General features: G+C 65.1%; 57 protein-coding genes (2 of these 57 only partly in view). 26 read left to right on the forward strand and 31 right to left on the reverse strand.

Annotation, left to right across the window (positions count from 1 at the left end):
• Window positions 1-137, reverse strand: the 5' portion of a protein-coding gene (locus tag ACIPK7_RS02450; RefSeq protein WP_192430654.1) for a phosphoethanolamine transferase. 1522 nt of this gene lie to the left of the window's left edge; the window shows 137 of its 1659 coding nt (coding positions 1-137); the start codon lies at window positions 135-137; its stop codon lies beyond the left edge, outside the window.
• A gap of 290 nt (window positions 138-427) precedes the next feature.
• Between ACIPK7_RS02450 and ACIPK7_RS02455 the strand changes: the two genes are divergently transcribed.
• Window positions 428-2590 (forward strand): putative bifunctional diguanylate cyclase/phosphodiesterase, encoded by a 2163-nt coding sequence (locus ACIPK7_RS02455; protein WP_401084980.1) that lies wholly within the window; start codon window positions 428-430, stop codon window positions 2588-2590.
• Between the two features lie 16 nt (window positions 2591-2606).
• Here ACIPK7_RS02455 and ACIPK7_RS02460 read toward each other — a convergent pair whose 3' ends face one another.
• Entirely contained in the window at window positions 2607-3398 is a 792-nt protein-coding gene (locus ACIPK7_RS02460) for a hydroxypyruvate isomerase family protein (RefSeq protein ID WP_401084983.1), read from the reverse strand.
• Window positions 3395-4294, reverse strand: coding sequence for an NAD(P)-dependent oxidoreductase (locus ACIPK7_RS02465; RefSeq protein WP_401084985.1), 900 nt, complete (start codon window positions 4292-4294; stop codon window positions 3395-3397). Before ACIPK7_RS02465 ends, ACIPK7_RS02460 begins: the two co-directional genes overlap by 4 nt.
• A 168-nt stretch (window positions 4295-4462) precedes the next feature.
• Between ACIPK7_RS02465 and ACIPK7_RS02470 the strand changes: the two genes are divergently transcribed.
• The 4 genes from ACIPK7_RS02470 to phnE are packed head-to-tail and all read left to right on the forward strand — an operon-like array spanning window position 4463 to window position 7726.
• Window positions 4463-5320 carry a putative selenate ABC transporter substrate-binding protein gene (locus ACIPK7_RS02470; protein WP_401084988.1) on the forward strand — a complete coding sequence of 286 codons (858 nt, stop codon included), beginning with the start codon at window positions 4463-4465 and terminating at the stop codon, window positions 5318-5320.
• Window positions 5317-6123: a phosphonate ABC transporter ATP-binding protein gene (locus tag ACIPK7_RS02475; RefSeq protein ID WP_401084991.1), complete on the forward strand. Its 807-nt coding sequence runs from the start codon at window positions 5317-5319 to the stop codon at window positions 6121-6123. The genes ACIPK7_RS02470 and ACIPK7_RS02475 overlap by 4 nt, the downstream gene beginning before the upstream one ends.
• Window positions 6117-6959, forward strand: a complete 843-nt coding sequence (locus tag ACIPK7_RS02480; protein WP_192430659.1) for an ABC transporter permease — start codon at window positions 6117-6119, stop codon at window positions 6957-6959. Before ACIPK7_RS02475 ends, ACIPK7_RS02480 begins: the two co-directional genes overlap by 7 nt.
• A complete protein-coding gene (gene phnE, locus ACIPK7_RS02485; RefSeq protein WP_192430660.1) occupies window positions 6956-7726 on the forward strand; it encodes a phosphonate ABC transporter, permease protein PhnE in 771 nt (256 codons plus the stop codon). The genes ACIPK7_RS02480 and phnE overlap by 4 nt, the downstream gene beginning before the upstream one ends.
• Before the next feature lie 67 nt (window positions 7727-7793).
• Here the strand turns inward: phnE and ACIPK7_RS02490 are convergent, their stop codons facing one another.
• Window positions 7794-8159: a DUF5064 family protein gene (locus tag ACIPK7_RS02490; protein WP_192430661.1), complete on the reverse strand. Its 366-nt coding sequence runs from the start codon at window positions 8157-8159 to the stop codon at window positions 7794-7796.
• Between the two features lie 66 nt (window positions 8160-8225).
• Window positions 8226-8543 (reverse strand): DUF2288 domain-containing protein, encoded by a 318-nt coding sequence (locus ACIPK7_RS02495; protein ID WP_192430662.1) that lies wholly within the window; start codon window positions 8541-8543, stop codon window positions 8226-8228.
• 307 nt (window positions 8544-8850) lie between these two features.
• On the opposite strand from ACIPK7_RS02495, the gene ACIPK7_RS02500 reads away from it, so the two are divergent.
• The 5 genes from ACIPK7_RS02500 to ACIPK7_RS02520 all read left to right on the forward strand — a co-directional run bounded on the left by ACIPK7_RS02500 (window position 8851) and on the right by ACIPK7_RS02520 (window position 13735).
• On the forward strand, window positions 8851-9972 hold the full coding sequence (locus ACIPK7_RS02500; protein WP_192430663.1) for a branched-chain amino acid ABC transporter substrate-binding protein: 1122 nt from the start codon (window positions 8851-8853) through the stop codon (window positions 9970-9972).
• 117 nt (window positions 9973-10089) lie between these two features.
• Window positions 10090-11013, forward strand: a complete 924-nt coding sequence (gene livH, locus ACIPK7_RS02505; protein WP_192430664.1) for a high-affinity branched-chain amino acid ABC transporter permease LivH — start codon at window positions 10090-10092, stop codon at window positions 11011-11013.
• Window positions 11010-12266, forward strand: a complete 1257-nt coding sequence (locus ACIPK7_RS02510; RefSeq protein WP_401084996.1) for a high-affinity branched-chain amino acid ABC transporter permease LivM — start codon at window positions 11010-11012, stop codon at window positions 12264-12266. Before livH ends, ACIPK7_RS02510 begins: the two co-directional genes overlap by 4 nt.
• Window positions 12263-13030, forward strand: coding sequence for a high-affinity branched-chain amino acid ABC transporter ATP-binding protein LivG (livG, locus tag ACIPK7_RS02515; protein ID WP_045210453.1), 768 nt, complete (start codon window positions 12263-12265; stop codon window positions 13028-13030). Before ACIPK7_RS02510 ends, livG begins: the two co-directional genes overlap by 4 nt.
• Window positions 13031-13033: 3 nt before the next feature.
• The gene (locus ACIPK7_RS02520; RefSeq protein WP_045210454.1) at window positions 13034-13735 is read left to right on the forward strand and encodes an ABC transporter ATP-binding protein; all 702 of its coding nucleotides are present in this window, start codon (window positions 13034-13036) and stop codon (window positions 13733-13735) included.
• Window positions 13736-14146: 411 nt separating this feature from the next.
• Here the strand turns inward: ACIPK7_RS02520 and ACIPK7_RS02525 are convergent, their stop codons facing one another.
• The 5 genes from ACIPK7_RS02525 to xerD all read right to left on the reverse strand — a co-directional run bounded on the left by ACIPK7_RS02525 (window position 14147) and on the right by xerD (window position 19400).
• Entirely contained in the window at window positions 14147-14428 is a 282-nt protein-coding gene (locus ACIPK7_RS02525; protein ID WP_192430666.1) for a DUF3509 domain-containing protein, read from the reverse strand.
• Window positions 14429-14598: 170 nt separating this feature from the next.
• Entirely contained in the window at window positions 14599-16008 is a 1410-nt protein-coding gene (thrC, locus tag ACIPK7_RS02530) for a threonine synthase (RefSeq protein WP_192430667.1), read from the reverse strand.
• A gap of 51 nt (window positions 16009-16059) precedes the next feature.
• Window positions 16060-17364, reverse strand: coding sequence for a homoserine dehydrogenase (locus tag ACIPK7_RS02535; RefSeq protein WP_024766890.1), 1305 nt, complete (start codon window positions 17362-17364; stop codon window positions 16060-16062).
• 174 nt (window positions 17365-17538) lie between these two features.
• A complete protein-coding gene (locus ACIPK7_RS02540) occupies window positions 17539-18267 on the reverse strand; it encodes a thioredoxin fold domain-containing protein (protein WP_401085002.1) in 729 nt (242 codons plus the stop codon).
• Between the two features lie 236 nt (window positions 18268-18503).
• Window positions 18504-19400 (reverse strand): site-specific tyrosine recombinase XerD, encoded by an 897-nt coding sequence (gene xerD / locus ACIPK7_RS02545; RefSeq protein ID WP_401085005.1) that lies wholly within the window; start codon window positions 19398-19400, stop codon window positions 18504-18506.
• Between the two features lie 89 nt (window positions 19401-19489).
• On the opposite strand from xerD, the gene ACIPK7_RS02550 reads away from it, so the two are divergent.
• Window positions 19490-21334: a cation:proton antiporter gene (locus ACIPK7_RS02550; protein WP_401085007.1), complete on the forward strand. Its 1845-nt coding sequence runs from the start codon at window positions 19490-19492 to the stop codon at window positions 21332-21334.
• Window positions 21335-21431: 97 nt separating this feature from the next.
• Window positions 21432-22109: a hypothetical protein gene (locus ACIPK7_RS02555; protein WP_192430671.1), complete on the forward strand. Its 678-nt coding sequence runs from the start codon at window positions 21432-21434 to the stop codon at window positions 22107-22109.
• Window positions 22110-22156: 47 nt separating this feature from the next.
• Here the strand turns inward: ACIPK7_RS02555 and ACIPK7_RS02560 are convergent, their stop codons facing one another.
• From ACIPK7_RS02560 to ffh, 6 genes are all read right to left on the reverse strand, one after another.
• Window positions 22157-22570, reverse strand: coding sequence for an acyl-CoA thioesterase (locus tag ACIPK7_RS02560; RefSeq protein WP_401085010.1), 414 nt, complete (start codon window positions 22568-22570; stop codon window positions 22157-22159).
• Window positions 22571-22726: 156 nt separating this feature from the next.
• Entirely contained in the window at window positions 22727-23077 is a 351-nt protein-coding gene (rplS, locus tag ACIPK7_RS02565; protein WP_017522234.1) for a 50S ribosomal protein L19, read from the reverse strand.
• A gap of 43 nt (window positions 23078-23120) precedes the next feature.
• Entirely contained in the window at window positions 23121-23864 is a 744-nt protein-coding gene (gene trmD / locus ACIPK7_RS02570) for a tRNA (guanosine(37)-N1)-methyltransferase TrmD (protein ID WP_024766884.1), read from the reverse strand.
• A gap of 26 nt (window positions 23865-23890) precedes the next feature.
• Window positions 23891-24427, reverse strand: a complete 537-nt coding sequence (gene rimM, locus ACIPK7_RS02575) for a ribosome maturation factor RimM (protein WP_184591313.1) — start codon at window positions 24425-24427, stop codon at window positions 23891-23893.
• A 5-nt stretch (window positions 24428-24432) separates the two neighbouring features.
• A complete protein-coding gene (gene rpsP, locus ACIPK7_RS02580; protein ID WP_017522237.1) occupies window positions 24433-24681 on the reverse strand; it encodes a 30S ribosomal protein S16 in 249 nt (82 codons plus the stop codon).
• A 144-nt stretch (window positions 24682-24825) separates the two neighbouring features.
• On the reverse strand, window positions 24826-26199 hold the full coding sequence (gene ffh, locus ACIPK7_RS02585) for a signal recognition particle protein (RefSeq protein ID WP_081515914.1): 1374 nt from the start codon (window positions 26197-26199) through the stop codon (window positions 24826-24828).
• 221 nt (window positions 26200-26420) lie between these two features.
• On the opposite strand from ffh, the gene ACIPK7_RS02590 reads away from it, so the two are divergent.
• The 3 genes from ACIPK7_RS02590 (at window position 26421) to ACIPK7_RS02600 (ending at window position 30159) form a co-directional block, all read left to right on the forward strand.
• Entirely contained in the window at window positions 26421-27221 is an 801-nt protein-coding gene (locus tag ACIPK7_RS02590; protein ID WP_081515915.1) for an inner membrane protein YpjD, read from the forward strand.
• 42 nt (window positions 27222-27263) lie between these two features.
• Window positions 27264-28559: an HlyC/CorC family transporter gene (locus tag ACIPK7_RS02595; protein ID WP_401085015.1), complete on the forward strand. Its 1296-nt coding sequence runs from the start codon at window positions 27264-27266 to the stop codon at window positions 28557-28559.
• A 286-nt stretch (window positions 28560-28845) separates the two neighbouring features.
• The gene (locus ACIPK7_RS02600; protein WP_401085018.1) at window positions 28846-30159 is read left to right on the forward strand and encodes an MFS transporter; all 1314 of its coding nucleotides are present in this window, start codon (window positions 28846-28848) and stop codon (window positions 30157-30159) included.
• A gap of 57 nt (window positions 30160-30216) precedes the next feature.
• Here the strand turns inward: ACIPK7_RS02600 and ACIPK7_RS02605 are convergent, their stop codons facing one another.
• The gene (locus tag ACIPK7_RS02605) at window positions 30217-31227 is read right to left on the reverse strand and encodes an alpha/beta fold hydrolase (RefSeq protein ID WP_192430677.1); all 1011 of its coding nucleotides are present in this window, start codon (window positions 31225-31227) and stop codon (window positions 30217-30219) included.
• On the opposite strand from ACIPK7_RS02605, the gene ACIPK7_RS02610 reads away from it, so the two are divergent.
• From ACIPK7_RS02610 to metR, 3 genes are all read left to right on the forward strand, one after another.
• Complete coding sequence (locus tag ACIPK7_RS02610; RefSeq protein ID WP_192430678.1) at window positions 31226-31381, forward strand: hypothetical protein; 156 nt, start codon at window positions 31226-31228, stop codon at window positions 31379-31381. The two genes, ACIPK7_RS02605 and ACIPK7_RS02610, sit on opposite strands and share 2 nt — an antisense overlap.
• Before the next feature lie 40 nt (window positions 31382-31421).
• Window positions 31422-31865, forward strand: coding sequence for a CopD family copper resistance protein (locus ACIPK7_RS02615; RefSeq protein WP_192430679.1), 444 nt, complete (start codon window positions 31422-31424; stop codon window positions 31863-31865).
• Between the two features lie 127 nt (window positions 31866-31992).
• Window positions 31993-32913 (forward strand): transcriptional regulator MetR, encoded by a 921-nt coding sequence (metR, locus tag ACIPK7_RS02620; protein WP_024765378.1) that lies wholly within the window; start codon window positions 31993-31995, stop codon window positions 32911-32913.
• A gap of 352 nt (window positions 32914-33265) precedes the next feature.
• On the opposite strand, the gene ACIPK7_RS02625 is transcribed toward metR, so the two are convergent.
• The 3 genes from ACIPK7_RS02625 to ACIPK7_RS02635 form a co-directional block, all read right to left on the reverse strand.
• On the reverse strand, window positions 33266-33910 hold the full coding sequence (locus ACIPK7_RS02625) for a glutathione S-transferase family protein (protein ID WP_401085022.1): 645 nt from the start codon (window positions 33908-33910) through the stop codon (window positions 33266-33268).
• Window positions 33911-33966: 56 nt separating this feature from the next.
• A complete protein-coding gene (locus tag ACIPK7_RS02630; RefSeq protein WP_192430681.1) occupies window positions 33967-35289 on the reverse strand; it encodes an APC family permease in 1323 nt (440 codons plus the stop codon).
• A gap of 164 nt (window positions 35290-35453) precedes the next feature.
• Complete coding sequence (locus tag ACIPK7_RS02635; protein WP_192430682.1) at window positions 35454-36275, reverse strand: carbon-nitrogen hydrolase family protein; 822 nt, start codon at window positions 36273-36275, stop codon at window positions 35454-35456.
• A 150-nt stretch (window positions 36276-36425) separates the two neighbouring features.
• On the opposite strand from ACIPK7_RS02635, the gene ACIPK7_RS02640 reads away from it, so the two are divergent.
• The 3 genes from ACIPK7_RS02640 to ACIPK7_RS02650 all read left to right on the forward strand — a co-directional run bounded on the left by ACIPK7_RS02640 (window position 36426) and on the right by ACIPK7_RS02650 (window position 40934).
• Window positions 36426-37205 (forward strand): helix-turn-helix transcriptional regulator, encoded by a 780-nt coding sequence (locus tag ACIPK7_RS02640; protein ID WP_192430683.1) that lies wholly within the window; start codon window positions 36426-36428, stop codon window positions 37203-37205.
• Between the two features lie 111 nt (window positions 37206-37316).
• Window positions 37317-38696 (forward strand): L-serine ammonia-lyase, encoded by a 1380-nt coding sequence (locus ACIPK7_RS02645; RefSeq protein WP_401085026.1) that lies wholly within the window; start codon window positions 37317-37319, stop codon window positions 38694-38696.
• A 627-nt stretch (window positions 38697-39323) separates the two neighbouring features.
• Complete coding sequence (locus ACIPK7_RS02650) at window positions 39324-40934, forward strand: FMN-binding glutamate synthase family protein (protein ID WP_401085028.1); 1611 nt, start codon at window positions 39324-39326, stop codon at window positions 40932-40934.
• Between the two features lie 50 nt (window positions 40935-40984).
• Here ACIPK7_RS02650 and ACIPK7_RS02655 read toward each other — a convergent pair whose 3' ends face one another.
• Window positions 40985-41416, reverse strand: a complete 432-nt coding sequence (locus ACIPK7_RS02655) for a hypothetical protein (protein WP_401085031.1) — start codon at window positions 41414-41416, stop codon at window positions 40985-40987.
• Between the two features lie 157 nt (window positions 41417-41573).
• Here ACIPK7_RS02655 and ACIPK7_RS02660 point away from each other — a divergent pair, with 157 nt between their 5' ends.
• From ACIPK7_RS02660 to ACIPK7_RS02670, 3 genes are all read left to right on the forward strand, one after another.
• Complete coding sequence (locus tag ACIPK7_RS02660) at window positions 41574-42410, forward strand: AraC family ligand binding domain-containing protein (protein ID WP_401085034.1); 837 nt, start codon at window positions 41574-41576, stop codon at window positions 42408-42410.
• A gap of 52 nt (window positions 42411-42462) precedes the next feature.
• Window positions 42463-43071, forward strand: a complete 609-nt coding sequence (locus ACIPK7_RS02665; RefSeq protein WP_401085037.1) for a LysE family translocator — start codon at window positions 42463-42465, stop codon at window positions 43069-43071.
• A 66-nt stretch (window positions 43072-43137) separates the two neighbouring features.
• Entirely contained in the window at window positions 43138-44685 is a 1548-nt protein-coding gene (locus ACIPK7_RS02670; protein WP_401085040.1) for a GGDEF domain-containing protein, read from the forward strand.
• Between the two features lie 17 nt (window positions 44686-44702).
• On the opposite strand, the gene ACIPK7_RS02675 is transcribed toward ACIPK7_RS02670, so the two are convergent.
• On the reverse strand, window positions 44703-45611 hold the full coding sequence (locus ACIPK7_RS02675; protein ID WP_401085584.1) for a LysR substrate-binding domain-containing protein: 909 nt from the start codon (window positions 45609-45611) through the stop codon (window positions 44703-44705).
• Between the two features lie 118 nt (window positions 45612-45729).
• On the opposite strand from ACIPK7_RS02675, the gene ACIPK7_RS02680 reads away from it, so the two are divergent.
• Together ACIPK7_RS02680 and ACIPK7_RS02685 are read left to right on the forward strand one after the other, a co-directional pair.
• Window positions 45730-47487: an amidohydrolase gene (locus tag ACIPK7_RS02680; protein ID WP_401085043.1), complete on the forward strand. Its 1758-nt coding sequence runs from the start codon at window positions 45730-45732 to the stop codon at window positions 47485-47487.
• 148 nt (window positions 47488-47635) lie between these two features.
• Window positions 47636-48379 carry a TorF family putative porin gene (locus ACIPK7_RS02685; protein ID WP_192430689.1) on the forward strand — a complete coding sequence of 248 codons (744 nt, stop codon included), beginning with the start codon at window positions 47636-47638 and terminating at the stop codon, window positions 48377-48379.
• Here ACIPK7_RS02685 and ACIPK7_RS02690 read toward each other — a convergent pair.
• The 9 genes from ACIPK7_RS02690 to ACIPK7_RS02730 form a co-directional block, all read right to left on the reverse strand.
• Entirely contained in the window at window positions 48376-48768 is a 393-nt protein-coding gene (locus ACIPK7_RS02690; RefSeq protein ID WP_192430690.1) for a DoxX-like family protein, read from the reverse strand. The two genes, ACIPK7_RS02685 and ACIPK7_RS02690, sit on opposite strands and share 4 nt — an antisense overlap.
• Complete coding sequence (locus ACIPK7_RS02695; RefSeq protein ID WP_192430691.1) at window positions 48761-49189, reverse strand: thiol-disulfide oxidoreductase DCC family protein; 429 nt, start codon at window positions 49187-49189, stop codon at window positions 48761-48763. The genes ACIPK7_RS02690 and ACIPK7_RS02695 overlap by 8 nt, the downstream gene beginning before the upstream one ends.
• 61 nt (window positions 49190-49250) lie before the next feature.
• Window positions 49251-49706, reverse strand: coding sequence for a DUF3237 domain-containing protein (locus ACIPK7_RS02700; RefSeq protein ID WP_151186157.1), 456 nt, complete (start codon window positions 49704-49706; stop codon window positions 49251-49253).
• Between the two features lie 69 nt (window positions 49707-49775).
• A complete protein-coding gene (locus ACIPK7_RS02705) occupies window positions 49776-50597 on the reverse strand; it encodes a class I SAM-dependent methyltransferase (RefSeq protein WP_401085048.1) in 822 nt (273 codons plus the stop codon).
• Window position 50598: 1 nt separating this feature from the next.
• Window positions 50599-50970 carry a nuclear transport factor 2 family protein gene (locus ACIPK7_RS02710; RefSeq protein ID WP_192430693.1) on the reverse strand — a complete coding sequence of 124 codons (372 nt, stop codon included), beginning with the start codon at window positions 50968-50970 and terminating at the stop codon, window positions 50599-50601.
• 90 nt (window positions 50971-51060) lie between these two features.
• Window positions 51061-51885 (reverse strand): aldo/keto reductase, encoded by an 825-nt coding sequence (locus ACIPK7_RS02715; protein WP_401085051.1) that lies wholly within the window; start codon window positions 51883-51885, stop codon window positions 51061-51063.
• 102 nt (window positions 51886-51987) lie between these two features.
• Window positions 51988-53082 carry a D-alanine--D-alanine ligase gene (gene ddlA / locus ACIPK7_RS02720; protein ID WP_401085054.1) on the reverse strand — a complete coding sequence of 365 codons (1095 nt, stop codon included), beginning with the start codon at window positions 53080-53082 and terminating at the stop codon, window positions 51988-51990.
• A 92-nt stretch (window positions 53083-53174) separates the two neighbouring features.
• Window positions 53175-54053, reverse strand: a complete 879-nt coding sequence (locus ACIPK7_RS02725) for an ABC transporter substrate-binding protein (RefSeq protein WP_401085057.1) — start codon at window positions 54051-54053, stop codon at window positions 53175-53177.
• 136 nt (window positions 54054-54189) lie between these two features.
• Window positions 54190-54477, reverse strand: partial view of a (2Fe-2S) ferredoxin domain-containing protein gene (locus ACIPK7_RS02730; RefSeq protein WP_401085059.1) — the 3' end only. 417 nt of this gene lie beyond the right edge of the window; only the last 288 of its 705 coding nucleotides appear in the window; its start codon lies beyond the right edge, outside the window — the gene reads right to left on this strand; the stop codon is at window positions 54190-54192.

Consider the following 54477-nt stretch of genomic DNA (forward strand, 5'->3'; position numbering starts at 1 on the left):
AGGCCTTCCATGGGCACCAGGCTGTTCAGCGCCCGCCAGGTAGCGAAGTTGTAGAACAGCACCAGTGCCAGCGAGAACAGCAGGACCAGCCGCGCAGAGCTGACCTGGGGGAAGAGGCGGCGCTTGCCCTCGGACATCGAGCGCACTCCTTACATCGATAGTCGGATAGGAAATGGATGGCCGACCCTGCCGGCCGGCGGCGCAACTCTAGCGGGCAGTTAGTCAAAAAAGTGTCAAGTTGGCTACAAGCTTTCGTCCGGTGGTCGGATCTGTGATCGGCTGGAACCTGGTACTACCGTACGTCGCGCGCATTCCGGCATTACGCCGAAAACTCAACGAGTTCCTTGCAGCGTCATCCTGACTTCCTAGACTTGACGCAAAGTGATATCAATCTGCCTCCTCCCCCGACATCCGGAGCATCCCGCCCATGGACTGGCACCAGGACGCCGTACCCGATGCTGTGCTGCTGGAGTGTTCTCACAACCCCGGACTGGTCCTCCTGGCCATCCTCATCGGCTGCGTCACCAGCTTCGTCGCGCTGAACATCGCCGCGCGCATGGTCCGCGCGCCGCAACACGCACACCGCTGGCAATGGGTCGGTGGCATCTGCCTGGGAAGCGGCATCTGGTCGATGCACTTCGTTTCCATGCTGGCCTTCCACGCCTCGGTGCCGCTGCACTTCGCCGGAGGGCTGACGCTGCTTTCGCTGCTCATCGCCATCGCCATCTGCGTGATCGCCATGCGCCTGCTCGCCCACGCCGGGTTGAGCCCGTTGCAGTACCTACTGGCCGCCTGTTGCATCGGCGCCAGCATCGCCGGCATGCACTACACCGGCATGGCCGCCATCGAGTCACCGCCGATGCAGCACTACGACCCGCTGCTGGTCACGCTCTCGGTACTGATGGCCGTCCTGGTGGCTTTCGTCGCGCTGGTACTGGCGCCGGTACTCAACCGCCAGCCGGCGGGCCGCCAGTGGATCTACCAGATTCTCGCCAGTCTGCTGCTGGGCGGCGCCATTTCCAGCATGCACTTCACCGGCATGGCCGCGCTGACCCTGACCCTGCCCAGCTGGGTAGCTCCAGTGGCGGACCTGAGGCGCAACAATGCCATCCAACTCGGTCTGATGGTCGGCCTGCTGGCGCTGGCCGTGGTGATGGCCGGGCTCTGGGCGGCCTGGATCGAGGACAGCCTGGAAAGCAAGGTGAGCGAGCTGAGCCGGGTCAACGCCCTGCTCAACCAGTTGGACAGCGCCAACGCCTCGCTGCAGAAACTGGCGCGCTTCGACGGCCTCACCGGCTTGCATAACCGTAACGCGCTGAACGACGAGTTCGAGGCTCGCTTGCAACGCAACCGGCAGAAGGCCCAGGGGATGGCGGTCATCCTGCTGGACCTGGACCACTTCAAGCGGGTCAACGACTCCCTCGGCCACGCCGCTGGCGACGAACTGCTGTGCATCGTCTCCGAGCGCATCCGCAGCGCACTGCGCAGCACCGACCTGCTGGCGCGCTTCGGCGGCGACGAGTTCTGCATCCTCGCCGACCTGGGCGAGGACCACGAGGCGCGCATCCTCGCCCAGCGCCTGATGCAACGCATGAAGGAGCCGATCAGCATCGCCGGGCGCAGCCTGGTGATGACCATGAGCGTCGGCATCAGCCTGTTCCCCAACGACAGCGAACAGCCCGAGGAATTGCTCAAGCATGCGGACCTCGCGCTCTACCAGTCCAAGGGCAACGGTCGCAACGCCACGCATTTCTTCAGCCCGCACCTGAAGACCAAGGCGACCCAGGAACTGCAATTGGAAGAGGAACTGCGCAAGGCGCTGTGGGACGACGAACTGGTGCTCTACTACCAACCCATCCTGCGCATTGAGCACGGCGAGGTGGAGCAACTCGAAGCCCTGGTGCGCTGGAAACACCCGACCCACGGGCTGCTGGCGCCGGACCGATTCATCGGCCTGGCGACCGCCAACGGCCTGATCGGCACGCTGGATGCCTGGGTAATGCGCCGCGCCTGCGAAGACCTGCGCCGCCTGCACGACTTGGGCTACAAGGACCTGCGGGTGGCGGTGAACTGCTGCGCCAGCAACCTGGGCCGCGAGGGGCTGGTCGATGAAGTCCAGCAGACTCTCGCCGACACCGGCCTCGCCGCACGCTACCTGGAGATGGAAGTCACCGAGAACGCCGTGATGGCCAACATCAACCAGGCCATCCCGCTGCTCAATCGCCTGCGCGACCTGGGCGTGAGCCTGTCCATCGACGACTTCGGCACCGGCTATTCGTCACTCTCCTACCTGCGCCAGCTGCCGCTGGATGCGCTGAAGGTGGACCGTTCCTTCATCCGCGACGTGCCGCAATCAAGGCGTGACAGCGAGATCGCCCAGGCCATCATCGCCATGGCGCAGAAGCTGCACCTCAAGGTGATTGCCGAAGGCGTGGAGCACGCGCAGCAACTGGCGTTCCTGCGCGACAACCATTGCGAGCTGGCCCAGGGTTACCTGTTCAGCCGGCCGCTGCCCCTCTCCGCGCTGGTGGAGTTCCTCGAGGCCTACCGCGAGGACAGCGACTCGGCGCTGCTGCGCAGCCAGGCCTGAGGCCCGTGATCCAGGCTCAGAAGTCAAACTTGCCGGCACGCCAGCGCGGCAGCCAGCGCAGGGAGTCGGCAGTGGTGCCGGTGGGGCGGTACTCGGCGCCCAGCCAGCCTTCGTAGCCGACATCGTCGAGCACCTGCAGCGGTACTGCGAACTCCATCTCGCCCGAGCCCGGCTCGCCGCGCTCGGGGTAGTCGGCGAACTGCACGTGGCCGATCTGGCCCATCAGCGCGTAGATGCAATCCACCAGTTCCAGGCCCATGCGCGCCATGTGGTAGAGGTCCAGCTGCGCGCGCAGGTTCTCCCGCGCCACGCGCTCGAGCATGTCCTGCAAGTGCTCGGGGGTGTTGAGCAGGAAGTCCTTCATGTCGTGGCAGTTGATGGCTTCCATCAGCACGTCGGTGCCGCTGCCGGCGAACGCATCGCAGGTGGCGCGCAGGCGCTCGGCCAGGGTCTGCAGCGCGACTTCGCGCTCCTGCCCCTCGACCAGCCGGCCAGCCAGCACATTGATGTGCTGCGGCTGCACGATGCGCGCATAGTCCAGCGCCTTGGCCAGCGCCGCTTCGAACTCCGCCGCACGTTCCGGCACGGCGGCGATGCCGGGACCGCCCTGCATCAAGTCACCAGCCGGCAGGTTGATCAACACCAGCGGCAGGCCGGCTTCGTCCAGTGCGGCTTTCAGGTCCTGTGCGGGGACGTCGTAGGGAAACTGGATCTCCACGCCCTCGAAACCGGCCTTGGCGGCGGCGTCGATGCGCTGCAGCAGCGGGACCTCGGTGAACAGCAGGGACAGGTTGGCGCAGAGTTTCATGCGGGGAATTCCTTCGACTGACGGTATTGCTCGACCAGGGTAGCCGGGTCGCGTTCGAGATTGCCCTGGCTGCCATGCAGGCGCATCAGCTGCGCGGCGAGGCCGCTCATGGGCGTGGCCGAGCCTTCCTCGCGGGAAAGCTTGACGGCGGTGTCCAGGTCCTTGAGCAGCGTGCGCACATGCCATTTCACAGGTTCGAAACGGCTCTCGGCCATCTGCGGGGCAAGGATCTGCAGGGGTTTCGAATCGGCGAAACCGCCCGCCAGCGCCGGGGCGATCAGACTGGCATCGACGCCTGATTTTTCCGCCAGCGCCACCACTTCGGCGATCACCAGGGCATTGCAGGCGACGATCATCTGATTGCACACCTTGGTCACCTGCCCTGCGCCCACATCCCCCATGCGCGTCAGGCGCTGGCCGAGATGGGCGAGGATCGGCCGTACCCGCTCGATATCCTCGACACGGCCGCCGGCCATGATCGCCAGGGTGCCGGCTTCGGCGCCCGGCGTGCCACCGGAAACCGGCGCATCGACCCAGCGCATGCCGGTGCGCGCTTCCAGCTCGGCGGCCATCTCGCGGGTGGCGGCCGGCTCAAGGCTGGAGAAGTCCACCAGCACCTGACCGGCGCGGGCGCTCTCGACGATACCGCCAGCGCCGAACACCACTTCGCGCACGGCGTCGGTATCGGCCAGGCAGAGCATCACCACCTCGGCGTCGGCACAGAGCTGCACGGGCGTTTCCACGGCCCGGGCGCCTTCGGCGGCCAGCAGCTCACGCTTGCCAGCGGAGCGGTTCCACACGGCCAGCGGGTAACCGGCGGCGAGCAGGCGGCGCGTCATGGGTACCCCCATCAGGCCGAGACCGGCAAAAGCGAGGGATGGCAAAGGGGACGACATGGGGTGATCTCCAGTTCGACAGCAGGACGGGCACGGGGAGGCGGCATTCTAGCAGGCGCGAAGTTGCCCCGGCCGGCAATGCTTTAGATAGCGGGACAGCTGCTAAACAGACGCGCCGCCACTATACTCCCGGAGTTTTTTCCGCCATTGAACCGGAGAACTCTCCCCATGCTGAAACGCTCCCTGGCGCTCGCCGCCGGTTTTGCCCTGTCCCTGTCCGCCGTATTCGCCCACGCCGACACGCCGAAAGAACTGAAGGTCTCGGCCATCCCCGATGAAGCTCCCACCGAACTGCTGCGCAAGTTCAAACCGCTGGGTGCCTACCTGGAAGAGCAACTGGGCATGCCGGTGAAGTTCATCCCGGTGTCCGACTATGCCGGCGTGGTCGAAGCCCTGGCTTCGGATCGCCTCGACATGGCCTGGCTGGGCGGCTTCACCTTCGTCCAGGCGCGCCTGAAGACCGGCAACGCTATCCCGCTGGTACAGCGCGAGCAGGACCAGCAGTTCACCAGCAAATTCATCACTGCCGACCCGAACGTGAAATCGATCCAGGATCTCAAGGGCAAGACCTTCGCCTTCGGTTCCGTGTCGTCCACTTCCGGCAGCCTGATGCCGCGCTACTTCATGCAGAAGGACGGCGTGGTGCCCGAGCAGTTCTTCTCCCGCGTGGCCTACTCCGGCGCCCACGACGCCACCGTCGCCTGGGTCCAGGCCGGCAAGGTCGACGCCGGCGTGCTGAACGCCTCCGTCTGGCAGAAGCTGGTGGACAGCGGCAAGGTCGACACCAACAAGGTGAAGGTCTTCGCCACCACCCCGACCTACTACGACTACAACTGGACCGTGCGCGGCAACCTCGACCCCGCGCTGGCGGAGAAGATCAAGAAGGCCTTCCTCGCCCTCGACCCGAGCAAGCCGCGCGACAAGGAAATCCTCGACCTGCAGGCGGCCAGCCGCTTCATCGAGACCCAGCCTGACAACTACAAGGGCATCGAGGAATCGGCGCGCGCCGCCGGCCTGCTGAAGTGACCCTGACACTGACCGGCGTGGAGCACATCCACGCCAACGGCCAGCGCTCGCTCGCCGGTATCGACCTCAGCGTCGCTGCCGGGGAACGGGTGGCGATCATCGGCCCGTCGGGTGCCGGCAAGACCACGCTGCTGCGCATCCTCGCCACCGCACTGAAACCCGCCTCCGGCAGTTTCGACCTGCTCGGCACCCAGCCCTGGGCGCTGAGTGGTCCCGCGCGCCAGCGCCTGCGCTCGCGCATTGCCCTGGTGCACCAGGCTCCACCGCTGCCTCCGCGCCAGCGGGTGGTCACCGCCGTGCTCGCCGGTCGCCTCGGCCAGTGGCCTCTGTGGAAAAGCCTGGCCAGCCTGCTCTATCCCGTCGACAGCGCCGGCGCACGCAGCGAATTGCAGCGCCTGGACCTTGGCGACAAGCTCTTCGAGCGCTGCGACCAGCTATCCGGCGGCCAGTTGCAACGCGTCGGCATCGCCCGCGCGCTGTATCAGCAGGCCGAAGTCCTGCTGGCAGACGAACCCGTCTCGGCCATGGACCCGGTGCTCGCCGGCCACACCCTCGGCGTGCTCACCCGTGAAGCGCAGAGCCGTGGCGTGACCCTACTCGCCAGCCTGCACGCGGTTGACCTGGCACTGGAGCACTTCCCGCGCATCGTCGGCGTACGCGACGGCCGCATCGCCTTCGACAAGGCAGCGGAGAACGTCACTCCCGAGGACCTGCGCGCCCTCTACGCCAACGAGCAGCTCGGCCAGCAGGACGCTTCCTCGCCGGTGGGCAAGCCGCTGGTGGTGCAGATTCCGCGATGCTGAACCCCGCGCTTTCCAAGAGCCCTCCGCGCGACCCGGCGGCGCTGCCGCGCCTGCTACTCACCCTGCTCGCCCTGGCTTTACTTTGGCCGGGCCTGCGTCTGTCCGAGCTGGATATCGCCGGCCTGTTCAGCGGCGACAACGCGCGGACCATGGCCAACTTCCTCGGCGGTTTCTGGCCGCCGGCCCATGACGAAGAATTCCTCGCCCTGCTTGGACGCGCCACCCTGGAAACCCTCGCGATTGCCACCGCCGGCATGGCACTGGCATGGCTGATCGCCTTCCCCGCCGCCCTGCTGGCAACCCGCGCGCTGTCGATCTCCGCCCTGCCCCGCGGCGGCCTGCCGGCCTGGTGGGCGCGTGCGCTGCGCTGGCCGGTGCGCGGGCTGCTGATCGTGCTGCGCAGCGTGCCGGAAATCGTCTGGGCGCTGCTTTTCGTCCGCGCCGTGGGCCTGGGCCCCACCGCTGGCGTGCTGGCCATCGCCATCACCTACGGCGGCATGCTCGGCAAGGTCTACGCGGAAATCTTCGAATCGGTGGACCCGCGCCCGACCCGCGCCCTGCTGCTGGGCGGTGGTTCGCGGCTGCAGGCCTTCGCCTACGGCGTACTGCCCTCGGCCGCGCCGGAACTGATCTCCTACACCGTCTACCGCTGGGAATGTGCGATCCGCGCCTCGGTAGTGATGGGCTTCGTCGGCGCCGGTGGCCTCGGCCAGCAGATCGACCTGTCGCTGCGCATGTTCGCCGGGGGCGAGGTGGCGAGCATCCTGCTGACCTTCCTGGTACTGGTGCTGGGCGCCGACCTGCTCAGCCGCTTCCTGCGCGGGAGGCTCGAATGACCGGCCTGCTGCGCAGCCTGGGCTGGCTGCTGCTGATCCTGCTCGCCATCGGTGCGTCCTTCGCCTACCTGGAGATGGACACCGGCGGGCTGTTCGACGCGCGCGGCCTCGGCCAGATGCTCGACTACGGTCGCGATTTTCTCTCGCCGGACCTGGGCGCCACACACCTCACGGCAGTCGGTCGCGGTGCCCTGGAAACCCTGGCGATGTCAGCCATCGGCACCCTGCTCGCGGCGCTGCTGGGGATGCTGCTCGCGCTGCCGGCGGCCGGGCGTTTCGGACGGATCGCACAAAGCCTGTCGCGCTTGTTGCTCAACGCTCTGCGCGCGGTGCCGGAACTGGTCTGGGGTGCACTGATGGTGCTGGCCGCCGGACTCGGCCCGAACGCAGGCACGCTCGCGCTGGCGCTACACACGGGTGGCGTGCTCGGACGACTGTTCGCCGAGGCGCTGGAGAATACCCCGACCGCGCCGGCAGAGGCCGTACGCCTGGCAGGCGGCGGTCGCGTCGCCGCCTTCGCCTACGGCACCCTTCCCGCTGTTTGGCCGCAGTTGGTGGCCTACATGCTTTATCGCTGGGAAAACAACATCCGCATGGCCAGCGTGCTCGGCTTCGTCGGCGCAGGCGGCCTGGGGCAGATGCTGTATTTCAGCCTCAGCCTGTTCCAGCAGGCCCAGGCGGCCACGGTGATAATCGCCATGCTGCTACTGGTGCTGTGCGTCGACAGCCTGAGTGCCTGGGCGCGGCAGCGCTGGGTCAGCCACTAAGTTCCGCGGCAGACAACGCACAATAAAAAGCCCGGCACTTGGCCGGGCTTTTTATTGAATGCGTAGCTTACGAGTCGCCGTGGATCACCTTGTCCAGGTCGATCGGATCGCCAGGATGGGTGCCGAGTTTCTGGCGGATGTCCTCGAACATCGCGTCGTACTCCTTGTGGTTGCGCACCATCGAGCCAAACCGCGGGTGGAGGCCGTGCTTCTGCGCAATGCGGGTAGCATCGCTGGCAAAGTTGAAGGCCTGCTCCTTGGGCATGTCCCACTCTTCGGTAAAGGCATTACCGTCGATCTCGCCCTTCATGGTGAAGTGGACAATGGTGCCTTTTTCCACATCCTTGCGGACTTCATAGTTGATGTGAGCGTCAATCTCCTGCTGCCCCAGCCCCGGCAGGGACTGAAGATGCAGATGGCCCGGTTCGAACATGGCGAATCTCCTTCTATGGAATCCCGACAGTCTAGCCGGCCTTTTCGAATTGGAAATCGCCCCGCGTCAGTGCACGGACTCTTTTCGAACTCTTTCTTGAACCAGCACCCAGGGCGCAATCACCACGGCCCAGAGTTCCGGGTCACGGTCGTGGAAATCCTGCGCCAGCTTTTCGTCCACCTTGCCCAGGTCACCACTGGCCAACCAGGCGGCGACCTTCGCTCGATCATCCTCGGCCACGCCCATCGCGACCTCTACCAGATCGGCGCAAGCCCCGACCTTGAGCAGGTTGCCGCGGGCGAAGAAGGGCGCGAGCTCCTGCCAGGAAATCTTCGCGGTTTCGCCAAGCAACTTGGCATAGAGGGTGCTAGCTTGTTCAGTCATGAATCTCACCTGGTAAACGAACGGCGCCATGATAGCGCCGGGACCGCGCCAGGCAAGGTTCGGACGGCGTTTTCGCTGGTGACGGAACCCACAGGGAAAAGTCATACAGCGCCGTTTTTCTGTACGTTTGTTTCAATCTTGCGACATGCCCACAATCGGCTGCCCGCCACCCGCTTTTCAAGCGGTCCGGCGGCGCTCTACACTGTACCGGTACAGTTGCCGGTGGGTCTGTCCGGGGCAATCCCGGTCCGGTGAGCCGCTGGCAACCAGGACTACAAAAACGAAAACACAAGAAGAGTGGAGCATTATGAAAAAGGGTACTCAGCGTCTTTCCCAGCTGTTCACCGCCATGGCCCTGGCCGGCGTTGCCAGCTTCTCCATGGCCGCCGACACCATCAAGATTGCTCTGGCCGGCCCGGTGACCGGCGCAGTCGCCCAGTACGGGGAGATGCAGTTCATTGGCGCGAAAATGGCCATTGAGCAGATCAACAAGGCCGGCGGCGTCGACGGCAAGCAACTCGAAGGCGTGGTCTACGACGACGCTTGCGATCCGAAACAAGCCGTGGCCGTTGCCAACAAGATCGTCAACGATGGCGTCAAGTTCGTCGTTGGCCACCTGTGCTCCAGCTCCACTCAACCGGCTTCGGATATCTACGAAGACGAAGGCGTGCTGATGATCACCGCCGCCTCCACCAGCCCGGACATCACCTCCCGCGGCTACAAGCTGATCTTCCGCACCATCGGCCTGGACAGCCTGCAGGGCCCGACCGCCGGCAAGTTCATCGCCGAGCACATCAAGCCCAAGACCGTGGCCGTGATCCACGACAAGCAGCAGTACGGCGAAGGCATCGCCACTGCGGTGAAGAAGACCCTCGAAGGCGCCGGTATCAAGGTTGCCCTGTTCGAAGGCATCAACGCCGGCGACAAGGACTTCTCCGCGATGATCGCCAAGCTCAAGCAGGCCAAGGTCGACTTCGTCTACTACGGTGGCTACCACCCGGAGCTGGGCCTGATCCTGCGCCAGGCTTCCGAGAAAGGCCTGAAAGTCGGCTTCATGGGCCCGGAAGGCGTGGGTAACAAAGAGATCTCCGCCATCGCCGGCCCGGCTTCCGAAGGCCTTTACGTGACCCTGCCGAAGTCCTTCGACCAGGATCCGAAGAACCAGGCTCTGGTTGACGCCTTCAAGGCCAAGAACGAAGACCCGAGCGGTCCGTTCGTGTTCCCGGCCTACGCCGCCGTCCAGGTCATCGCCGAAGGCATCAAGAAAGCCGGTAGCGAAGAGACCGACAAGGTAGCCGCCGCCCTGCGCTCCAACACCTTCGCTACTCCGACCGGTGACCTGGCCTTCGACGAGAAGGGCGACCTGAAGAACTTCAACTTCGTGGTCTACCAGTGGCACAAGGACGGCACCAAGACCGAAGCCAAGTAAGCCACCCGCCGCCACACAAAGCCCACTGCCCACGGCAGTGGGCTTTGTTTATCCGAGTATTCCGGGGGTCCGTCGCGCCACAAGCGCCGCTTCACGCGACGCCCGAGGAGTTAGGTAATGCCTGAGCTCTATCACTACCTGCAACAGCTGATCAACGGCCTCACCGTCGGCAGCACCTATGCCCTGATCGCCATCGGCTACACCATGGTCTACGGCATCATCGGCATGATCAACTTCGCCCATGGCGAGGTGTACATGATTGGCTCGTACGTAGCCTTCATCGTGATCACGGGGCTGGCTATGATGGGGATCGTTAGTCTCCCTGTCGTTATCATCTGCACCTTCGCCGCGGCGATCATCGTCACCAGCGCCTACGGCTACAGCATAGAACGCATCGCCTACCGGCCCCTGCGTGGAAGCAACCGGCTGATTCCGCTGATCTCCGCGATCGGCATGTCGATCTTCCTGCAGAACGAGGTCCTGCTCGCCCAGGACTCCAAGGACAAGGCCATCCCCAACCTGCTGCCGGGCAACTTCATCATCGGCGCTGACGAGATGACCGGCGTAACCATCTCGTATATGCAGGTGCTGATCTTCATCGTCACCTTGCTGACCATGTACGGCCTGTCCATGTTCATCTCCCGTTCCCGCCTGGGCCGCGCCTGCCGCGCCTGCGCCGAGGACCTGAAGATGGCCAACCTGCTGGGCATCAACACCAACAACATCATCGCCCTGACCTTCGTCATCGGCGCCACCCTGGCCGCCGTGGCCGCGGTGCTGCTGGGCCTGCAGTATGGCGTGATCAACCCGCACATCGGCTTCCTCGCCGGCATCAAGGCGTTCACCGCCGCGGTGCTGGGCGGCATCGGCAGCATTCCGGGCGCCATGCTCGGCGGCCTGGTGCTGGGCGTTGCCGAAGCCTTCGGCGCCGACGTGTTCGGTGACCAGTACAAGGACGTGGTGGCCTTCACCCTGCTGGTGCTCGTCCTGCTCTTCCGCCCCACTGGCCTGCTCGGTCGCCCGGAGGTGGAAAAGGTATGAGCCAGAAAATCAAGACCGCCTTCTTCAGCGCCCTGCTGGTGATGGCCGTCGCCTATCCGGTGCTGGGCATCAAGCTCAGTGTGATCGGCATCGGCCTGCAACTGGAGAACGTCAGCCCCACTCGCCTGTGGACCATCGCCGCCTGCGCCGTGCTGATGTTCGTCTGGCAACTGGTGCGTGATCGCTTCGCCTTCGGCGGCAGCGTGAAACAGGCGCTGTCGCACCCGCATACCAAGCTGGCCGAACGCCTGACCCACGCTTCCGTGCAACGCAAGATCATCATGGTGCTGATTCTCGTCGCCCTCGCCTGGCCGTTCTTCGGCTCGCGCGGCGCGGTGGACATCGCCACCCTGATCCTGATCTACGTGCTGCTGGGCCTGGGCCTGAACATCGTGGTGGGCCTGGCCGGCCTGCTCGACCTCGGCTACGTCGGCTTCTACGCCGTGGGCGCCTACAGCTACGCGCTGCTGTCGCACTACTACGGCCTGGGCTTCTGGGTGTGCCTGCCGATCGCCGGCCTGATGGCCGCGTTCTTCGGCTTCATCCTCGGCTTCCCAGTGTTGAGATTACGCGGTGACTACCTCGCGATCGTGACCCTGGGCTTCGGCGAGATCATCCGCATCCTGCTGCGCAACATGACCTGGCTCACCGGCGGCCCCAACGGCATCAGCAACATCGAGAAGCCGACCCTGTTCGGCCTCACCTTCGAGCGCCGCGCCCCAGAGGGCATGCAGACCTTCCACGAGTTCTTCGGCATCGCCTACAACTCGAACTACAAGGTCGTGTTCCTCTATCTGGTCGCGCTGCTGCTGGTGCTGCTGGTGCTGTTCGTGATCAACCGTCTGCTGCGCATGCCCCTGGGCCGTGCCTGGGAAGCCCTGCGCGAAGACGAGATCGCCTGCCGCGCGCTCGGTCTGAACCCGACGCTGATCAAGCTCTCCGCCTTCACCCTCGGCGCCTGCTTCGCCGGTTTCGCCGGCAGCTTCTTCGCCGCGCGCCAGGGCCTGGTCACCCCGGAGTCGTTCACCTTCATCGAATCGGCCATCATCCTCGCCATCGTGGTGCTGGGTGGCATGGGTTCCCAGCTCGGCGTCATCCTGGCCGCCGTGGTGATGATCCTGCTGCCCGAACTGATGCGTGAGTTCAGCGAGTACCGTATGCTGATGTTCGGCGCCCTCATGGTGCTGATGATGATCTGGCGTCCGCAGGGGCTTCTGCCCATGCAGCGCCCGCACCTGGAGTTGCGAAAATGAGCCGACCGATTCTTGAAGTAGCCGGCCTCACCATGCGATTCGGCGGGCTGCTGGCCGTCAACAACGTGGCCCTGAAGGTCCAGGAAAAACAGGTGATCTCGATGATCGGCCCCAACGGCGCCGGCAAGACCACTGTGTTCAACTGCCTGACCGGCTTCTATGCGCCTACCGGTGGCGAGATCCTGCTGCGCGGCGAGCCCATCCAGGGCCTGCCGGGCCACAAGATCGCTCACAAGGGCGTAGTGCGGACCTTCCAGAACGTGCGTCTGTTCAAGGAGATGACCGCGGTGGAGAACCTGCTGGTGGCGCAACACCGGCACATCAACACCAACTTCCTCGCCGGCCTGCTCAAGACCCCGTCCTTCCGCCGCGCGGAAGCCGAGGCCCTGGACTACGCCTCGCACTGGCTGGAAATCGTCAACCTCAAGGACATCGCCAACCGCCCGGCGGGCACCCTCGCCTACGGCCAGCAGCGCCGCCTGGAGATCGCCCGCTGCATGATGACCCGTCCGCAGTTGCTGATGCTGGACGAACCAGCGGCCGGCCTGAACCCGCGGGAAACCGAGGACCTCAAGGCGCTCATTGCCATGTTGCGCTCCGAGCACGGCGTCACCGTCCTGCTCATCGAGCACGACATGAAGCTGGTGATGAGCATTTCCGACCATATCTACGTGATCAACCAGGGCACCCCCCTTGCGGACGGCACCCCGGAGGAAATCCGCGGCAACCCGGATGTGATCAAAGCCTATCTGGGGGAGTCCTGAGTCATGCTGAAGTTCGACAAGGTTTCCACCTTCTACGGCAAGATCCAGGCGCTGCACGACGTCAGCATGGAAGTCCAGCAGGGCGAGATCGTCACCCTGATCGGCGCCAACGGCGCCGGCAAGTCGACCCTGCTGATGACCCTGTGCGGATCGCCACGCGCCTCCTCCGGCAGCATTACCTACATGGGCGAAGAGCTGGTCGGCAAGGAATCCTCCGTGATCATGCGCAAGAGCATCGCCGTCGTGCCCGAAGGCCGTCGCGTGTTCGCCCGCCTGACCGTGGAGGAGAACCTCGCCATGGGCGGCTTCTTCACCAGCAAGGGTGATTACCAGGAACAGATGGACAAGGTCCTGGGGCTCTTCCCGCGCCTGAAGGAACGCTTCAACCAGCGCGGCGGCACCATGTCCGGCGGCGAACAGCAGATGCTCGCCATCGGCCGTGCGCTGATGAGCAAGCCCAAGCTGCTGCTGCTCGACGAGCCGTCGCTGGGCCTGGCGCCGATTATCATCCAGCAGATCTTCGACATCGTCGAACAGCTGCGCCAGGAAGGCGTGACCGTCTTCCTCGTCGAGCAGAACGCCAACCAGGCGCTCAAGCTCGCCGACCGCGGCTATGTGCTGGAGAACGGTCGCATCGTCATGCAGGACACCGGCGCCAACCTGCTGGTGAACCCCAAGGTGCGCGACGCGTACCTGGGCGGCTGATCCTCCCGCCGCGATCAGAAACGGCCCTTCGGGGCCGTTTTTTTTGCTTTGCGAAGCCTTGCTTTTCGTAGGAGCGAGCTTGCTCGCGAACCGTCCCAACGATGGTGCTGCAGGGAAATCCGTTCGCGAGCAAGTTCTCCCCGCTGTATCCCACCAACAGCGACCCGAGCCCTCTTCCATGCCATTCCTGCGCTGGCAGCTCCCAGGCCGCCAGCGGGCCGGCGAACCCTGGCGAGGGAGACGGATTACTTCGACGGGTCGAGGCCGGCGAAAGGGTGACTTGCCATCACTGCGAATACGACCGCACCGCGGTCGACATCCGCTCGCGTCTGAAGTACCTGGGCAAACTCTAGACAGTGCCGCGGAAACGAAAACGCCGCCCCAGGGGCGGCGTTTTCGTTGCCAGGCGGATCAGGTCCCGTAACTCAGCACCTGCGCACGCTGGCGCAACTGGGACACCACATCGTCCTCCATGCGGCCCTCGGAGATCAGCAGGTCGCGGCGGATAGTCTGCACCGCCTCCTCGCTCTGCTCATGGTCGGCCAGGTGCTGGCCTTCGATGACACGCCGCAGAACCACGTCTCCATCATCGTTGGTGAGGGTCAGGATACGGCCGCCGTCGGGGCGTGCCGGGCCCAGCGAGGAAACGTAGGGAGCGAAGGTCTCGGTCAGCAGGGCGCTCAGCCGGTCCATGTCGTATCTCCTTGTTGCGAAATGAAAAACACGCAGCAAAAGACCGCACGTTCGGCGATAAAGTTCGCCGGTTTCAGTACCGTTGGTCATGACGGCATGTGTCACGGCATCACGCGCAGGCATGAAAAAGCCCGCCAGGTGGCGGGCTTTTCCGAACGGCGATCCGCGGTTTAGAGCGGCTTACCGCGGTTGCCGTGGGCGCTGACGAAGGCCTGGACCTTGGCCAGATCGTTCGCCAGCACGGTGCAACGCTCGTCACGCTCGAACAGGTCGGCCAGGTGCGCCGGCAGTGCCGGAACCGCCTCGATGCCGGCCTTCTCCACCGCTTCCGGGAACTTCACCGGGTGCGCGGTACCCAGGGTCACCATGGGCACGGACAGGCTGCGGCGGCACTCGCGAGCGGCGCGGACGCCGATAGCGGTGTGCGGGTCCAGCAGCTCGCCGGACTCGGCGAACACCTGGGAGATGGTCTCGCAGGTTTCCTCGTCACTCACCGCCAGGGAATCGAACAGGCGGCGGGCTTCGGTCCAGCGGTCATCCTCGACAGCCAGCTTGCCGGTGGCCTTGAAGTTGTCCATCAGTTCGGCGACGGCCTTGCCGTTGCGGCCGTGCAGGTCGAACAGCAGGCGCTCGAAGTTGGACGAGACCATGATGTCCATGGACGGCGACAGCGACGCGTGCAGGGTGTCCTTGTCGTAACGGTTGCCGGACATGAAACGGTGCAGGATGTCGTTACGGTTGGTCGCGACGATCAGCTGGCTGATCGGCAGACCCATGTTGCGCGCCAGGTAGCCGGCGAAGATGTCGCCGAAGTTGCCGGTGGGCACCGAGAAGGCCACGGAACGGGCCGGTGCACCGAGCTGCAGGGCGGCGTGGAAGTAGTAGACGATCTGGGCCATGATCCGCGCCCAGTTGATCGAGTTCACCGCCACCAGACGGGTGCCTTTCAGGAAGCCCTGGTCGGCGAAGCTGGCCTTGACCATCTCCTGGCAGTCGTCGAAGTTGCCTTCGATGGCAATGTTGTGAATGTTTTCGCCGAGGATGGTAGTCATCTGACGGCGCTGCACCTCGGACACACGGTTGTGCGGGTGCATGATGAAGATGTCGACGTTCTCGCAGGCCTTGCAGCCTTCGATGGCGGCCGAGCCGGTGTCGCCGGAGGTGGCGCCCATGATTACCACGCGCTCGCCACGCTTGGTCAGCACGTGGTCGAGCAGGCGGCCGAGCAGTTGCAGGGCGAAGTCCTTGAAGGCCAGGGTCGGGCCGTGGAACAGCTCCAGCACCCACTCGTTGCCATTGAGTTGGCGCAGCGGCGCCACGGCGTTGTGGGCGAAGACGCCGTAGGTTTCTTCGAGGATCTTCTTGAAATCGGCGTCGGCGATGCTGCCGGCAACGAACGGACGCATCACGCGGAAGGCCAGCTCGTGGTACGGCAGGCCGGCCCAGGAGGCGATCTCTTCGACGGTGAAGCGCGGCAGGTTTTCCGGCACATAGAGACCGCCGTCGCTGGCAAGACCGGCCAGCAGCACGTCTTCGAAGTTAAGCGCGGGCGCCTGGCCGCGGGTACTGATGTAACGCATGGTGTGAAACCTTCGGGTTGGCGGCGGCGCGCAGGCGCCGCCGCGGTCGATTCAGTTCAGTTGTTCGACGCGGATGCGTACGACATTGCCGACGACGTCATCCAGCGCTTCCAGCGCGGCGATGGCTTCGATGATGCGGGACTCGAGCACGCGGTGGGTAACCAGGATCATCGGCACCAGACCGTCATGCTCTTCAACTTCCATCTGCATGATCGATTCGATGTTGATGCCGCGCTCGGAGAGGATGGTCGCCACCTGGGCCAGTACGCCCGGATGGTCCTTGGCCTGGATGCGCAGGTAGTAGGCGCTTTCGCAGGCGTCGATCGGCAGGATCGGGTGGTCAGAGAGCGAGTCCGGCTGGAAGGCCAGGTGCGGCACGCGGTTCTCCGGGTCGGCGGTCATGGCGCGAACCACGTCCACCAGGTCGGCGACCACCGAGGAAGCGGTGGGCTCCATGCCGGCGCCAGCGCCGTAGAACAGCGTGGAACCAGCGGCATCGCCATTGACCATGACCGCGTTCATCACGCCGTTCACGTTGGCGATCAGGCGGTCGGCCGGGATCAGGGTCGGGTGTACGCGCAGCTCGATACCCTTGTCGGTACGGCGGGCGACGCCCAGGTGCTTGATGCGGTAGCCCAGGGCCTCGGCGTAGTTCACGTCGGCAGTGGTCAGCTGGGTGATGCCTTCGGTGTAGGCCTTGTCGAACTGCAGCGGGATGCCGAAGGCGATGGACGCCAGGATGGTCAGCTTGTGCGCGGCGTCGATGCCCTCGACGTCGAAGGTCGGATCGGCCTCGGCGTAGCCCAGCGCCTGGGCTTCCTTGAGCACGTCAGCGAAGGCGCGGCCCTTCTCACGCATCTCGGTGAGGATGAAGTTGCCGGTGCCGTTGATGATGCCGGCCAGCCAGTTGATGCGGTTGGCGGCCAAGCCCTCGCGGATCGCCTTGATCACCGGGATGCCACCGGCCACGGCGGCTTCGAAGGCGACGATGACGCCCTTCTCGCGGGCCTTGGCGAAGATTTCGTTGCCGTGCACGGCGATCAGCGCCTTGTTGGCGGTGACGACGTGCTTGCCGTTCTCGATAGCCTTGAGCACCAGCTCATGGGCCAGGGTGTAGCCACCGATCAGTTCGATGACCACGTCGATTTCCGGGTTGTTCGCCACGTCGAAGATGTCGGCTGTAATGGGGGTACTGCCGGTTTCACACTTCGGATTGGGGCGACGGGCGGCAATCTGCGCAACCTCGATACCACGCCCGGCACGGCGGGCAATCTCCTCGGCGTTGCGTTTGAGTACATTGAAGGTACCGCCACCGACGGTCCCCAACCCACAGATTCCCACTTTCACCGGTTTCACGCTGAAACTCCCCATGATTACAGCATCGGGGCGCCTGAGACGCCGATGCCCGCAACGAGGCGGGCATGGGAACAGGCACCATGTCAGAACAGGCGGACTGCCTGCTCCCTAGTCAAAAGGAACCGAACATTACGAAGCGGTTCCGCATTAGTCAATCAGTGCGCAAGCCGCGGCTTACTTGGCTTCCAGAGCCAGCTTGGCGATCTGGCCGGCCGGCTGGTAGCCCGGCAGCATGGTGCCGTCGGCGAGAATGATCGCCGGGGTGCCCTGCACGCCGACCATCTGACCCAGGGCAAACTGCGCGTCCACCGGGTTTTCGCACTTGGCGGCCTTCACTTCCTTCTCGTGGAACATATCGCTCATGGCCGCCTGGCGGTCCTTGGAGCACCACACGGCCTGCAGCTGCGCATCACCCGGCGAGTTCGGGCCCTGGCGCGGGAAGGCCAGGTAGCGCACTTCGATGCCGCGCTTCTGCAGTTCCGGCACTTCGGCGTGCAGCTTCTGGCAGTACGGGCAGGTGGTGTCGGTGAAGACGGTGATGTGCGCCTTGGTCTCGCCCTTGGCCGGGAACACGACCATGTCCTTCGCCGCGATGGCGTTGATGGTCTTCGCCACGCCGGCGCTCTCGGCCTTCTCGGTCAGGTTGGTCGGCTTGCCGTCCTTCACCTGATAGATGTTGCCCTGCACGACGAACTGGCCGTCGGCGCTGGCGTAGAGGATACGACCGCCCTTGAGCTGCACCTGATAGATGCCTTCCAGGGGACCCTTGGAGATGTTCTCGATGGGCAGGTCAGGCTGCAGGGACTGCAGGGTGGTGCGGATCGCCTGATCCGGTTCGGCGGCCAGTGCGAGGGTGCTGACGAGGCCAAGGGCCGCGGCAGTCAGAAGTCGGGACAAACGCATGGAAAGCTCCTGATGTCAGTCGGCGAAGACTACCACACCGGACCGGCAAGACCGAGCCAAAGGCTGTAGCCGGAAGCTTCGGTGGGAGTAGTGGTTAAAGCTCTCGGCGCAAAGATCGAACAAGGTGTAGACATCCCTGTCGAGACAACCTGTTCAAGTTCAACCCCGGCCCGACCATCCATGGCCGGGCGTTCGCGGGGCAACGCATGCGTTGCTAGAGCCCCGCTCACCCCCACTCACCCCCGGGGGTGGTGCTGAGCATGCAGGTCCTGCAGGCGGGCACGGGCGATGTGCGTGTAGATCTGAGTGGTGGAGAGGTCGCTGTGGCCCAGCAGCATCTGCACCACGCGCAGGTCGGCGCCGTGGTTGAGCAGATGGGTGGCGAAGGCGTGGCGCACGGTGTGCGGCGACAGGCTCTTGCCGATGCCGGCGACCTTCGCGTGGAGCTTGATGCGGTGCCAGAAAGTCTGGCGGGTCATCTGCTCACCACGCAAGCTGGGGAACAGCACATCGCTCGGCCGGCCGGCAAGCAGGTCGCCACGGGCCTCGCGCACGTAGCGCTCGATCCAGCGGATCGCCTCCTCGCCCAGCGGCACCAGGCGTTCTTTGCTGCCCTTGCCGAGCACCCGCACCACGCCCTGACGCAGATTCACCTGCTCCAGGGTCAGGCCGACCAGCTCGCTCACGCGTAGGCCGCAGGCGTAAAGCACCTCAAGCATGGTGCGGTCACGCAGGCCGAGCGGGTCATCGGTCTCCGGCGCCGCCAGCAGGGCTTCGACATCCGACTCTGACAGCGACTTGGGCAGCGGCTTGCCCAGTTGCGGCAACTCCACCAGCAGGGTCGGGTCCTCGGTGATCAGGTTCTCGCGCAGGCAGTAACGGTAGAAGCCACGCAGACCGGACAGGAAACGGGCCGTGGAACGGGCCTTGTAGCCCTCGCCCAGGCGCCAGGCCAGGTGATCGAGGATCACATCGCGACCGGCCGACTCCAGCGCAACGCTGCGCTCGCCGAGCCAGCCATTGAACAGCGCAAGGTCACTGCCATAAGCACTGCGGGTGTTGTCGGACAGGCCCTTTTCCAGCCAGAGGGCATCGAGGAAGCGGTCGATCAGAATATGGGGAACCGGGGTCATTTCAGGCCAGAGCTAAGGAAATTACGGCGCGAGTAGTCTTTCATAGACTCCATCACCCTCACCACTCTTGCGCAGGATGTCGCCGCTCCATGGATGAACACAGCACCTACTACGCTCTCGCCGGTATTGGCGCCGCCTCCCTTGTCAGCCAATGGCTGGCGTGGCGCCTGCGCTTGCCGGCGATCCTGTTCCTGCTGCTGAGCGGCATCCTCGTCGGCCCGGTGCTGCACCTGCTGACGCCGGAAGCGCTGTTCGGCCCACTGCTGTTCCCGCTGGTGTCGCTGGCGGTCGCCCTCGTGCTGTTCGAGGGCAGCCTGACCCTGCACTTGGACGAGTGGAAGGAAATCGGTACGGTTGTGCGGCGCATGGTCACCGTCGGTGCCCTGCTCACCTGGGGCGTGATCGCCCTGGCGACCCACTATCTGCTGGACTTCACTTGGGAGATGGCGCTGCTGTTCGGCACCCTCACCCTGGTCACCGGTCCGACGGTGATCGTGCCCATGCTGCGCGTGGTGCGCCCCAACGCCACCATCGCCAATATCCTGCGCTGGGAAGGCATCGTCATCGACCCCATCGGCGCGCTGCTCGCAGTGGTGGTCTACACCTTCATCGCCGCCAGTGACAGCGGCTCGGGCTGGACCGACAGCCTGCTGACCTTCTTCAGCGTAATCGGCACCGGCATCATCGCTGGCCTGCTGGGTGGCCAGGCACTGGGTGTAGCGCTGCGCCGCCACTGGCTGCCGGATTACCTGCACAACCTGGCGTCGCTGTCGGTGGTACTGGGCCTGTTCGTGCTCTCCAACTCGCTGATGTCCGAATCGGGATTGCTGGCGGTGACTGTAATGGGCCTGCGCCTGGCCAATATGAAAGGCGTCGACGTCCGGCAGATCCTGCACTTCAAGGAGAACCTCAGCGTTCTGCTGATTTCCGGCCTCTTCGTGCTGCTCGCCGCGCGGCTGGACCTCTCGGCGCTGTTGGGCCTCGGCCCGATTGCCCTGCTGGTGCTGGCACTGATCCAGTTCGTCGCCCGGCCGCTAAACGTACTGGTGTCCACTGCCGGCTCCTCGCTCAATTGGCGCGAACGCGCGCTACTGAGCTGGATAGCCCCTCGCGGCATCGTCGCGGCGGCCGTCTCGGCGATCTTCGCGATTCGCCTGCAGGAGGCCGGCCACGCCCAGGCCGGCGTTCTGGTACCGCTGACCTTCCTGGTGATCATCGGCACGGTGATCCTGCAAAGCGCCACCGCCCGCCCCCTGGCGCGCCTACTGAAGGTGGCCGAGCCAGTGCCCACCGGCTTCCTCATCATCGGCGCCAACCCGGTGGCGCGCGCCGTCGGCACCGGTCTGCAGAATGCCGGAGTAAAGGTGCTGCTCACCGACTCCAGCTGGGAGAACACCCGCGCGGCACGCATGGAGCACCTGCCGACCTACTTCGGCAACCCCGCCTCGCAGCACGCGGAAGCCCATCTCGACCTGATCGGTCTGGGCCATTTGTTGGCTCTATCGCCCAACGCCGAACTGAACGCCCTGATGTGCATGAGCTTCCGCCACGAGTTCAGTCCACGCCACCGCTTCATCCTGCCCTCCAGCCAGGACAGTCGTCGCAGCGAGAAGCACCGGGTCAGCGACCGCCACCGCGGTCATCCGCTGGGGCAGAGTCTCGTCACCTACCCGCAGATGGCCGGACTGATCGCTCGCGGCGCGGAAGTCCGCTCGACGCTGCTCAGCGACAGCTTCGGCTGGGACGAATACCAGGCGCAGCATGGACAGCGCGCCCTCCTGCTATTCGCCCGCGACCCGAGCGGCCGGCTGCACATTGCCTGCCCTGAGCAGCCGCTCTCCCCTGCCAGCGGCTGGACGGTGATTGCATTGATCGAGGAAGAGGCAGAAACCGTCGTGAGTAAGAACGACACCGTGCAGGCCCTGACAACCTGACGGCCGGCCATGTCAGCCTATCTTTAGGCTGGTGACAGAATGTGGCCAAAAGACAATGATTGCACCACGCCATCATAGCGCCCACGAAGCCCAAGCCATGCCTAGTCAACAGAACTCCCGCCTCGGCCAAATCCTTGTCACCAAGGGTCTGATCACCACCCATCAGTTGGATAAGGCCATCCAGCTCCAGCTCACCAACGGCCTGCGCCTGGGCGAAACCCTGATCCAGCAGGGCTGGATCAGCGAGCGCCAGCTCAGCCGCGCGCTGAAGAAGCAGAATAACCTGCGCCTGGCGGCGACGCTGGTCGCGGCCCTGCTCAGCCCGTTCCAACTGGCCAGCGCCGATGTGCAACGCCAGGCACCAACGAGCATCACCCGCCACGAAGCGCCCAAGGGCCTCAAGCCCCTGAGCGACCGCGAGATGAGCGACGTCAGCGCCCAGGGTTTTGACGACACCCTGCAGAGCCTGCTGGTCAGCGCGGAGAGCGGTGACGGCGTAGGTGCTATCAAGCAGCTGTCACGCCTGGTGATGCCGGTGGTCGACAGTCTCGACGCCGAGACCTCGCTGCACGACGTGCAGTACGACACCGCGCACGCCTCCTCGTCCCTGAACCCGGACGGCTCGATCAACGTGCGCCTGCCCAGCTCTATCGGCGAGGTACGCTTCGACAACATTCGCGTCGCCGGCGCGCCCAAGACCCAAAGCATGGGCAGCCTGAGCCTGCAGAACATCGACCTGTCCCAGGCTTCGCTGAAGATCAGTCTGCGTCACTGACGGCGATCCGCCATGAAAGAAGGCGCCCGCGGGCGCCTTCTTTCGTTTCAGCTCTCGAAGCCTGGCAGTACCGGCACCGGGCGCTTCTCGTCGTCGATGGCGACGAAGCTGAACTGCCCGTGGATGGCCTTCTCGCGGCCATCGGCGGCCATGCTCTCGACGAATACCTCCACCTCGACCTTGAGGCTGGTGTTGCCGACCTTTACCACCCGGCCGATCAGCTCGACAATCGAGCCGGCGGGGATCGAGTGCTTGAAGTCGATACGGTCGGTGGAAACGGTCACTAGCGGCAATCGGCAGAAACGCGTCGCGGCGATGAACGAGACTTCGTCCATCCAGGCCAGCGCGGTGCCACCGAACAAGGTGTTGTGGTGGTTGGTGGTAGGCGGGAAGATCGCCTTGGTCACGCGGGTTTCGGAAAGCTCCGTACGACGGAGGATTTCCTGGTCTCTAGGGGTCATGCCACTGCTACCTGTTGCAATGAACGTGGTTGCCGGTGCTGCGGATGTTGTGCTTCTAATGCGCTGACGAAGGCAGATGGTGCCGGAGTGAAGAGGGAAAAATCCGGGCAAGAAAAAAGCAGCCCGCGGGCTGCTTTTTTTGGAACAACCGGCGAATTAGGCCAGTTTTTCCTTGATACGAGCTGCTTTGCCGGACAGTTCGCGGAGGTAGTACAGCTTGGCCTTGCGCACGTCGCCGCGACGCTTGACGGAGATGCTATCAACCAGCGGGCTGTAGGTCTGGAAGGTACGCTCTACGCCTACGCCGTTGGAGATCTTGCGAACGGTGAAAGCACTGTTCAGGCCGCGGTTACGCTTGCCGATGACAACGCCTTCGAAGGCCTGCAGACGCTGACGGTCGCCTTCCTTCACTTTAACCTGGACGATTACGGTGTCGCCGGGGGCGAACGCCGGAATCTCTTTGCTCATCTGTTCAGCTTCGATCTGCTGAATGATCTTGTTGGTCATTTCGTGCTCCTAAGACCTGCGCTCGGCGCGGGCCATCGATACGTTAACTATCGTTCCGCTGGCGGATGTATTCCTCCAGCAGCTTTTTCTCTTCTCCAGAAAGCGAGCGGCAATCCAGAAGATCGGCACGTCGTTCCCAGGTCCTGCCTAAGGACTGCTGCAAACGCCAGCGCCGGATGTGTTCGTGGTTGCCGCTGAGCAGCACCTCAGGAACACGTTTGTCTGCGTACACCTCAGGTCGGGTGTAGTGCGGACAGTCGAGCAGGCCATCCGTGAAGGAGTCCTCCTCGGCGGAGTCCACGTGGCCCAGTGCACCGGGCAACAACCGCGTGACCGCGTCAATCAGCACCATGGCCGGAAGCTCACCCCCGGACAGGACATAATCGCCGACTGACCATTCCTCATCGACATGCTCTTCAATGAAGCGCTCGTCGATGCCTTCGTAACGCCCGGCGATCAGGATCAGTCGCTCCTCGTTCGCCAGTTCCTTCACGGCCGCTTGCGTCAGCTTGCGACCTTGCGGCGAGAGGTAGATCACCTTCACCGGTCCGCCTGCGGCTTGCCGGGCATCGCCCAGTGCGCCTTCGAGCGGCTTGATTTTCATCACCATGCCGGGACCACCGCCGAAAGGCCGGTCGTCCACCGTCTGGTGACGGTCCTCGGTGTTGCTTCGCGGGTTGAAGCACTGAAGCTGAATCAGCTCCTGCTTGACCGCGCGACTCGTGATGCCATAGTCGCTGATGGCGCGAAACATCTCCGGAAAGATGCTGATCACTCCTATCCACATCGGCTGAGGGCTCTCATCCACATGGGCTAGAAGTCCGCGTCCCAGTCCACCCGCATCTCGCCGGCTTCCAGGTCCACCGATTGCACGCACTGATCCGTATACGGGAGCAGGCGTTCACGGTCGTCCAGGCTGCCTGCGCAGGGCTTGACTACCATCACATCGTTGGCGCCGGTCTCCAGCATGTGGTCGAGAATCCCGAACAGTTGCCCGTTCTGGTCGATCACCTTGAGACCTTCCAACTGGCTCCAGTAGAACTCGCCATCGTCCAGCACCGGCAGCTCGCTGCGCGGGACCAGGATTTCGAATTCAGCGAAGGTGCGGGCGATCTCGCGATCTTCCAGTCCCTTCAGCTTCGCGACCAGGACATTGCCCTGCACGCGACCTTGAACCAGCTCAGCCTGTCGAACCTCGTTGCCACGCCTGAGCGTCCAGCGACGGTAATCCAGCAGGTTGTCCAACGGATCGGTAAAGGAATACACCTTCACCTCACCACGAATACCGTGCACCGATACGATCTTGCCGAGAACAACCATCTCCTCGGCGGGAGCAGTATTCGTGTTCATCGATCTCAGGCAGCCTTGGCGGCGTCCTTGATCAGCTGAGCAACACGCTCAGACGGTTGAGCGCCTTGGCTCAGCCAGTAGTTCAGACGCTCCTGGTTGACCGAGAACTTGACTTCGGCGCCAGTGGCGACAGGGTTGAAGAAGCCGACGCGCTCGACGAAACGGCCGTCACGAGCGTTGCGGCTGTTGGTCACGGTCAGGTGATAGAACGGGCGCTTCTTGGAGCCGCCACGAGCCAGACGAATGGTTACCATGCGTACGTTGTTCCTATGGTTTGCTTGCAAAAAAGAAATGCAGCCCTCGGGCACATAGCCCGAAAGGCCGCATATTCTATGAGCTAAAGCCCCGCGCCGCAAGCCGCAGCGCGCTCGGCCCGCCGGGCGGCGAGCCGTCTGGCCTCACATCTTGGGCATGCCGCCGGGGAACATGCTCCCCATGCCGCGCATCATCTTGGCCATGCCGCCCTTGGCGGTGACCTTCTTCATCATCTTCTGCATCTGCTTGTGCTGCTTGATGAGGCGACCAACGTCCTGCACCTGGGTACCCGAACCCATGGCGATGCGGCGCTTGCGCGAGCCGCTGATCACTTCCGGATCACGGCGCTCGGCAGGAGTCATGGAGTTGATGATCGCCTCCATCTGCTTGAACTGCTTCTCCGCCGCGTTCTGCGCGTTGCCCATCTGCGACAGGTTGACGCCGCCGAGCATCGGCAGCTTGTCCATGAGGCTGCCCAGGCCGCCCATGTTCTTCATCTGTTGCAGCTGATCGCGGAAGTCTTCCAGGTCGAAGCCCTTGCCCTTCTTGATCTTCTTCGCGAGTTTCTCGGCCTTCTCGCGGTCCATGCTCTGCTCGGCCTGCTCGATCAGGCTGAGCACGTCACCCATGCCAAGGATGCGCGAGGCCACGCGATCGGGGTGGAACGGATCGAGCGCTTCGCTCTTCTCGCCCATGCCGAGGAACTTGATCGGCTTGCCAGTGATGGCGCGCACGGACAGCGCGGCACCGCCGCGGGCGTCGCCATCGACCTTGGTCAGCACCACGCCGGTCAGCGGCAGCGCATCATTGAAGGCCTTGGCGGTGTTGGCGGCGTCCTGGCCGGTCATGGCGTCGACCACGAACAGGGTTTCCACCGGCTTGATCGCCGCATGGACCTGCTTGATCTCGTCCATCATGTCGGCGTCGATGTGCAGACGGCCGGCGGTGTCGACGATCACCACGTCGATGAACTTCAGCTTGGCTTCGCGGATCGCCGCTTCGGCGATGGCGACCGGCTTCTGGCTGGTGTCGGACGGGAAGAAGGTCACGTCCAGGTCGTTGGCCAGGGTTTCCAGCTGCTTGATCGCCGCCGGGCGATAGACGTCGGCGGATACCAGCAGCACGGACTTCTTCTTGCGCTCTTTAAGGAAGCGCGCCAGCTTGCCGGCGGTGGTGGTCTTGCCCGCGCCCTGCAGGCCGGCCATCAGGATGACCGCCGGCGGGGCTGCTGCGAGGTCGAGGTCCTCGTTGGCCGCGCCCATCAGCTCGACCAGCTCGGCCTGGACGATCTTCACGAAGGCCTGGCCCGGGGTCAAGCTCTTGGAAACCTCGGTACCGACCGCGCGATCCTTGATCTTGGCGACGAAGTCCTTGACCACCGGCAGGGCCACGTCGGCTTCCAGCAGGGCCATCCGCACTTCGCGGAGCGTGTCCTTGATGTTGTCCTCGGTCAGCTTGGCCTTGCCGGTGACGTGGCGCAGCGTTTGCGAGAGGCGATCTGTAAGGTTTTCGAACATGCGCGTTCCTAATCAGGCCCGGTCGGACCAGGGTTTGGCTTGTCAGCAAGCCGCCGATTATAACCAAGTGCGGCCAACGCCAACACCGCCGATGATCCCGATGTGACGGACCGCTTCGCAGGCCAGAAGCGAACTGTTCTCAGCCGCTTTCTAGGCGCGGGCGATCTGTGCCAAACTCACGACCTTTCGGGTCCCCTTTCGAAGGACTGTTCCAAGGACTTATGCAACCTCTGCTGCCCAGCCTGATCGCCGCCGTCCTTTATATCGGCACCACCGCCTACCAGGGTGCAAGCCTGGCCCGCCGCAACCCGCCGCAGAAACCGCTGCTCCTCCTGCTGGGCCTGGTCGCCCTGCTCTGCCAGGCGTACAGCCTGAGCCAGGAGCTGCTGACGCCCGCGGGCCTGGCGCTGGACTTCTTCAACGCCGCCAGCCTGATCTCCGCCGCGGTTACCGCACTGACCCTGCTGGCGTGCCTGCGCATCCCGGTGCACAACCTGCTGATCTTCCTTTATCCGCTCGGCGCGCTGACTACCCTGCTGGCCGTGCTGATGCCCCACGGCACCATCGAGCCGATCAACGAGCAGCCCGGCATCCTCGCCCACATCCTGCTATCGATCCTGGCCTATGGCCTGCTGACCATCGCCGTGGTCCAGGCGCTGCTCCTGCTGGTTCAGGACCATCAGCTCAAGCACAAGCACCCGTCGGGCCTGATCCGCAACTTCCCGCCGCTGCAGACCATGGAAAGCCTGCTCTTCGGCTTCCTCTGGGGCGGCTGGTCGCTGCTCTCGCTGTCGCTGATTTCCGGCTGGCTGTTCGTCGACAACCTGTTCGCCCAGCACCTGGCGCACAAGACCATCCTCTCCTGCTTCGCCTGGGTGGTATTCGGCGTACTGCTGTGGGGCCGCCACCAGCTCGGCTGGCGCGGCCACAAGGCGATCCGCTGGACCCTCGCGGGTTTCTGCCTGCTGATGCTGGCCTACTTCGGCAGCAAGCTGGTCAAGGAATTCATCCTGCACATCTGACGCTAACGGCGGCGCCCGAGCGCCGCTGAAGGACCTCCGCGCATGGAAGAGATCCACCCCGGCTACCTGATCGGCCTGCTGGTCTTCCTGATCTTCTGCTCGGCGTTCTTCTCCAGCGTCGAGACCGGCATGCTCAGCCTCGATCGCTACCGCCTGCGCCACCTGTCCAAGAAGGGCAACCGCGGCGCACGACGCACCAGCTGGCTGCTGCTGCGCACCGACCGGCTGCTGGGCACCATCCTGATCGGCAACAACTTCGTCAACATCATCGCCTCGTCCCTGGCGACCCTGCTGGCCCTGCGCCTGTGGGGCGAGGCCGGCGTGGCGATCGCCACCGTGGCACTGACCTTGATCCTGCTGATCTTCGGCGAGATCACTCCCAAGACCTACGCCGCCCTGCGCCCCGAGCGCGTCGCCTTCCCCGCCAGCCTGCCGCTGATCTGGATGCAGAAGCTGTTCAGCCCGCTGCTCTGGCTGATGACCGGCATCAGCAACCTCCTGCTGCGCCTGGGTGGCCTCGACCCGACCCAGCGCGGCAACAAGCCACTGAGCAATGACGAGTTGCGCAGCGTCGTCACCGACTCCAGCGAGAAGCTCACCAACAATCGCCAGGACATGCTGCTGAGCATCCTCGACCTGGAAAAGATCACGGTGAACGACCTGATGGTGCCGCGCAACGAAGTCCAGGGCATCGACCTGGACGACGAGCTGGAAACCATCATCGGCCAGCTGCGCAACACCACCCACACCCGCCTGCCGGTGTTCCGCAACGACATCAACCAGGTCGAGGGCGTGGTGCACATGCGCCAGATCGCCCGCCTGCTGACCCACAACCAGCTGACCAAGGAAAGCCTCAAGGCCGCATGCCTGGAGCCCTACTTCGTGCCCGAGAGCACGCCGCTGTCGACCCAGCTGATCAATTTCCAGAAGCAGAAGCGGCGCATCGGCATCGTCGTAGACGAGTACGGCGAGGTGATCGGCATCATCACCCTGGAAGATATCCTCGAAGAGATCGTCGGCGAGTTCAGCAACCAGAACACCCTGCGCAACCCGGACATCCACCCGCAGGCCGACGGCACCTATGTCATCGACGGCTCAGCCAATCTGCGCGACGTCAACCGTGCCCTGGGCTGGCAACTGCCCAGCGACGGGCCGAAGACCCTCAACGGCCTGGTCACCGAAGCACTGGAGCAGATCCCCGACTGCGCGGTGTGCCTGAAGATCGGCCGCTACCGCCTGGAAATCCTGCAATCGGGCGAAAACCGGGTGAAAAGTGTGCGTGCCTGGCTGCCCGGCGCGCCACCCCGCGAAGAGTCCTACACCGACGAGCTTGCCTGAGCCGCCCCGCCCGCCCCTATAATCCGGACGGCTTACCCAGCCTCCCGCCTGCGCCCGTCGCTACCCGCGACGCCGCGCCGGCCAGTCAATCGCACGCCCCGCCGAGCCTCGACCCCGCGTCGTTGCCCTGCGAAGCAGCCGGCCTCGCCCTGACCCACCGCGAGCCGCGCCCACCCTGCCCCGATCCCGGGCCGCGCTCGCACTCGCGCCATGGCGATGCCTCAAGAAACGTCGGACACGACCGCCAGAGTCGTCGCCGCGCCTGACTGCCAGGGATATTCCCCGTATGACCAGCGCCACGCTCGAAGCCGCACAACCGGCCGAACAGACCAACTCAACCACCCGCGTCGCGGTCGCCAGCTTCATCGGCACCGCCATCGAGTTCTACGACTTCTACGTCTACGCCACCGCCGCTGCGCTGGTGATCGGCCCGGTGTTCTTCCCGCAGACCTCCGGCACTGCCCAGGCCCTCAGCGCCTTCATCACCTTCGGCATCGCCTTCCTCGCCCGCCCACTGGGCTCGGCGCTGTTCGGCCACTTTGGCGATCGCATCGGGCGCAAATCGACCCTGGTGGCCTCGCTGCTGCTGATGGGCATCTCCACCACCCTGATCGGCCTGCTGCCGGGCTACGACAGCATTGGCGCCTGGGCACCGATCCTGCTCTGCGTACTGCGCTTCGGCCAGGGCCTGGGGCTGGGAGGCGAATGGGGAGGCGCCGCGCTGCTGGCCACGGAGAACGCGCCCAAGGGCCGCCGCGCCTGGTTCGGCATGTTCCCGCAGATGGGCCCGTCGATCGGTTTCCTCGCCGCCAACGGCCTGTTCCTCTGCCTGGCCATGCTCCTCAGCGAAGAGCAGTTCCGCGCCTGGGGCTGGCGCATCCCGTTCGTGCTCAGTGCGGTGCTGGTGATCGTCGGCCTGTACGTGCGCCTGAAGCTGGTGGAAACCCCGGTGTTCGCCAAGGCCATGGAACGCCACGAGCGCGCCAGCCTGCCGATTGCCGAATTGCTGAGCAAACACTGGCAGCCGACCCTGCTGGGCGCGCTGGCAATGGTGGTCTGCTACGCCCTCTTCTATATCTCCACGGTGTTCTCGCTGAGCTATGGGGTCAGCACACTGGGCTACAGCCGCGAGGACTTCCTCGGTCTGCTGTGCATCGCCGTGCTGTTCATGGCGGCTGCAACGCCAGTCTCCGCGTGGCTGAGCGACCGTTTCGGGCGCAAGCCGGTGCTGATCGTCGGCTGCGTCGCCGCCATTGCCTCGGGCTTCGCCATGGAGCCGCTGCTGAGCCAGGGCTCGTCGGTTGAAGTGGCAGTATTCCTGTCGCTGGAACTGTTCCTCATGGGCGTGACCTTCGCACCCATGGGCGCATTGCTGCCGGAACTCTTCCCCACCCACGTGCGCTACACCGGCGCTTCGGCGGCCTACAACCTGGGCGGCATCCTCGGCGCCTCGGTGGCCCCGTACATCGCGCAGAAACTGGTGGGCATGGGTGGCCTGAGCTGGGTGGGCGGCTATGTCTCAGTGGCAGCGGCGCTCAGCCTGCTGGCTGTGTTGTGCCTGCGCGAAACCCGTGAGTCTGACCTGAACGATATCCGCTGAAGCCCAAGACTGCGGGGCGAGCTAGCTCGTCTCCCAAGGTTTACTGCTCGCGATGCGTCAAAGCTGGGCGACGTGGCCGCCGCCCTGGTGTTCACGCAGGTAAGGCAGCACCGCGCCCAGCAGCGGTTCCTTGAAGTCTTCCTGGAAGCGGTGTGCCATGCCGGGAATCAGCTTGAGCACGGAGCCGCGGATGTGTGCCGCCACGTGCACGCCGTGCATAACCGGCAGCAGCGGATCGGCGGTACCGTGGACCACCAGGGTCGGCACGTTCAAGCGATTGAGCAGCTCTACCCGGCTCGGTTCGGCGAGGATCGCCAGTAGCTGCCGTTGCACGCCTTCAGGATTGAAGGCCCGGTCGTAGGAACGCGCCGCCTGCTGCAGCAACTGCTGGCGATCGTCGCGCACTTCCGGGCTGCCGAGGGCCGCCAGCAGGTCGGCCTGCTGCTCGATGGCCTGTTCGCGGCTGGCCGCTTCACGCCGGGCAAGTAGTCTCAGCAGCGACTCGCTGGGCGCCGGCAGGCCTTCAGCGCCGGAGCTGGTCATCACCAATGTCAGGCTGATCACCCGGTCGGGCGCCATGTCGGCCACGTGCTGGGCGATCATCCCGCCCATGCTCGCGCCCAGTACGTGGGCGCGCTCGACATGCAGGGCATCGAGCAGGTGCAACGCGTCGCCGGCCATGTCAGTCAGGGTGTAGGGCGAGGTCACGGGCAGGCCGAGGCGATAGCGAATGACCTCGTAGGTCAAGTTACCGCTGGGCGTAGGAACGCGCCAAGAAGACAGCCCGACATCGCGGTTGTCATAGCGGATGACTCGGAAGCCTTGCTGGCAGAGCGCCTCGACCACTTCGTCCGGCCAGTGGATGAGTTGGCCGCCCAGGCCCATGACCAGCAGCAGGGTCGGGTCCTGGGGGCGGCCGATGCTCTGGTACGCCAGGCGCACGTCACCCAGGTCGACCAATTCGGTCGGCACTCGCGCATCGCAACGATCAGCGGCAACCGCCCGATCGGCAAATGGAAGAGAGGACAGGCCGCAGCAAAGTGCGACTGCCAGCAGGAAAGCACGCATGAATGAAAATCCGGAACGCAAAACCCCAGTTGAGCGCGATTCTGATGAATTTCCGTCGCTCGCTCTACCACAGCTCCGTGACAGTTTGATGAAAGGCGCCGAGCGGTCATCGACGACCCTTCCCATGATCCGGATCAAGGGCGGTCGTCCCTAGCACTGGCGAAGATAGGAACCCCCCGCTCGGAAGTTTCCTCATGGCCTACCCCATCCTGCTGGTGCTGCACCTGTTCGCGGCGATCATGTTCGTCGGCACGGTGTTCTTCGAGGTGCTGATCCTGGAAAGCGTCCACCGCCATGTGCCGGCACGGGCGATAAAACTGGTCGAGGGCGCGCTGGGCCGTCGCCTGCGCCGGGTGATGCCCTGGGTGATCCTGGCCCTGTTTGGCAGCGGCCTGGGCATGCTGCACCTGCGTTACGCACCACTGCTGGCCGATCCACTGGCATCGCCTTTCGCCATGCTGCTCAGCCTCAAGCTGCTGCTGGCCGCCAGCGTCCTGGGACATTTCATCTTTGCCATGAACTCTTTCCGCAGCGGGCGTATGACTGGTCAGCGATCCCGGCGCATCCACTACAGCGTGTTCGCCCATGTGGTGCTGATCGTGCTGCTGGCCAAGGGCATGTTCTACCTGAGCTGGTGACTCCGGTCCGTAGCGCGGGACAGTCGAAACCGTGCTGGTGAAGTGCCAGCCGCCGCCTTATCATGAGAGAAGCTCAATTGTTCCATCGTTTAATCAAGATTTCCTCATAGTGAGGCGAGGCCGCGCCATGCTTGAACTCCGTCATCTGAAAACCCTGCATGCCCTGCGCGAAGCCGACAGTCTGGTGGAGGCCGCCGAGCGCCTGCACCTGACGCAGTCCGCTCTGTCCCACCAGTTCAAGGAGCTGGAGGAACGCCTCGGTCTGTCCCTGTTCATCCGCAAGACCAAGCCGGTGCGTTTCACCAGCGCTGGCCTGCGCCTGCTGCAACTGGCCGACGCCGTGCTACCGCAGCTGCGCGGTGCCGAGCGCGACCTGGCGCGCCTCGCCGGCGGTACCGCCGGCCGCCTGCACATGGCCATCGAGTGCCACAGCTGCTTCCAGTGGTTGATGCCGACCATCGACCAGTTCCGCGACGCCTGGCCGGAAGTGGAGCTGGACCTTGCCTCCGGTTTCTCCTTCGCCCCGCTGCCGGCGCTGGCCCGTGGCGACCTGGACCTGGTGGTAACTTCCGACCCGGTGGACATCGCCGGCATCACTTACGTGCCGCTGTTCACCTACGAGGCGCTGCTGGCAGTGGACAACCACCATGCGCTGGCCGGCAAGTCCTTCATCGTCCCGGAAGACCTGGCCAACCTGACGCTGATCACCTATCCCATCGAGCGTGATCGCCTCGACATCTTCACCCGCTTCCTCGAACCCGCCGATGTCGAACCGGCGCAGGTGCGCACCTCGGAGCTGACGGTGATGATGATGCAACTGGTGGCGTCCGGGCGCGGTGTCTGCAGCCTGCCCAACTGGGCGCTGCACGAGTACAGCTCCCGCGGCTACGTGACCGCCAAGCGCCTGGGAGAAAAAGGCCTGTACTGCACCCTCTTCGCCGCCATTCGCGCCGATATGCTGGATGCGCCTTTCATGCGTGATTTCCTACTGACTGCGAAGGACACTTCCTTCGCCACCCTGGAAGGTGTCAGCGCGGCGAAGGGCTGACGGGGATTTCCGAATCTCCCACGGGTCCGGGATGCTCCCGATGTGCAGTCCCAGTGAGCACTTAGAGCTGCGTAACGGAAAATCGATTCGACATAAAAAAGGCCCATCCTTACGGATGGGCCATGGGATATAACCGATCAACACTTGTGGTTCTAATGGTTCCAGTGACGCCGTGTGATGGGGGTTACGCGGCGTTGGGGGCAATCATTGACCAGCGCTCTGCGATGGAAAACAAGGTCACACGAAAAAAGAACTTTCCCACATGGCCTGAGACCGATTCCGCAAAACGCCCTCGGACGGCCATGGCTAGCCGACCCCCCTCTATGGCTCTGGAGCGGACCTTTGTCGGATATCAGGGCGCCTTCGCTTCCGCCGCGCGGGCATGTTCTTCCGCCCACTGCACATCCCGTTCCCACACGCGCTTGAAGGCAGGGCGCGAGGTCACCAGCTCCACATAGCGCTCGAACACCGGCAGCTTGGGCACTACGCCGAAGCCGATGGTCCAGCGCAGGGCCGCGCCCCACAGGACATCGGCGGCGGTCATGCGGTTGCCCAGCAGGTAGGGGCCGGTTTCCAGCTGTTCGGCGAGGGCGCGCATCACGCTGTCGTAATCGCCATAGGGGCTCATGGCCTGCGGGGCGGCATCGCGTTTCAGGGCACGGTCGACGATGGCCGGTTCGAAGCTGGAGCCATAGAACACCAGCCAGCGCAGGTAGGGGCCGCGCAAGGGGTCGTCGAGGGCGGGAGCGAGATTCGCCCTGGGGAACAGGTCGGCGAGGTAGATGAAGATGGCGCCTTGCTCGGTGACCAGCGACTCGCCGAGGCGGATCGCCGGGACCTTGCCCAACGGGTTGAGCGCCAGGAATTCCGGCTTGCGTTGCTCGCCAGCCTTCATGTTGATCAGTTCGAGGTCGTACTCGGCGCCCAGTTCTTCCAACAGCACCAGGGTGCCGCTGGAGCGTGTCTGGGGCGAATGGTAGAGGGTGAGGCGGGGCATGGCAGGTCTCCTCGGGCATCACGGCTCGGAGTCCCCAGCATAGCCCCGCGCGGGGCTCACGCCTCCTCGAAATGCATCTCCGGCGGTTGCTGGCGGAAGCCGCTGGTGATCACCGCCAGGTAGATCACGCCGAGCACCAGCCAGGTGGCGCCGAGCCAGATGGCCAGGTGGTCGAGGCTGACCATCAGCCACAGGTCGGCGAGCAGGCCGATCAGCGGGAACAGCAGAAACAGCACCAACTCCCGCAAACCGCGGCGCTCGGCGTTCAGGTAGTAGTGGAAGATCACCGAGAGGTTCACCAGGCTGAACGCCAGGAAGGCGCCGAAGTTGATGAACGAGGTGGAGGTGGTGACGTCCATGTGCAGCGCCAGCAGGGCCACCACGCCGCACAGCACGATGCTGTTCACCGGGGTTTCGAAGCGTTTACTGATGCGGCCGAAGAACGGACGCGGCAGCACGCCGTCGCGGCCCATGGCGAACAGCAGGCGCGAGGCACTGGCCTGGGCTGACAGGCCGGAGGTGAACTGACCCACGATCAGGCCGATCAGGAAGAAGCTGACGAACAGGTCGCCGCCAATGTTGCGGGCAATTTCGTAGGCAGCGGAATCGGCGTTCAGGAATTCCACCGACGGATGCGCCAGCTGTACGAAGTAGCTGGCGGCGATGAAGATGCCGCCGCCGATCAAGGTGATCAGCAGGATGGCGCGCGGAATGGTCTTACGCGGCTCATGGGTTTCTTCCGTCAGCGTGCTGACCGCGTCGAAGCCCAGGAAGGAATAGCAGGCGATGGCCGCGCCACCCATGATCAGCGGCAGCTGGGTGCCTTCCTTGAGGAAGGGTTCCAGGGTCCACAGCGGACGGCTGCCATCACCGGTGATGTAGTGGATGGCCAGGCCGACGAAGGCGATCAGGACGAGGAACTGCACCAGCATCAGCACGCCGTTGATGTTCTTCGCCAGGCGCAGGCCGACCACGTTGATCGCGGTGGTCACGCCGATGAACGCCAGCACCCACAGGGCCTGGGGCACGGCGGGGAACGCAGAATGCAGGTAGGCCGCGCCGATCAGCCAGATGGCCATGGGCAGGAACAGGTAGTCCAGCAGCACCGCCCAGCCGGCGAGGAAGCCCAGCTTGGGGCTGATCGACTTGCGTACGTAGGTATAGGCGGAGCCGGCTACCGGGAAGGCGGCAGCCATGCGCCCGTAGCTGAGCGCGGTGAAGAGCATTGCGACGGATGCGACGAGGTAGGCCGAGGGGACTACGCCGCGGGTGACATCGGCGAGGATGCCGAAGGTGCCGAGGACGATGATCGGGGTCATGTAGGCGATGCCGAACAGCACCACCGAACCCAGCGACAGGGTTCGTTTGAGTCGAGCCATTACTACTTACTCCGCGTTGTGTTTGTTATGGCAGTGCAAAGTTGCTGGCCTGCGCTCACCCGCAGGCCCCGCGGGCGCTCGAGTCGCCCGTCGAATGAGGAATAACGCTGTGTCGGCGCGGCCCTGCGCCCCGGCCCCGTTGCAGTGGGGGCTGGTAGAAGGAATCAGGTGGGAATGATCAGTTCGCGCAGGCCACCTTCGTGCTCGCGCATCTCGCCGGGCAGCACGAAGCGGCGCTCGGCCAGGTAGCTGTAGTCGCGGCGCGACTGCGCCAGGCGCTCGAAGTCCAGCTCGACGATCTGCCGGCACTCTTCGCGGCCGGCCTCGACGATCAGCTGGCCGTAGGGGTCGACCACGGCGCTGCCGCCGGCGAACACCAGGTCGTCATCGCCGGCACCGACGCGGTTGACCATCACGGCGTAAGCCTGGTTTTCCATGGCGCGGCCCATGATCGCGGTACGGTGGGTCGGGCCGTAGGGGTCCATGTTGCCGTTGGTGACGATGATCAGCTCGGCGCCGAGCTGGCCCAGGGCGCGGGCGGACTCGGGGAATTCGATGTCGAAGCAGATCACGATGCCGACGCGGATGCCGTTCCACAGGCAGGTGGCATAGCGGTCGCCGGGGGTGAAGATGCCGCGGTCCGACGCCCACAGGTGCGTCTTGCGGTACTTCATAGCGATGCCTTCGGGGGTGATCAGCAGCGTGGTGTTGTAGAAGCGGTCATCGTCAGCAGCTTCGGCGAAGCCTACGGCGACGCTGATATTCTTCTCCCGCGCGGCCTGCTGCACGGCCTGCACGCTGGGGCCATCCACCGGCTCGGCGATGGCAGCGATGTTCTGCTCGGTGGGGAAGCCGGTCAGCTGGGTCTCGGGGAACACCACCAGTTGGGTGTCGTCGGCGCAGGCGTGGATGGCCTCCAGGGTGCGGGCCAGGTTCCAGGCCACATCGCCATCACGGCCGGCGAGTTGGACGAGTTCTACTTTCATGGGGCTTCCTCGGATTCTTGTATTCCAGTGACCGTGCAGCGCAAAAGGGTCAAAATGCGCACCGCGCCGGCTCAAGGCATCCACCGAGTATGCCGGGCGCGCCACCACCGGGTAATTACGCCCGCGTGGTAACCCATCGGGGGTAGAGTCATGAGCCTTTCCCTTCAGGATATCGCTTGGCACCGCTCGGTCGGGCAGCTGATCGAGGCGCTGGACAAGCCGAATTTCTGGACCTCGCTAGTGCGCCTGCTGGGCCAGTATGTGCCCTTCGACAGTTGGGTCGTGCTGCTCTTCAGCGACGGCCGCCCCCAGGTGTTCGCCGAATGCCCGGGCGAGGATGGCGGCCCCGATCCGCTGTTCCAGGACTACCTCAAGGGTCTCTACCTGCTCGACCCCTTCTACATCGCCAGCCGCGAAGCGCCCGGCAGCGGGCTGTTCCGCCTGGACGACGTGGCGCCGGAGATGTTCGAGCAGACCGACTACTACCAGCGCTACTTCAGCCTCAACGTGGTCGCCGACGAAGTGCAGTTCAACGTGCAACTCGACGGCGAGCGCACCCTCTGCTGTTCGGTCGGCAGCAAGGGCCGCTTCACCCCGGAGCAGATCGCCCTGCTCGCTCTGGTGCAACCCTGGGTCGCCGGCCTGATGCGCCAGCGCATGACCTTCGAGCGCGAAGTGCAGGAAGCGCCCCCCCCGCCGCGTTGGCAGAACCGCCTGGAGTCCACTGCGCAGCAGATGGAAACCCCGCTCACCGCCCGCGAGCTGGAAGTCGGCCGCCTGATGCTCAGCGGCTGCTCCAGCAAGGAGATCGCCCGCAAGCTGGCGATTTCCGCGGAGACGGTGAAGGTCCACCGCAAACACATGTACGCAAAGCTTGGGATCAAGTCGCAGTCGGAGCTGTTCTCGCTGTTCCTGCAAGCGCAGGGCTGATTCCCCGCTCGCATTTCCCCTGCTGTCTCCTATAAAAAGCGCCCAGCCGTCGAGCGGTCGATGAGCATTCGAAGCCACGCGGGTCCATGCTTGAGGACAGGAGGAAATCCCATGACCCTCAGCGTCTTCGACATGTTCAAGCCCGGCGTCGGGCCGTCCAGTTCCCATACCGTGGGGCCGATGCGGGCCACCCGCGAGTTCGTCGACCGCCTGCGCGACGACGGCCTGATGCCGCGCACTGCCGCCGTGGAAGTGCACCTCTACGGTTCCCTCAGCGCCACCGGCAAGGGCCACGCCACCGACCGCGCCTGCCTGATCGGCCTGCTCGGCATCGATCCGGCGGAAGCCGACCCCGCCGCCCTCGCCCCGCAGGTGGACGACATCCTGCTGCGCCATCGCCTGCGCCTGGGCGGTGTGCAGGAGATCGACTTCGACCCGGCGCGCCAGCTGGTTTTCCACGACGACAGCCTGCCCGCCCATCCCAACGGCCTGCACCTGCGGGCGCTGGACGCCAACGGTGAACTGCTGGCCGAGCGCGTCTGCTATTCGGTCGGCGGCGGCTTCGTGGTGGATGCGGCGGACTTCAACACTGACCGCGCCTTGCCGGACAATCCCATGCCCTACCCCTTCCACAGCGCCGAGGAACTGCTGCGCCTGTGTCACGAGCACGGCTTCAAACGCATCAGCGACCTGATGTGGGCCAACGAGCGCGCGTTGCGCAGCGACGACGAAATCCACGCGGGCCTTGCGCATATCTGGGATGAAATGCAGGCCTGCGTGAACCGTGGGCTGGAAACCGAAGGTACGCTGCCCGGCGGCCTCAAGGTGCGACGCCGTGCGCCCATGCTATTCCGTCGGCTCAACGAGGCGGACAGCGGCAACCTCATCGCCACCACCCTCGGCGCGCTGGACTGGGTGGACCTCTGGGCGCTGGCGGTGAACGAGGAGAACGCCGCCGGCGGTCGCGTGGTGACCGCGCCCACCAATGGAGCGGCCGGCATAGTTCCGGCGGTGCTGCACTACTACGCGCGCTACGACAGCAACGCCAACGCCGAAGGCATCGAACGCTACCTGCTGACCGCCGCCGCCATCGGCATCCTGTGCAAGCTCAATGCATCCATTTCTGGTGCAGAAGTCGGCTGCCAGGGTGAAGTCGGCTCGGCCTGCGCCATGGCGGCTGGCGGGCTGGCGGAAGTCCTGGGTGGCAGCCTGGAACAAGTGGAGAACGCCGCTGAGATCGGCCTGGAGCACAACCTCGGCCTGACCTGCGACCCGGTGGCGGGGCTGGTGCAGGTGCCCTGCATCGAACGCAACGCCATGGCCTCGCTCAAGGCCATCAATGCAGCCCAACTCGCCCTGCGCGGCGACGGCCAGCACCTGGTCAGCCTCGACAAGGCCATCGACACCCTGCGCGACACCGGCCGCGACATGATGGACAAGTACAAGGAGACGGCGAAGGGCGGGCTGGCGGTGAATGTGATTGCCTGCTGACCATAACACCCCAACTAAAGCTGCTTGTGCTCTGGCCCTTGGTCTTCCAGAAAAACAACCGCACACACCGGACCGCCCCTTTCAGGAGGCCTCGATGAATTGGAGTTTCAGGGGTTGAGCGACATGGATGTCGCGAGAGCCACGATGGGCCAGGGATGGCCCTTCGTGGGGGGACGCCTAGTTCGTGCCCCTGAAACTTCGATTCAACGAGGGAATTTTTCGCCTAGGCGAAAAACCGGATGGAGGGGCAAGACCTTTGCCTTCTTTGGGGCGTTTGCCAAAGAAGGTCGCCCGAGGGGGCGAAACAAAAGGCATCAGCACATGCAGAAGCGGCGCAGGACACCGAAATCAACCCTATCGCAGCAAGCTATTTTCGTAGCCGCAGAGAATCGCCTGGCTATTTCTTGCACCACCCGAAACAAGTTTTCTCAACTCCAGAGAAAATCGTTAGCTAGCTTTCATTTACTATCCCACCGGGCTACCGTCACAGCCCGCATAACCAGAAAAACACCCGAAATCCCGTCCCATTGACCTTTGCCCAGGCACGTTCGCGCGATGCCTGCCATGCTCTGTGGCGGCCCTTTCGGCCAACCTTTCCGTGATCAAAGCCCGACGACTGGAGATTCCATGAACCTGTCGCTGCTCAGCCGCTATGCCTTTTTCGCCGCGTGCGTCCTGTTCACCGTGCTCAGCCTGCCCTTCCTCGGGCATGACTGGGTGTGGCCCTTCACTCTCACCACCTTCGCCCTGAGCGTGCTCGGGGTCTTCGACCTGCTGCAGGAGCGCCATGCGGTGCGCCGCAACTACCCGGTCCTGGGTAACATCCGCTACCTGGTCGAAGCCATCCGCCCGGAAATCCGCCAGTACCTGCTCGAAGGCGACCAGGAGGCCCTGCCCTTCTCCCGCGCCCAGCGTGCGCTGGTGTATTCGCGGGCGAAGAACGAGACCGCCGACAAGCCTTTCGGCACCCTGATCGACGTCTACCAGTCGGGCTTCGAATTCATCGCCCACTCCATCCGCCCCGCCCCGGTGGCCGACCCCTGCACCTTCCGCGTCACCGTCGGCGGCCCGGAGTGCAAGCAGCCCTACTCCATCTCGGTGTTCAACATCTCTGCGATGAGCTTCGGCTCGCTCAGCGCCAACGCCATCCGCGCGCTGAACAAAGGCGCCAAGCTCGGCGGCTTCATCCATGACACCGGCGAAGGCAGCATCAGCCCCTACCACCGCGAGTACGGCGGAGACCTGACCTGGGAACTGGGCAGCGGCTACTTCGGCTGCCGCAACGACGACGGCACCTTCAGCCCCGAGCGCTTCGCCAAGCAGGCGGTCGACCCGCAGGTGAAGATGATCGAGATCAAGCTCAGCCAGGGCGCAAAGCCCGGCCACGGCGGCATCCTGCCCAAGCACAAGGTCACCGAGGAAATCGCCGCCACCCGTGGCGTGCCCATGGGCAAGGATTGCATCTCGCCGTCCTCGCACAGCGCCTTCAGTACGCCAAAAGGCCTGCTCGACTTCATCGTCCAGCTGCGCGAACTGTCCGGCGGCAAGCCGGTGGGCTTCAAGCTGTGCATCGGCCACCCGTGGGAATTCATGGGCATCGCCAAGGCCATGCACGAGACCGGCATCCTCCCCGACTTCATCGTCGTCGACGGCAAGGAAGGCGGCACCGGCGCCGCGCCCCTGGAATTCACCGATCACATGGGCCTGCCGATGCGCGAGGGCCTACTGTTCGTGCACAACACGCTGGTTGGCCTGGGGCTGCGCGACAAGATCCGCATCGGCGCCAGCGGCAAGATCGTCAGCGCCTTCGACATCGCCAGCGTGCTGGCCATGGGCGCCGACTGGGCCAACTCCGCGCGCGGCTTCATGTTCGCCATCGGCTGCATCCAGTCGCAGAGCTGCCACACCAACAAATGCCCCACCGGCGTCGCCACCCAGGACCCGCTGCGCCAACGCGCCCTGGTGGTGCCGGACAAGGCCGAGCGCGTCTACCACTTCCACCGTAACACGCTCAAAGGCCTGGCCGAGATGATCGCCGCCGCCGGCATCCAGCACCCGTCGCAGCTGGAAGCCAAGCACCTGGTGCGCCGCGTTTCGGCCACCGAGATCCGCCTGTTCTCGCACCTGCATTACTTCCTCAAGCCCGGCGAACTGCTCTCGGGCAACATCGAGGGCGAGTTCTACGAGCGCATCTGGCGCATGGCGCGCAGCGACAGCTTCGAGGCTGCCGCCGGCTGATAGGACAAGACACGGAGCGCCCGCAATGGGCGCTCTGCACTCTCAGGTCGCTATCCCAGGCGACTCCAGACCTGCGCCAGCCCCACCAGATGTACCAGCGCAAACCCCAGGCAGATCGCCGAGCTGACATAGATGAAGCGCTGGCTGCGTCCGGTGCCCTTGAGGATGAACGGCCCGGCCACGCCACGCAGCAGGTAGACCAGCGAGATCGCCACCAGCGCCGGGCGCAGCAGCGGCAAGGGGCCCAGCACCCCGGCCCCGGACAGCGCAAAGGCAGCCCAGGCGAACAGGACGAAGGCGATGGCAAAAGTGATCAGCGCCGGGTAGACCCGACCAGCCTCGGCGGCCCGCGCGAGCTTTTCGCCGGCGCCAAACAGCCGGTACCAGCGCGGCCCGACCAGCACCACGCCGACATGCAGCGCCCCCGCGATGGCGCTGAGCGCCGCCGCGATGCTCAACGCCAGGTTGTATTCCTGCCCCATGAACGGCTCCCTCCTGGAGTTCATCCTTTTCGGTGACGGCATCCTATCGCGGGCACGGAAGATTCACGACACTCGACCACCGGCTGCACGAATCTTCCAGACAGCCCGTCTGCGCGCGGTATGCTGGCCGACCGGGCAAGCGAGGCGAAAAAGGCCCATGCACAAAGACAACTGGATCGACCTGCTGCAGGATGCCGACACCGGCATCCAGAGCCTGCGCGCGCACTTCAAGGGCCACGCCTACGATCCGCACTGGCACGACAGCTACCTGATCGGCTTCACCGAATCGGGCGTGCAGCAGTTCCGCAGCCGCAACCAGCGCCACATCAGCACCACCGGCAAGGTGTTCTTTCTCGAACCCGGCGACATCCATGACGGCGACGCGCCCACCGAAGGCGGCTTCACCTACCGCACCCTGTATCTCGACGCGCCCTGGCTGGAGCGCGAAATCGCCACGCTGTTCGAAGAGGCTCCGGGCAACTGCCAGTTAGCCGTGCCCGAGCTGCTGATCGACGACCCGCAACTGGCGAGGCGCATCGACAACGCTTTCCAGGCCGTGCACGGCCATGACCTGAAGATCGTTCGGCAAAGCGCCGTCGACGACCTGCTCGACGGCATGACCCGTCACCTGCACTGGCGCCAGCGCGCCACCACGCAGGCGTACCTGCCGCTGGTGGCGCAACGCGCGCGGGACTTCCTGCACGCCAACCTGACCGCCGACATCAGCCTCGACGACGTGGCCAAGGCCAGCGGCTGCGACCGATTCCGCCTGACCCGAGCCTTCAAGCTCGCCTTCGGCCTGCCGCCCCACGCCTACCTCATCCAGCTGCGGCTGGCCCGCGCACGGCAGTTGCTCGGCCGTGGCCTGGCGCCGGCGGACATCGCCGCCGACCTCGGCTTCGCCGACCAGAGCCACCTCGGCCGCTGGTTCCGCCGCGCCTATGGCGTGACACCCGCCTACTACCGCAAGCGCTGCTCAAAGCTTCCAGACTGAGCCCGCCGCGCTGGCGAAGATGAGCTCCCACGGATTTGCCGGAGTTCCCGCCATGCACCTCTCGCAGCTCGGCCAATGGCTGCCCTTCATCCTCTTTGCCTTCGTCGCCTCAATCACACCGGGCCCGACCAACCTGCTGATCTTCAGCAACAGCGCACGCTTCGGGTGGGGCGCCGCGCTGCCGATCATGTTCGGCGGCTGTGCGGCGGCCGCCGCGCTGGTACTCGCCGTGGGCAGCGGCCTGGGTGAAGTGCTCACCAGCCTGCCGCGCGTACAACAGGCGATGAGCGTGGTCGGCGTGCTCTGGCTGAGCTGGCTGGCGTGGCAGATATTCCGCAGCCCGCCAGCGGACCTGCAGCGAGACACAGATGCCGCCCGCCTGGGAGCGCTCGGCGCCGCCGCGCTGCAACTGGTCAACCCCAAGACCTGGATGATGGCGCTGGCGGTGATCAGCGTGTACGCCGGCCACGGCGTCGACCGGCTGGACCGCGTGCAGCTGCTGTCGCTGCTGTTCTTCCTCGTGTCGATTCCCTGCACGGCGGTCTGGGCCGGCCTGGGCATCGGCAGCCAGCGGCTGCTCTCGCAAACGCAAATGCAGCGGCTCAACCAGCTGATGGCGATCCTGCTGCTGGTGTCGGCCTGGGCCAGTGCGCTGCTCTGAACAACACTGACAAAGGACCGGCAGCGCTGGCAGAATCCGCGGCAACCACACAAGGAGGCTGGGGCCGTGGAATCCCTGTACTTCTCGCCGATGCTGCTCGGCCTCAACCTGATGCTCGCCAGCGCCATCGCCTGTACCGGCCTCTGGTACTTCGCCCGCCCCTATCGCGGCCCCGGCCTGTGGATGGGCGGCGCCTGGACGCTGATCCTCGGCATCCTGCTGTTCATGGGCTTCATGGCCAGCGGCAGCAAACTGCTGAACATCTCCGGCAACGCCATCCAACTGGCAGGCGAAGCGCTGCTGATGCTGGGCGTCTACCGCTTCCTCGGCCTGCCGCCGCCCTGGTGGACGGTGCCGGCCAGCGCCGCGGCCATGAGCCTGGCACTCAGTTGGCACTGGTGGGTTGCACCGATCAATTCCGAATACCTGATCGCCATCTACGCCACCATCGGCGGCCTGCTGCCGATCCAGGCGAGCCTGGTCCTGCTGCGGGCACCCGGTGAAAGCGAGCTGCGCGGAGTGCGCCGCTTCGTGACCGTGGCGCTCGGCGCCTACGCACTGGTCACCCTGGCGCGCGCCGCCATCGGCCTGCACGACGGCCTGCAGGGCATTGAGCACGCAGACGTCACCCGCTCCTTCAGCTACCTGCTGCCCTACAACTTCGGCGTCCCCTTGTGGGTGATCGCACTGGTCGGCATGGCGCTGATGACCATGCGCCGCATCCTCGCCGACAGCCAGCGACATGCCTTGGAGGCCTCGGCCAGCGCCGAACGCTTCGAGCGCCTGATGCAGGTTGCCAATGCCGGCATGCTGGTACTGCGCGATGGCCAGGTGGTGGACGCCAATCCCATGCTCGAACGCATGCTGCTCTGGCCCCGCGAACGATTGCTCGGCCAGGATTTCAGCGAACTCTTCGTCGGCGAGGCACGGGAAGAACTGCATGCTCTGCTGACCGGTGCCGACGGCCAGCCCCATGACATCCTGGCCATGCGCGACGACGGCAGCACCTTCGCCGCCGAGCTGAGCATCGAGCCACTGGCAGGCGGGCAACGAGTGGCGGAAATTCGCGACGTCAGCCACCACAAGGCGCTGGAGAACCAGTTGCGCCAACTCGCCACGCTCGACCCGCTGACCAGTGCGCTCAACCGCCGCGCCTTCCAGGCCCAGGCCGAACATGAATTGGCCCGTAGCGCGCGCTATGGCTCGCCGTTGAGCCTGGCGGTGCTCGATCTCGACCATTTCAAGCGCATCAACGACCGGTACGGCCATGCCGCCGGTGACCGCGTGCTCTGTCAGTTCAGCGAGCTGTGCCGGCGGCAGGCGCGCAGCACCGACCTGTTCGCCCGCTTCGGCGGCGAAGAGTTCGTTTTCCTGCTGCCCAGCACTGACGTCGATGCGGCGCGGCACTTCCTCGACAGGTTGCGGGAAAGCCTGCAGGACCTGCGCCTGGATATTGATGACGGCGAGGGCGGCGAACTGAAGGTCAGCGTCAGCATCGGGCTGGTCTCGGCCGCGCGGGCCTGCGATCTCGCGCAATTGCTCGAACGCGCCGACCAGGCGCTGTACCGGGCCAAGGCCAACGGCCGCAATCGACTGGAAAGCGCCGAGCTCTGACTATCCGGGCCTGAGACTCAGAGAATGCCGTCGCGCCTCAGGTAGTCGCGCAGGTGCTCGATGAACGCGTGGATCTTGCGCGTCGCCCGGCGGTTGCTCGGGTAGACCGCGAGAATCTGCGCACCGAAGGTGTCCGGCTCGAAGAAGTAGTCTTCCAGCACCGTCACCAGCCGCCCGCTGCGCAGGTGCTCCAGCACGCTCCAGCGCGGGCAAGGCAGCAGGCCATGGCCGGCGAGGCAGGCGGTCAACAGCACAGCCTGGTTGTCGCTGTTCAGGCGGCCGTTGCGCGGGGTGGAATAGCGCTCGCCTTCCACGTCGAACCACCAGCGATCATCCAGCGCCGGATGGCGATAGACCAGGCAATCGTGGTCGAGTATCTCGCTGGGGTGCCGGGGTATGCCGCGACGGGCCAGGTAGGCGGGTGTGGCGCAGAGCGCCAGGCGGCTCTCGGCGAGGGGTTGGGCGATCAGCCCCGGCAGGTCGCTGTTGCCCATGCGCAGGGCGAGGTCGTAGCGGCCATCGAGCAGATCGACATAGCTGTCGGAAAGGTCCACCTGCAGGCGCACGTCCGGGTGCAGATCGAGGAACTCGGCGCAGGCCTGGTCGAGGAACACCGGGCCGACGATCAGCGGCCCGGTGATGCGCAACACGCCGCGCAGGCTGTGCTGCAACTGGGCGATTTCCTCAGTGGTCTCGCGCATCCGCGCCAGCACCTCGCGGGCGCCATCGAGATAGAGCTGGCCGGCTTCGGTCAGCGACATGCTGCGTGTGGTGCGCTCGAACAGGCGCGCGCCGACTTCGATTTCCAGCTGGCCGACCGCCTTGGTGACCGCCGAGGGCGTCTTGCCCAACTGTTCGGCGGCGCGGCTGAAACTGCCGGTCTCGGCACTGGCGACGAACATTGCCAGGCTGCTGAATCTGTCCATCGTCATTCGTGCCAATCCTTCACAAGTGTTATGCCTGGCGGCGACTTCCGCGCGCTCCGGTCCGCCAGTAGCCTGCGCCGCAGACCAACAATAATCCACCGAAAAGCAGAGGGAAGTCATGCACGGCATGCTCAAGGGCGCGCTGGCGCTCGCCATCGCACTGGGTACTTTTGAAGCTCAGGCACAGAACGCGGACCTGATCCTGTACAACGCCAAGGTCTTCACCGCCGAGCCTGGCCAACCGTTGCAGCAGGCCGTTGCGGTTGCTGGCGGCAAGGTGCTGCAAGTGGGCTCCAACGAGGACATCCGCAAGCTCGCCGGTACCGGCAGCAAGCAGGTCGACCTGGGCGGCAAGGTACTGATGCCCGGCTTCATCGACAGCCACTCTCACTCCATCTTCGGCGGCCTGGAGCTGATCTCCGCCAGCCTGCAGGATGAAGAGATGGACCTCGACGCCTTCGTCGCCCGCCTGAAGCAGGACCGCGACAGCGGCAAGGCCAGGAACGGCGACGTCGTGGTGATGAACGGCATGAACTCCAGCTACTGGTCCAAGGCCGACGGCCTCGCCGAGCGCCTGAACCATGGCGAATGGGAGAAGGTGCCGGTGATCCTGATCGGCAGCGACCACCACACCGCCTGGGCCAACGCCGCCATGCTCAAGCGCGCCAAGCTGGACGCACAGCGAGTACGCGGTCTCAGCTCGCTGGAACAGGGCAACATCACCCACGACAAGGCCTTCAACCCCACCGGTTTCCTGGTGGATTCGGGCTTCGACCTGGTCGCCGCGACCATGCCCGCCGCGAGCACCGAAACCATGGACCGCGCCGGCCGCGCCGCGGTGAAGTACAACAACAGCCTGGGCATCACCGCCTGGATGGACCCGGCCGCCAACGGCGCCCCGGGCGAGGCGGTATTCAACATCAAGCCCACCGAGAAGACCGTCGGTGTACTGCCGGTGTACCGCGACCTGGCCCGCGACGGTGAGCTCACCGCCCACGTTGCCGCGCTGCAGGTGGTCAACCCCAGGAGCACTCCGGCCGATCTGGACGTCATCGAGAAGGTCCGCCAGCAGTTCCAGGGCATCCCCAACCTGACACTGCCGGGCATCAAGGTCTTCGCCGACGGCGTGATCGAATTCCCGGCGCAGTCCGCCGCGCTGCTGGAGAACTACAAGAACAGCCACAAGCCGGGCGAGCTGCTGATCGATCCCAAGCACTTCGGTGAGCTGGTCAGCGCCGCCGATGCCCGTGGCTGGCTGGTGCACGTGCATGCCATCGGCGACCGCGCGGTGCGCGAATCGCTCAACGGCGTCGCGCAGGCGCGCAAGGACCGGCAGAGCGGCGTGACCCACTCGATCACCCACTTGCAGTTGGTCAACCCCAAGGACTTCCCGCGCTTCAAGCAGCTGGGCGTGATCGCCTCGATGCAGCTGGACTGGGCCACCGCCGAGCCCTACACCGTGGAGCTGGTGAAGCCCTACATCGCCGACGAGGCCTACCGCTACATGTACCCGGCCAAGTCGCTGCTGGACAACGGCGCCATCATCGCCGGCGCCAGTGACTGGCCAGTGTCCACGCCCGACCCGCTGAAGGCCATCTACCAGGCCGTCACCCGCCAGGGTGAGGAAGGCGTGCTCAACGCCGCCGAGCGCGTGGATCGCCAGACCATGTTCTACGCCTACACCCGCAACGCCGCGCAGACCATCGGCCTGGGCGACAAGATCGGTAGCCTGGCCCCCGGCAAACAGGCCGACATGGTGGTGCTCGACCGCGACGTGTTCACCGTGCCCGACCAGCAACTGGACGAGGCCCGCGTGCTCCACACCCTGTTCGAAGGCCGCGAAATCTACCGCGCCGAAGACCAACCGGCTCTCTGAGCCGGGCTCCTGCGCCGGGGCCTGAACACCCCCGGCGCCTTGCCCGCCAGCCCAACTCTTGCCGCAGCTTTCCGAGTTGACCGGGAGGGTCGGCGCTGCGCGGGATTTTTCATCTGCCCACAGACAATCACAACAAAGGGACCCCCGTATGAATCGCCCGCAATGGCTTGTCGGCGCGCTGCTCGCCTGCGCTCCGCTCACCTCCGTCCTGGCCGTGGAGCTCGGCGAGGGCTTCGCCCTGCAGATCGACACCGCCCTGGTCAGCGACTATCGCACCCGCGGTATCTCGCAGACCCAGGGCGATCCTGCCGTCCAGGTAGGCGCCACCCTGCAGCACGCCTCCGGCGCCTACCTGGGCGTGTGGAGCTCGAACGTCGACTTCGGCGGCGGCCTGAAAACCCGCCAGGAGCTGGACTACTACGGCGGCTGGTACTGGCAGGCCAACGACGATATCGCCCTGGACCTGGGCTACATCAAGTACGCCTATCCCAAGGAAAGCCAGTTCAACCAGAGCGACACCTACGCCATCCTCCATGCCTACGGCTTCGAAGTGGGGACCTACTACGGCAACGACTATCCCACCTACTTCGGCGAAGACCAGGCCAACCTTTACACCTACCTGGCCTACAACGCCGAGCTGCCAGCCGAGTTCAAGCTGCGCGTGCGCTACGGCCGCAACGACGCCAAGGACCCGCTCTACCTCTCCGGGAACGGCAGCACGCGCGATACCTACCATGAGTGGGAAGCCAAGCTCAGCCACGAGCTGCTGGGCTTCGACTGGGCGGTGAGCTATATCGATACCGACCTGTCGCAGAACGAATGCCGCACCCAGTTCGGCTTCGGCGACGTGTGCACGGCAACCGTGGTCGCGAGTGTGAGCAGAAGCTTCTAACGCGGATGGACGGGGCGCGAATGGTGCGCGCCCCGCTCGCCCAGCAGGGCGATGGCGCACAGCGCCAAAGCGGCGATGTTGGTGGACACCGGGTTGAATGCACCCAGCAGCAACTGGGGAGCGAACAGCGCTACATCCACCAGCAGCGCCAGCAAAGCGAAAGCCGCCAGCCACAAGGGCCAGCGACTGCGACGAAGCAACAGGATGCACAGCGCCAGGACTATCTCCACCGCACCGGCGACCTGGGCAACGCGCAGGGTCGACAGAGGCCAGTCGTGGGCCTCGATCATGCGGATTTCATCGGGGCTGAGGAACAGCAGCTTGGGCACCAGCCCGTGGTAGAAGAACACCACGCCCAGCGCCAGGCGCGCGATGGCCGCGCTAGTCATTGCCAAGGAAGCGCCCGCGGTGCTGTGGCGACGGCAGCAGGCAAGTATCCTCGCGGCCGAACAAGCGATAGCGGTTGAGCGCGACACGGTCATAGAACCAGTCGCGCAGCGGCCGAGGCACCAGCCAGAGCACACGCAGCCAGTTCCACGGCGCCGGCAACTGGCCGATTACGCGCAGGAAGGCATCGCTGCGCTCGAAGCCTGCGCGACCATCAACAAAGAGCATGGTGTCAAAGTATTCGGTGGGCAGGCCGAACCAGTCGAGAATCGCCTGCCCCTCGGCGGACTGCACGCTGCACAGCTTCACGCGGCGCTCGCGGTCGTGCCGCAGAAGGAAGCGGCTCCAGCCATTGCACAGCCGGCAGGTGCCATCGAACAGCACGACCTTGTCGTCGGGCAGCATGTTGGGGGGCAGAGCCATGGCGTCGCCTCCAGAAGCCTGGTGAAGCAACTTTGCCCGCCGCTTGTGACAAGCCATCGACTCACCCATTGGCCAATGAAAACAACCGGTACTCCACCCATCCCGGCCCCAGGCGCCCCTCGCCCACCGCCAACTGATGGTTGAGCCAGCGGTAGCGGTCGTCGCCGACCTCGAAGCGCGGCTGGATCATGAAGTAGGTATCGCCGAACTCGGTGCTGTCGCCCCGCGAGACCGCATGAATGATCTTCGGATTGGCCACCAGCAGCCCGTTGTGCTGCATCAGGATACGCGCGCCATCGTCAGTACGCAGCACCAGGCGCACCTCCAGGTGCCAGCCGCCATCGCTGTCCACCAGGATCCAGTCGCCGCCGCCGGGTAATACCTCGCCACTCAGGCGCTGTCCCTTGAAGGTGCCGCCGCCGGCCGCCGAGATCAGTCGTTGACCCTGCGGCACGCGGCCGATCTCCAGCGGCACACTGGCCTTCACGTTCATTTCCATCAACGGCTCGAGCTTCATCGCCAGCTCCTGAACAAGGTCGTCGTAGACGCATCAGTAAAGCAGCCGGGGCGCGGTGCGGCCATCTGCTCAGGACGATGGACCGAAGCGATAGCGCAAGAGTCGCCCCATGCGGCGCATCGCCGGAATAGCCAGGGTAATCTCGTAAAGCAGCCGCATCCCCAGGGACAGCCGGCCGATCTGCGCACGGTCGTAGGCGGCGATGGCGTCGACGAAACGCAGGGCCGGCACCTGTTGCTCCAGCTCCTGCGGCTCGTCGATGCCCCAGTGCAGTAAAGCGCCGGTACGCCGGATCATCGGGTTCCACTGCAACAGGCGGATGCCCAGGCGACTGTAGCCGTCGAATACCAGTTCGCCTTGGCCGAAGCGCGCGGTCAGCGCAGTCAACAGGCGGACCACCTCGTCAGTTTCCACATAGGGCAGCACGCCCTCGGCGACTATCAGCAGTGGTCGCCCGATCGGCACCACGCGCCACCAGTCCGGCGCGGTCAGGGAGCTGGCCAGCAAGTGGCAGTTTTCCCGCGCGGGATACAGGCGCTCGCGCAGCGCGATCACTTCCGGGAAGTCCACCTCGAACCACTGCACGCTGGACGGCGGATCGATGCGAAAGACCCGGCTGTCCAGCCCGCAGCCCAGTTGCAGGACCACACAGACCGGATGCCGCGCGAGGAAGTCGCGCACCCAGTCATCGAACAGCCAGGCCCGCAGGGCGATACCCACCTGCTCGGCACGGCCGATGTGCAGGCGGACGAAGTCGTAGTCGATCTGCTCCACCGCCTTCCACGAGAAACGATCGCGCAGCAGGCTGTCGGGCAGCTCGCTCTCCTTCGCCTTGGCGTACAGGGTGATCAGCAGGGTTTCCGGCGTGCCGCGCAGGGTGATGCGTTCCACGTCATTCGTGCAGGTAATAGAGCTTGTTGACGATCTGCCAGCCGTTGCCGATGCGCAGCAGGGCCAGGTAGTCGGTGAAGTGCATGCCGAGGAACTCGTCGGTGACCTTGGCGACCGCGCTGTCGCCGGTGATGTCCAGCGACTTCAGCTCCCAGGGCGGTGGTGCGCCTTCGGAAGGCGGCGACTCGGCCTTGATCGCGCCGATAAACTCGTCCAGCGACGCCCACTCCAGAGCGCCATGGTAGTTGCCGATGATCTTGCAGGACGGATGGAAGGCCAGGCGCAAGCGCGCCTCGTCACCGAAGGTCATGCCCTCGACATAGTCCGTCAGCACGCGGTTGATGGCGGCGCTGTCCGCCGTGTAGTTGCTCATCGCTGCAGCCCTCCCGGCCGGTGACCAATGGGGCAAGGCTAGCACCGCACCCCGGCCTCGCCCTTGCGGGCGACGACCGGAGCCCGGACATCAGACAACCGCCAGGTGCCGCTTGCGGGTCGGCGGCGGGAAGGCGGCGTCGAGAGCTTCGAGGTCCTCGGGCGTCAGGCGCAGTTGCAGCGCGGCGGCGTTATCGCGTATGTGCAACGGCTCCACCGCCTTGGGAATGGCGATCACGCCCGGCTGGTGGATCAGCCAGGCCAGCGCCACACGGGCTGGAGTGGCGTCGTGGCGGCCGGCGATTTCTCCCAGCACCCGGTGGCGCAGCAGCTTGCCGCCCTGCCCCACCGGGCAGTAGGCCATCAGCGGCATGCGCTGTTCCTGGCACCAGGGCAGCAGGTCCCACTCGATGCCGCGCTCCTCCAGGCTGTATTGCACCTGGTTGGTGGCGCAGGCCGGTTCGTTCAGTTCCTGCAGGTCGTCGAGGTCGAAGTTGGACACGCCCCAGCGCTTGATCTTGCCGGCCTCGCGCAGCCGCTCGAAGGCTTCGACGGTTTCCTCCAGCGGATACTGGCCGCGCCAGTGCAGCAGGTAGAGGTCCAGGCTATCAGTGCCCAGGCGCCGCAGGCTGCGTTCGCAGGCCTCGGGGATACCGCGCCGGCTGGCGTTGTGCGGGTAGACCTTGCTGACCAGGAAGACCTGGTCACGCAGGCCGCTCAGCGCCTCGCCGACCACCTCTTCCGAGCCGCCCTCGGCGTACATCTCGGCGGTATCGATCAGGGTCAGGCCGCGCTCGATGCCTTCGCGCAGCGCGGCGACCTCGCGCTTGCGCTGGAAGCTGTCCTCGCCCATCCGCCAGGTGCCCTGGCCGATGGCGGGAACGGCGGTGCCGTCGGCGAATACTACGGTGTTCATCTCGTGCTCCTTGTTGCGCTGGTAATGGGGACACGGGGCCGGCCGCCCGAACTCGGGCGGCGGGGTGTCAGGTTAGCGCAGTTGCAGGAAGCGAGGGGCGGATCAGCGGTTGGTCTGCAGATTCCGGCGCGCGGCGTGGCGCTCGATGGCCAGTTCGATCAGCCGGCTGACCAGCTCGCTGTAGGTCATCCCGGCGGCCTGCCAGAGCTTGGGGTACATGCTGATGCGAGTGAAGCCGGGCAGCGAGTTCAGCTCGTTGATCAGCACCTCGCCGGTCTGCGTGAGGAACACGTCGACCCGCGCCAACCCTGAGCATTCCAGCGCCAGGAAGGCTTCCACGGCAAGCTGGCGGATCCGCTCGCTGGCCTCGGCGGGAATATCGGCGGGCACCACGACCTTCGCCGCGTCCTCGTCGATGTATTTGCTGTCGTAGGAGTAGAAGCCGCTGCCGACGACGATCTCGCCGCAACCGCTGGCGATCGGCTGTTCGTTGCCCAGTACCGCGCACTCGATCTCGCGACCCTTCACGGCGGACTCCACCAGCACCTTGTCGTCGAAGGCCAGCGCCAGGCGCACGGCTTCGTCGTAGGCCGCTTCGTCCTCGACTTTGCTCACGCCCACCGAGGAGCCCATGTTCGCCGGTTTGATGAACAGCGGCAGGCCGAGCTTGCGCTGCGCCTCGGCGAAAGGCGTACGCGCGGCGCTGGCGCGGGTCAGGGTGACGAAGGGCGTGATGGCGATGCCGGCGTCACGCAGCAGGCGCTTGCTCACGTCCTTGTCCATGCAGATGGCCGAGCCCAGCACGTCGGAGCCGACAAAGGGAATGTCGGCCATGCGCAGCAGGCCCTGCAGGCAACCGTCTTCGCCCTGGGTACCGTGGACGATGGGGAAGATCACGTCGACGTGATCGAGCAACTGGCGGCTGCCGGTTTCCACCAGTTGCTGCTCGGCCTTGCCCGGCACCACGGCCAGCTCGCGGTTGGAACGGTTGAGGGCGATGAGCGCCGGGTTTTCCTGGTTGAGCAGGTAGTCGGAGGCATCGTTGAGGTGCCAGCGGCCTTCCTTGTCGATGCCGATCAGCACTGGCTCGAAGCGCTCGCGGTCCAATGCGTCGACGATGTTCTTCGCCGACTGCAGGGACACCTCGTGCTCCGCCGAACGCCCACCGAAAATCACCCCAACGCGCAACTTGCCCATGACAGCCTCCGAATCGTCGATGGGCGCTTTCTAACACGGGCTCCGGCGCTTGGGTAGGAACAGTGGCCAGTGAACAGACGGGACGCCCCTCATCAAAATCGGCTCAATGCCTGCGCCAGCTCCCGGGCGGCCTGACCGCTTTGCACGCCGGGGAACAGATGGGTGAAAGACAAGGCCACGAAACGCCCTTCACGTACGGCGCGCAGGCGCGAGAGCACCGGGTCGGCACGTAGGGTTCGAATCTTCTGCTCGGCCGTGGACCACAGTGCATCAGCCAGCAGGATCACGTCCGGATCGCGCGCCAGCAGTTGCTCACTGTTGGCGGTGAAGCCACCCAGATCGACGTCCTCGAACAGGTTGCGCCCCCCGGCAACGTGCAGCAACTGGGTGACCACGCCGCGCCGCCCCTGGCTCTCCAGGCCGTTGCTGGCACTGTCGAGGTAGAAGACTTTCAGCAGTAGGCGGTCGGTCGAAAGCCGGCGTGCTTCGGCCAGTTCGGCTCGTTGCTGGGCGACCAGCTTGCGCGCCCGCTCCTGCTCGCCGAGCAGGTCGCCCAGGGTAGTCAGGTCCGTCTCGACACCGCTGAACAGGTCGTCCTGCCACACGCCACAACCGGCATCCAGCAGGTAGCTGGCGACGCCATGGCCGGCCAGTTCCTCGCGGGACAGGTTGCCCAGCCGGAAGGCCGAGGCGAAGCCCGCCACCACCAGGTCCGGTCGCTGCGCGTAGACCGCTTCCGCCGACGGATACTGGCGCGACAGCAGCGGCACGCCGCGATAGCTTCCCTTCGTCAGATCGAGATCATCATCGATGTACGCCACGCCGATCAGCCGCTCCCCGGCCCCGAGCGCCAGCAGCAGGTCGGCGGCGTGCTGGTTGAGGGCGAGGATGCGCTGCGGCGGGTGGTCGAGTCGCCAGGTTTGGGCGCAGTTGCGGTAGTCCTGGGCGGAGGCCGTCATTGCGCTGAGCATCACAGCCACCCCGAGCGCCTTAGCCAGCCTGTAGGAACGTGGGGGACGCCTAGTCATTGCTCGCGAACCTGCCCGGATACCCATGGCATCAAGCGGTTCGCGAGCAAGCTCACTCCTACGAAGAGCAACCTGTGCTTCATGGCTCACCGTCCACACGCAGTTCGTCCACCGGCACGCCATCACGCAAATGCTCCGCCACCATCCGGCACACCTGCTCGTCACTGCGCAGGCCATACCAGACGCGTTCGGGATAGACCGTCAGCAGCGGCCCGCGATTGCACGGGAATTGGCAGCCGGTGCGGGTCAGCAGGGCGCCCTCGGCGTTCTCGTACAGATCGAGGCGGATCAGCTCGCGACGCAGGGTCTTCCATAACGGCAGCGCACCGCGCCGCACACAACGCGGCCCGGTGCAGAGGAACAGGTG

Origin of the sequence: Pseudomonas sp. NPDC086581 (genome assembly GCF_044746165.1) — a bacterium.
Classification (GTDB): Bacteria; Pseudomonadota; Gammaproteobacteria; order Pseudomonadales; family Pseudomonadaceae; genus Pseudomonas.

Bases quoted from the DNA above. Each gene is read 5' to 3' on its own strand.
- phnE (WP_192430660.1), top strand. From the start codon at position 6,956: ATGACCGGCCTGCTGCGCAGCCTGGGCTGGCTGCTGCTGATCCTGCTC.
- ACIPK7_RS02465 (WP_401084985.1), bottom strand. From the start codon at position 4,294: ATGTCGTCCCCTTTGCCATCCCTCGCTTTTGCCGGTCTCGGCCTGATG.
- metR (WP_024765378.1), top strand. From the start codon at position 31,993: ATGCTTGAACTCCGTCATCTGAAAACCCTGCATGCCCTGCGCGAAGCC.
- ACIPK7_RS02660 (WP_401085034.1), top strand. From the start codon at position 41,574: ATGCACAAAGACAACTGGATCGACCTGCTGCAGGATGCCGACACCGGC.
- ACIPK7_RS02645 (WP_401085026.1), top strand. From the start codon at position 37,317: ATGACCCTCAGCGTCTTCGACATGTTCAAGCCCGGCGTCGGGCCGTCC.
- ACIPK7_RS02700 (WP_151186157.1), bottom strand. From the start codon at position 49,706: ATGAAGCTCGAGCCGTTGATGGAAATGAACGTGAAGGCCAGTGTGCCG.
- ACIPK7_RS02560 (WP_401085010.1), bottom strand. From the start codon at position 22,570: ATGACCCCTAGAGACCAGGAAATCCTCCGTCGTACGGAGCTTTCCGAA.
- rplS (WP_017522234.1), bottom strand. From the start codon at position 23,077: ATGACCAACAAGATCATTCAGCAGATCGAAGCTGAACAGATGAGCAAA.
- ACIPK7_RS02625 (WP_401085022.1), bottom strand. From the start codon at position 33,910: ATGCCCCGCCTCACCCTCTACCATTCGCCCCAGACACGCTCCAGCGGC.
- ACIPK7_RS02480 (WP_192430659.1), top strand. From the start codon at position 6,117: ATGCTGAACCCCGCGCTTTCCAAGAGCCCTCCGCGCGACCCGGCGGCG.
- ffh (WP_081515914.1), bottom strand. From the start codon at position 26,199: ATGTTCGAAAACCTTACAGATCGCCTCTCGCAAACGCTGCGCCACGTC.
- ACIPK7_RS02500 (WP_192430663.1), top strand. From the start codon at position 8,851: ATGAAAAAGGGTACTCAGCGTCTTTCCCAGCTGTTCACCGCCATGGCC.
- ACIPK7_RS02710 (WP_192430693.1), bottom strand. From the start codon at position 50,970: ATGAGCAACTACACGGCGGACAGCGCCGCCATCAACCGCGTGCTGACG.
- ACIPK7_RS02675 (WP_401085584.1), bottom strand. From the start codon at position 45,611: ATGGACAGATTCAGCAGCCTGGCAATGTTCGTCGCCAGTGCCGAGACC.
- ACIPK7_RS02520 (WP_045210454.1), top strand. From the start codon at position 13,034: ATGCTGAAGTTCGACAAGGTTTCCACCTTCTACGGCAAGATCCAGGCG.
- ACIPK7_RS02665 (WP_401085037.1), top strand. From the start codon at position 42,463: ATGCACCTCTCGCAGCTCGGCCAATGGCTGCCCTTCATCCTCTTTGCC.
- ACIPK7_RS02590 (WP_081515915.1), top strand. From the start codon at position 26,421: ATGCAACCTCTGCTGCCCAGCCTGATCGCCGCCGTCCTTTATATCGGC.
- rpsP (WP_017522237.1), bottom strand. From the start codon at position 24,681: ATGGTAACCATTCGTCTGGCTCGTGGCGGCTCCAAGAAGCGCCCGTTC.
- ACIPK7_RS02715 (WP_401085051.1), bottom strand. From the start codon at position 51,885: ATGAACACCGTAGTATTCGCCGACGGCACCGCCGTTCCCGCCATCGGC.
- ACIPK7_RS02725 (WP_401085057.1), bottom strand. From the start codon at position 54,053: ATGCTCAGCGCAATGACGGCCTCCGCCCAGGACTACCGCAACTGCGCC.
- ACIPK7_RS02680 (WP_401085043.1), top strand. From the start codon at position 45,730: ATGCACGGCATGCTCAAGGGCGCGCTGGCGCTCGCCATCGCACTGGGT.
- ACIPK7_RS02635 (WP_192430682.1), bottom strand. From the start codon at position 36,275: ATGAAAGTAGAACTCGTCCAACTCGCCGGCCGTGATGGCGATGTGGCC.
- thrC (WP_192430667.1), bottom strand. From the start codon at position 16,008: ATGCGTTACATCAGTACCCGCGGCCAGGCGCCCGCGCTTAACTTCGAA.
- ACIPK7_RS02490 (WP_192430661.1), bottom strand. From the start codon at position 8,159: ATGTTCGAACCGGGCCATCTGCATCTTCAGTCCCTGCCGGGGCTGGGG.
- ACIPK7_RS02655 (WP_401085031.1), bottom strand. From the start codon at position 41,416: ATGGGGCAGGAATACAACCTGGCGTTGAGCATCGCGGCGGCGCTCAGC.
- ACIPK7_RS02540 (WP_401085002.1), bottom strand. From the start codon at position 18,267: ATGCGTTTGTCCCGACTTCTGACTGCCGCGGCCCTTGGCCTCGTCAGC.
- rimM (WP_184591313.1), bottom strand. From the start codon at position 24,427: ATGAACACGAATACTGCTCCCGCCGAGGAGATGGTTGTTCTCGGCAAG.
- ACIPK7_RS02610 (WP_192430678.1), top strand. From the start codon at position 31,226: ATGAATGAAAATCCGGAACGCAAAACCCCAGTTGAGCGCGATTCTGAT.
- ACIPK7_RS02685 (WP_192430689.1), top strand. From the start codon at position 47,636: ATGAATCGCCCGCAATGGCTTGTCGGCGCGCTGCTCGCCTGCGCTCCG.
- ACIPK7_RS02470 (WP_401084988.1), top strand. From the start codon at position 4,463: ATGCTGAAACGCTCCCTGGCGCTCGCCGCCGGTTTTGCCCTGTCCCTG.
- ACIPK7_RS02525 (WP_192430666.1), bottom strand. From the start codon at position 14,428: ATGGACCGGCTGAGCGCCCTGCTGACCGAGACCTTCGCTCCCTACGTT.
- livH (WP_192430664.1), top strand. From the start codon at position 10,090: ATGCCTGAGCTCTATCACTACCTGCAACAGCTGATCAACGGCCTCACC.
- ACIPK7_RS02510 (WP_401084996.1), top strand. From the start codon at position 11,010: ATGAGCCAGAAAATCAAGACCGCCTTCTTCAGCGCCCTGCTGGTGATG.
- ACIPK7_RS02690 (WP_192430690.1), bottom strand. From the start codon at position 48,768: ATGACTAGCGCGGCCATCGCGCGCCTGGCGCTGGGCGTGGTGTTCTTC.
- ACIPK7_RS02640 (WP_192430683.1), top strand. From the start codon at position 36,426: ATGAGCCTTTCCCTTCAGGATATCGCTTGGCACCGCTCGGTCGGGCAG.
- trmD (WP_024766884.1), bottom strand. From the start codon at position 23,864: ATGTGGATAGGAGTGATCAGCATCTTTCCGGAGATGTTTCGCGCCATC.
- ACIPK7_RS02460 (WP_401084983.1), bottom strand. From the start codon at position 3,398: ATGAAACTCTGCGCCAACCTGTCCCTGCTGTTCACCGAGGTCCCGCTG.
- xerD (WP_401085005.1), bottom strand. From the start codon at position 19,400: ATGACCCCGGTTCCCCATATTCTGATCGACCGCTTCCTCGATGCCCTC.
- livG (WP_045210453.1), top strand. From the start codon at position 12,263: ATGAGCCGACCGATTCTTGAAGTAGCCGGCCTCACCATGCGATTCGGC.
- ACIPK7_RS02495 (WP_192430662.1), bottom strand. From the start codon at position 8,543: ATGACTGAACAAGCTAGCACCCTCTATGCCAAGTTGCTTGGCGAAACC.
- ACIPK7_RS02455 (WP_401084980.1), top strand. From the start codon at position 428: ATGGACTGGCACCAGGACGCCGTACCCGATGCTGTGCTGCTGGAGTGT.
- ACIPK7_RS02630 (WP_192430681.1), bottom strand. From the start codon at position 35,289: ATGGCTCGACTCAAACGAACCCTGTCGCTGGGTTCGGTGGTGCTGTTC.
- ACIPK7_RS02615 (WP_192430679.1), top strand. From the start codon at position 31,422: ATGGCCTACCCCATCCTGCTGGTGCTGCACCTGTTCGCGGCGATCATG.
- ACIPK7_RS02550 (WP_401085007.1), top strand. From the start codon at position 19,490: ATGGATGAACACAGCACCTACTACGCTCTCGCCGGTATTGGCGCCGCC.
- ACIPK7_RS02595 (WP_401085015.1), top strand. From the start codon at position 27,264: ATGGAAGAGATCCACCCCGGCTACCTGATCGGCCTGCTGGTCTTCCTG.
- ACIPK7_RS02555 (WP_192430671.1), top strand. From the start codon at position 21,432: ATGCCTAGTCAACAGAACTCCCGCCTCGGCCAAATCCTTGTCACCAAG.
- ACIPK7_RS02695 (WP_192430691.1), bottom strand. From the start codon at position 49,189: ATGGCTCTGCCCCCCAACATGCTGCCCGACGACAAGGTCGTGCTGTTC.
- ACIPK7_RS02600 (WP_401085018.1), top strand. From the start codon at position 28,846: ATGACCAGCGCCACGCTCGAAGCCGCACAACCGGCCGAACAGACCAAC.
- ddlA (WP_401085054.1), bottom strand. From the start codon at position 53,082: ATGGGCAAGTTGCGCGTTGGGGTGATTTTCGGTGGGCGTTCGGCGGAG.
- ACIPK7_RS02650 (WP_401085028.1), top strand. From the start codon at position 39,324: ATGAACCTGTCGCTGCTCAGCCGCTATGCCTTTTTCGCCGCGTGCGTC.
- ACIPK7_RS02605 (WP_192430677.1), bottom strand. From the start codon at position 31,227: ATGCGTGCTTTCCTGCTGGCAGTCGCACTTTGCTGCGGCCTGTCCTCT.